This is a genomic window from Kosakonia sp. R1.Fl (assembly GCF_023516815.1).
Classification (GTDB): Bacteria; Pseudomonadota; Gammaproteobacteria; order Enterobacterales; family Enterobacteriaceae; genus Kosakonia.
In genome coordinates this window covers 1-56,139 of sequence record NZ_JAMGSQ010000001.1, presented here as the reverse complement: position 1 = coordinate 56,139, position 56,139 = coordinate 1, and the positions used below count along the sequence as shown (strand labels likewise).

Sequence of the window (56,139 nt, the reverse complement as noted above, 5' to 3'; positions counted from 1 at the left end):
AGGTGAGACCGACGAGCTGGCTGCGCTGGTCGCTCAACAGCGTGTTGTGCGCCAGGCTGTGATTGATGTTAACGCGCTGGCGGCGAAACAGACCGCGAGCGATGAAGAAATTGCCAGCTACTACGATCAGAACAAGAGCAGCTTTATCTCACCGGAGCAGTTCCGCGTAAGCTATATCAAGCTGGATGCTGCATCGATGCAGGAAAACGTCACCGACGAGCAAATCCAGGCTTATTACGATCAGCATCAGGATCAGTTCACGCAGCCGCAGCGTAATCGCTACAGCATTATCCAGACCAAAACGGAAGACGAAGCGAAAGCTGTGCTGGATGAACTGAAAAAAGGCGCGGACTTTGCGGCGCTGGCAAAAGCGAAATCTGCGGACATCATCTCAGCGCGTAACGGCGGTGATATGGGCTGGCTTGAAGATGCCACCACGCCGGAAGAGCTGAAAAACGCCGGTTTGAAAGAGAAAGGCCAACTGTCTGGCGTCATTAAATCTTCAGTGGGTTACCTGGTTGCACGTCTGGATGATATCCAGCCTGCGCAGGTGAAACCGCTGAACGATGTGCGTGATGAACTGGCGGCGAAAGTGAAACAGGAAAAAGCGCTGGATGCATGGTACGCGCTGCAGCAGAAAGTGAGCGAAGCGGCGAGCAACGATAACGAATCGCTGGCGGGTGCTGAGCAGGCTGCTGGTGCCAAAGCAGTTCAGACCGGCTGGTTCGGTCGCGATAACCTGCCGGAAGAGCTGAATTTCAAACCGGTAAGCGATGCCATTTTCAATGGTGGTCTGGTAGGGCAGAACGGCACGCCGGGCAGCAACTCCGACATCATCACCGTTGATGGTGACCGCGCATTTGTGCTGCGTATCTCCGATCACAAAGCCGAAGCGATCAAGCCGCTGGACCAAGTAAAAACTCAGGTCAGCGATATCGTGAAGCACAACAAAGCGGAGCAACAAGCAAAACTCGATGCGGATAAACTGCTGGGTGAGCTGAAAGCCGGTAAAGGTGATGATGCGCTGAAAGCGGCTGGCCTGAGCTTTGGTGAGGCAAAAACGCTGGCACGTACTGGCCAGGATCCGGTAAGCCAGGCGGCATTCAATCTGCCGCTGCCAGCAAAAGATAAGCCTTCCTTCGGCACCGCCAACGATCAGCAAGGCAATGTCGTTATTATGGCGCTGGATGAAGTGAAAGCAGGCACGATGCCGGATGCGCAGAAGAAAGCGATGGTGCAGGGTATCACGCAGAACAATGCGCAAATCGCGTTTGAAGCGTTGATGAGCAACTTGCGTAAAGAAGCGAAGATCAAACTGGGTGACATCGTCGCTGAGCCACAGCAATAAAAAGGCTCGATGCGTCTCGCAAAAAAAGAGTAATACTCTGCAAACCTTAAAGGCCGCTTTCGCGGCCTTTTCCATTTTGAATGTTTGTGTTTTGTCTGCGTCCTTTGTTGTGGTTATTGTTGCCTTGCGTTGAAAACAAAGGAGAAACACAATGAAACATGGAATCAAAGCACTCTTAATTTCGCTGTCCTTCGCTTGCGCGACACTGAGCCACAGCACGCTGGCAGCGCCTTCTGCTGCGGCTAAGCCACCCGCAGTGCAAAGTAAGAGCGACGCCGCCACGCCAGCGCAAAGCAAAGCGCAGGATGCGGCGAAAAGCGCGGATGATGAAGGTGTTACCCGGGTGAGTATCAATAGCGCAACGGCGGAAGAGCTGTCGCGGGTCATGAATGGCGTAGGGATCAAGAAAGCTCAGGCGATTGTCAGCTATCGGGAAGAGTATGGTCCGTTTAAATCTGTAGACGATCTTAAGCAGGTGCCAGGCATAGGAGGGACGCTGGTTGAGCGTAATCTGTCGAACCTGAAACTGTAAGCCGCTTGCGTAGTCGCTAATCTTTGCCAGAATAAAGAGGTCATACCAGTATGACCTCTGTCTCTATAACTATAAACGGTAAAGGTTGAAGCGCTATGCAGACGCAAATCAAAGTTCGTGGTTTTCATCTTGATGTCTACCAACATGTGAATAATGCCCGCTATCTGGAGTTCCTTGAAGAGGCGCGCTGGGATGGGCTGGAAAACAACGAGAGCTTTAAATGGATGACCGCCAACAACATCGCTTTCGTGGTGGTCAATATCAATATCAACTACCGCCGTCCGGCCGTATTGGGCGATGTGCTTACAGTGACCAGCCATGTGCAGCAGATTAATGGCAAAAGCGGTGTACTGAGCCAGGCGGTGACATTGAACCCTGAGGGGCAAATGGTTGCTGACGCGCTGGTGACGTTCGTCTGTATCGATCTCAAAACGCAAAAAGCGCTGGCGCTGGAAGGCGAACTGAGAGAAAGGCTTGAGAAGATGATCCGCGAAGGCGATTAATTCACCCTTTTCGCGTCGTTTCGTCGTTCGGATAACGCAATGCCGCCATCAGGCTAAAGCCCGGTGGCGCGCACGCTCACCGGGCCGTGCATCGTGCTTACTTGAGCCCGGTTTTCTGTTTCATTGCCGCCATCACGGCGGGTTTATCCGCAAGGTAGTGCTGTAAACCATTGGCGCGCAGGTTACAGGCCGCGCAATGCCCGCAGCCATCGCCTTTGATGCCGTTATAGCAGGTCAGCGTCTCGCTGCGTACCAGATCCAGCTTGCCCCAGTAATCAGCGAGCGCCCAGGTTTCGGCTTTATCAATCCACATCAGTGGGGTTTCAAAACGAATCTCTTTTGCCAGGCCCAGGTTGACCGCATGATTCAGCGCCTTAACAAACTCATCGCGGCAGTCGGGATAACCAGAAAAATCAGTTTCGCATACGCCGGTGATCACCGCTTCCGCCTGCACCTGATAGGCATACACGGCGGCCAGCGTCAGAAACAGAATATTACGCCCCGGCACGAAGGTGTTCGGAATGCCGGTCGCGTCGGGTTCATAATCCGGCACCGGGATGCTGTCGCGCGTCAGGCTACTCACCGCCAGTTCATTCAGCAGCGTCACATCCAGCACTTTATGCGCGCGTGCGCCCAGTGTTAGGGCCAGTTCTCGTGCCACATCAATTTCAGCACGATGGCGCTGGCCGTAATCAAAGGTTACGCAATGCACTTCATCGTACTGCTGTAACGCCTGAACCAGGCAGGTTGTGGAGTCTTGTCCGCCACTAAACACAACAACGGCACGTTTCATAATTCTTCCTGACAATGACAAATAAAGCGCTATGGTAGCGCGAGCGACTGGCAGCGACCAGCTTCTTCACAGCAATGGGGCAGGGAGCCAGGCTTCGGCAAAATCAAACCAGCCGCGCGTATTTAAGTGGATCCCTTCCACGCCCGGTGGCGCACTAATGCGGTACTGATAATTAAACATTGGCGTGAGAATGGCGTTGTCCATCAAGTGATAAAAAACATCCTGTAGCGCGCGGTTGCGCTGCTGTTCGTCGGGCTGGCGCTGAACCGCATCCAGTGTGGCTTGCAGATGCGCAAATTGTTGCGTACTCAGCAGGTTTGGCCACAGCGGATCGCAGCGCAACCACTGTTCCAGCGTGCATTCTGGCGCTTCGCCTATCAGCCTGTCGCCCATCATCAAATCGGCGCTGGCGAGATGAGTACAACCTTCCCAGTTTTTGCCGTCATGGAAAATCACCGTCAACTCGCAGCCAAGTGTCTGCAAATGCCGCTTAAACTGTTCCGCCATGGTATGTAACTCCACGGGTAAGTGATAAACCAGCGTAAGTTTGCCCGGTAGCGAAACCTGTTCGGCGGGCCAGTCTGGCATTTGCCAGCCGGGTAATAGCTCCTGGCTTGGCGTGATGAGATTCTCATCCAGCGGCAGCGTTTGCAGCAGCGAAGAGTGATGAATAATCTGCACCAACCTGCGTAACTGGGCGTCATTCAACCGTGAACCCGGGCGCAGAGTAAGGTAGCAGAACCCCAGGCTGATACTGTTACTCACCGGCTGCAAGTGTTGCAAATCATCGGCCTCGCCAATGGCAATCTGTACCGGGTGCCGACAACTGGTGCCGAGATCTTGCTCAAAGAGTTGCGGGGTTATCCAGAATTCCACCGCTTTAAGCAGCGGGTGGCCCAGGTGGTAATAGTCGTGGCTTTCCAGGCGAACCAGTTCCCGGCGGAATGTCACCAGCCGAAAAGGCCCGGTGCCCAGCATCGGCTGCTGCGGGTGCGCCAGACGGCTGCCATAGCTGGCTAGCCTGTGCGCCAGCCAGTAATCTGGGTGATGCAGCTTGAAGGTCAAACACCAGGGATGCGTTATGTCGATGCGTTCGACACTGGCAAATAGCTTTTGCAAGGCGGGCAGCGTCAGCAGCTTGTGCAGTTGCGCCTGCAACTGTTCAGCCGTCACGGCGTCGCCGTTATGCCAGTGCAACGTTGAGTGCAGATGAAAATGCCAGCACAAGCCATCCGGGCTGATATCCCAGTGATGCGCCAGGTCGCCCTGCGGCTGGAAACTGCGCGTGACGAAACGCGTTAAGCCGCTAAAAATCTGCCCGGCTAAATGCTGCTCCGCACGGCCGGGGAGAAAGCCCGGTACCAGCGGATCCAGCGGGCGATAATAGGGAATACGCAGCGTCGGCGTTTCGTTTTGCCATAAGCCACCCAGAAAGGGATTGAGCAACGCGCGCAGATCGTCAGGATCGAGCTGCGCTAACGCCAGTGCGTTCTGCTGTTGCCCGGCGTTTAACGCGAACTCCAGCATTTCGCTACGCAGAGATTCAGGTGTGGCGAGAAAATGAAGCTCGCCGCGCTTGCCGCGCCCGGATTGCGACTGCCAGCTTAACCAACCCGCTTCCTGCATCTGGCGCAGTAGCGTGCGCATATGCCTCTCGCTGCAAAAACAGCGCGTTGCCAGTTCACCAATGCTGACGGATTGCGCCTCTCCGGCGGATGCCTGCCACAGGCGCTGGTATTGATTAAGCCGATTGAGTTGTCGCATAAACCCGGAACAATAATTTTCATCTATTCACTATTACTTCCGTATATCCCACGCAATACTGGAACACAACACTGAACTTCACAAAAACGCACTACAAGCGGAGAAAAATCATGGCACGTCTGGCCGCTTTTGACATGGATGGCACCCTGTTAATGCCCGACCATCGTTTGGGCGACCAAACCTTAGCAACCCTCCGGCGCTTGCATGAGCGGGAGGTGACGCTCGCTTTTGCCACCGGGCGTCACGCGCTGGAGATGCGCCGTATTCTTAGCGCTATCGCGATCGACGCTTTTTTAATTACCGGCAACGGTACGCGGATCCATTCTCGTGAAGGTGACGTGTTATATCGGCAGGATCTCAGCCCGGAAGTGGCCGATCTGGTGCTGCACAGCCGCTGGGAAACCGAGGCCACTGTCCACGTTTTCAATGATTCGGGTTGGTTGACCGACAAAGCGCTGCCAGAGACATTGCAGGCGCACCTTTACAGCGGGTTTACCTACCAGCTCACCGATCTCAAACGCCTGTCCGCGCATGACGTGACCAAAATCTGCTTTGTTGGCGATCACGACGATCTTTGCCGTTTGCGCATTCAGTTAAATGAGGTGCTGGGCGCACGCGCACACTTGTGTTTCTCCGCGATGGACTGCCTGGAAATCCTGCCGGTGGGGTGCAATAAAGGCTCGGCGCTGGCGGTGCTCAGCACGACGCTGGGTTATTCGTTGCAGGATTGCATGGCATTTGGCGATGCGATGAATGACAGAGAGATGCTCGAAAGCGTCGGAAAAGGAATGATCATGGGCAACGCCATGCCGCAACTGCGTGCGGCGCTGCCCCATTTACCGGTAATTGGACACTGCCGGGATCAGGCGGTATCACACTTTTTGACACACTGGCTGGACACACCCAATCTTCCTTATTCCCCCGAATGAAAAGATCTTTCCAGCAAGCCAGGCGCAACTGCCTGGCTTTTTTTATGCCGTAAGGCGAGTGATTTCGGCTGTCCACTGCTCAATATCACCAAAGTTCGCCGCTACCCATTGCGGGTTGTAGTAGGTGTCCAGATAGCGTTCACCGCTGTCGCACAGCAGCGTCACGATAGAGCCGCTGCGGCCTTCTTCACGCATCCGCGCGGCAAGCTGCAACACGCCCCACATATTGGTGCCGGTGGATGCGCCCACTTTGCGCCCCAGTTGCGTTTCTAGCCATTGTGCGGTGGCAATGCTTGCCGCGTCCGGTACGCGCAGCATCTCATCAACAACGTCGGCGATGAATGAGGGTTCTACACGCGGGCGGCCAATGCCTTCAATTTTACTGCCCACCGCGCTTCGCAGACTGGCGTCGCGATGCTGCCAGTAGTCGAGGAACACTGAATTTTCAGGATCGACCACCATCAACTGTGTGCCATAACCCTGGCTGCGAATATAGCGGCCAATGGTGGCGGAAGTCCCGCCGGTGCCCGCGCTCATCACAATATAGTCGGGTTGCGGATGCGGCTCATTTTTCATCTGGCGGAAAATACTGTCGGCAATGTTGTTATTGCCACGCCAGTCGGTTGCGCGCTCGGCAAAAGTAAACTGATCCATATAGTGACCGTTCAGTTCTTTCGCCAGCCGTTCGGATTCGGCGTAAATCTCGCAGGCGCTATCGACAAAGTGGCAGCGACCGCCGTAGAACTCAATCTGTTCAATCTTGCGTTTCGCCGTACAGTGCGGCATCACGGCAATAAACGGTAAACCTAAAAGCCGTGCGAACCACGCCTCTGAAACCGCCGTGGAACCGGAGGAGGCTTCAATAATCGTGGTGCCCTCTTTGATCCAGCCGTTGCATAAGCCGTAAAGAAACAGCGAGCGCGCCAGACGGTGTTTCAGGCTGCCGGTCGGGTGAGTGCTTTCATCTTTTAAATAGAGGTTGATGCCTGCAAAACCCGGCAACGCCAGGCGGATCAAATGGGTATCTGCTGAGCGCTGTGCGTCTGCATTAATTTCGTTGATAGCGTATTTAACCCAGTTGCTATTCATGGTGGTTATCCGTTTGTCATTTTGTGCCCAGTCTAGCGAAAGAGAAAGAAAAAAGGGTTGTCATTTCGCCTTTGTATTAGACTGTTAAGAGAAAAATATTCTCCTGAGGTGGGTAATGTTAGATAAAATTGACCGCAAACTGCTTTCTCTGCTGCAACAGGATTGTTCGCTCTCTTTGCAGGCGCTGGCGGATGCCGTTAATCTGACCACCACACCGTGCTGGAAACGTCTGAAGCGGCTGGAAGATGACGGCATTTTACTCGGTCGGGTGGCGGTGCTGGATGCCGAAAAACTGGGGTTAAATTTAACGGCATTTGTGCTGATCAAAACCCAGCACCACAGCAGCGACTGGTACTGCCGTTTCGTTAACGAAGTCACGCAGATGCCGGAAGTGCTCGGTTTCTGGCGCATGGCGGGAGAATACGACTATCTTCTGCGTGTGCAGGTGGCCGATATGAAACGCTATGACGACTTTTACAAGAAGCTGGTGAACAGCGTTCCGGGGCTGTCAGATGTCACTTCTAGCTTCGCCATGGAACAGATAAAATACACCACGGCTTTGCCCATTGAATAACCCTCGCGGCAGTAATTCACTGCCGAAAATCACGTTCAGGATGTAACCGCGTGCGATTATTTGCTCAGTTAGGCTGGTACTTTCGCCGGGAATGGCAACGCTATCTCGGGGCTGTCGCCTTACTTATTATCATTGCTATCTTGCAGCTTATCCCGCCCAAAGTGGTGGGGATCGTGGTGGATGGCGTTACCGAACAGCACTTCACCACACAACAAGTGTGGATGTGGGTGGGGGTTTTGGTCGCTGTTGCGATCGTCACCTACTTGCTGCGCTACGTCTGGCGCGTCTGGCTGTTCGGCGCATCCTATCAACTGGCCGTTGAGTTGCGGGAAGATTTTTACCGCCAGTTGAGCCGACAACACCCGGAATTTTATCTCCGTCACCGCACCGGTGATTTGATGGCACGCGCGACCAACGATGTCGATCGCGTCGTTTTTGCCGCAGGCGAAGGGGTGCTGACGCTGGTGGATTCGCTGGTGATGGGCTGCGTGGTGCTGGTAGTGATGTCAACGCAAATCAGCTGGCAGCTCACGCTGCTGTCACTATTACCGATGCCGATTATGGCGCTGGTTATCAAGCGTTACGGCGATCAGTTGCATCAGCGCTTTAAGCTGGCGCAGGCGGCGTTTTCCGCGTTAAACGATCGAACCCAGGAGAGCATGACCAGCATTCGCATGATCAAAGCGTTTGGTCTGGAGGATCGCCAGTCGGCGCTGTTCAGTCGTGAGGCGGCAGACACCGGTGCGAAAAACATGCGGGTGGCCCGCGTTGATGCCCGTTTTGATCCCACTATTTATATCGCCATTGGTATAGCAAATATGCTGGCGATTGGCGGCGGTAGCTGGATGGTGGTGCACGGTTCCTTAACGCTCGGCCAGTTAACCAGCTTCGCTATGTATCTGGGGCTGATGATTTGGCCGATGCTGGCGCTGGCGTGGATGTTTAATATCGTCGAGCGCGGCAGCGCGGCTTATAGCCGTATCCGCGATATGCTGGCGGAAGCACCGGTAGTGAATGACGGCACCGAACCGGTGCCGGAAGGGCGCGGTAATCTGAATATCGCCATCCGTGAATTTCGTTACCCGCAGACCGGGAGCGCGGTGCTTAACAACGTGGCAGCGACGCTGGCGCCAGGCCAGATGTTGGGCATTTGCGGCCCGACAGGCGCCGGGAAAACCACATTGCTTTCTCTGATTCAGCGCCATTTCGATGTTGAGCAGGGCGATATCCGTTTTCATGATATCCCCCTGACGCGCCTGCAACTGGACGCCTGGCGCAGCCGGCTGGCGGTGGTCAACCAGACGCCATTCCTCTTTTCCGATACCGTGGGCAACAATATTGCGCTGGGTAAACCTGGCGCGACGCAGGAGGAGATCGAGCATGTGGCGAAACTTGCCAGCGTGCACGACGATATTCTGCGTTTGCCGCAGGGGTATGACACCGAAGTGGGTGAGCGCGGCGTGATGCTTTCCGGCGGGCAAAAACAGCGGATCTCGATTGCCCGTGCGCTGCTGCTGAATGCGGAGATTTTAATCCTTGATGATGCGCTCTCCGCCGTGGATGGCCGTACTGAACACCAGATTTTGCACAACCTGCGCCAGTGGGGCGAAGGACGCACCGTTATTATCAGCGCGCATCGCCTGTCGGCGCTGACCGAAGCCAGTGAGATTATCGTCATGCAGCATGGGTACATCGCACAACGCGGCCAGCACGAGCAACTGGCGCGCCAGCCCGGCTGGTATCGCGATATGTATCGCTATCAGCAACTTGAGGCGGCGCTGAATGATGTTCCGCAGGAGGCGGTTGATGCGTAATTTCACCAAACAGTGGCCAACGCTGAAACGCTTGCTGAAATACGGCTCGCCGTGGCGCAAACCGTTGGCTAAAGCGGTGCTGATGCTGTGGGTCGCGGCGATTGCCGAAGTCTCCGGCCCGGCGCTGATCAGCTACTTTATCGATAATATGGTGGCGAAAAACTATCTGCCGCTCGGCGTGGTTGCCGGGATGGCGGCGGTGTATGTCGGCCTGCAATTACTTGCGGCCCTGCTGCATTATGCGCAAGCGCTGCTGTTTAACCAGGCGGCGGTCGGCGTGGTGCAACAGTTGCGTACCGATGTGATGGATGCCGCCCTGCGTCAGCCGCTCAGCGCGTTTGACACCCAGCCCGTCGGGCAGATTATTTCGCGCGTGACCAATGATACTGAAGTGATCCGCGATCTCTACGTCACGGTGGTGGCAACGGTGTTGCGCAGCGCGGCGCTGATTGGCGCGATGCTGGTAGCGATGTTTAGCCTCGACTGGCGCATGGCGCTGGTGGCAATGGCGATTTTCCCCGCGGTGCTGATAGTGATGCTGCTTTACCAGCGTTACAGCACGCCGATTGTGCGGCGCATGCGTGCTTATCTGGCGGATATCAATGATGGTTTCAACGAAATCATCAACGGTATGAGCGTTATTCAGCAATTCCGTCAGCAGGCGCGCTTTGGGGAACGCATGAGCGAATCCAGCCGTTCGCACTATATCGCCCGCATGCAAACCCTGCGGCTGGACGGCTTTTTGCTGCGTCCGCTGTTGAGCCTTTTCTCCGCGCTGGTGCTGTGTGGCTTGCTGATGCTGTTCGGTTTCTCGTCCGTAGGCACGGTAGAGGTTGGGGTGCTGTATGCCTTCATCAGCTATCTCGGGCGTCTTAACGAGCCGTTGATTGAACTGACAACGCAGCAGTCGATGCTGCAGCAGGCGGTGGTCGCCGGTGAGCGCGTGTTCGAGCTGATGGACAGGCCGCGCCAGACTTACGGCTATGATGACGCGCCGCTGCAAAGCGGGTCTATCGATATCGACAATCTCTCTTTTGCTTACCGCGACGATCAACTGGTGCTGCAGGATATCTCCTTGCACGTGGAGCCGCGCAGTTTTGTCGCGCTGGTCGGGCACACCGGCAGTGGGAAGAGTACGCTGGCCAGCCTGTTAATGGGCTATTACCCGCTGATGAAAGGGGAGATCCGTCTGGACGGGCGTCCTCTGTCTGCATTAGGGCATGCGCCGCTGCGCAAAGGTGTGGCGATGGTGCAGCAGGATCCGGTGGTGCTGGCGGACAGCTTCTATGCCAACGTGACGCTGGGGCGCGATATCAGCGAAGAGCAGGTGTGGAAAGCGCTGGAAACGGTGCAGTTGGCTGAGCTGGCGCGCACGATGAGCGACGGTATTTACACCCGGTTGGGTGAGCAGGGCAATAACCTCTCGGTGGGGCAAAAGCAGCTGCTGGCGCTGGCGCGCGTGCTGGTTGATACGCCGCAGATCCTGATTCTGGATGAAGCGACAGCGAATATCGATTCCGGCACCGAACAGGCGATTCAACACGCGCTGGCGGCCGTGCGTGAGCATACGACGCTGGTGGTGATCGCCCACCGTTTATCGACCATTGTTGAGGCAGAAACGATTCTGGTGCTACATCGCGGGCAGGCGGTTGAGCGCGGCACCCATCAGCAACTGCTTGAAGCGAAAGGCCGTTACTGGCAGATGTATCAGTTACAGCTTGCCGGTGAAGAGCTGGCTGCCAGCGCGCGCGAAGAGTCGCTTATCGCCTGATGCACCAAAATTAAGCACGCACCTTCACGGACTCTCTGTTGGTGCAAAAAAGTAACGCACCATGCACTGTCATGGTGCGTTTTTCTTTGCGCTTAACCTGCCGAATCACAAGCAAACTTTTTTCTCTTTCTTGCTCTGCCCGTCCGGGCGCACTAACAACCTGAAATCTTCCCTGTTTTCATTCCTGGCACAACGATTGCAATGTCTGTTGCGTGTTAGCTGCGGCCATTATCGAATTCGACTGGAGGGGGATCTATGAAGCTGGTTACCGTGGTGATTAAGCCATTCAAACTTGAAGACGTGCGTGAAGCGCTTTCTTCTATTGGTATTCAAGGGCTGACCGTAACTGAAGTGAAAGGCTTTGGCCGTCAGAAGGGTCACGCTGAGCTGTACCGCGGTGCGGAATATAGCGTCAATTTCCTGCCAAAAGTGAAAATTGATGTGGCGATCGCTGACGATCAACTCGATGAAGTGATCGATGTGATCAGCAAAGCGGCCTACACCGGAAAAATTGGCGACGGCAAAATCTTCGTTGCCGAGCTGCAACGCGTCATTCGTATTCGTACCGGCGAAGCCGACGAAGCGGCACTGTAATACAAGACACACAGTGATGGGGATCGGAACAATGAAAAACACAACATTAAAAACAGCTCTTGCTTCGCTGGCGTTGCTGCCAGGCCTGGCGATGGCGGCTCCCGCTGTGGCGGATAAAGCCGACAACGGCTTTATGATGATTTGCACCGCGCTGGTGCTGTTTATGACCATTCCGGGCATTGCGCTTTTTTACGGCGGTTTGATCCGCGGTAAAAACGTACTGTCGATGCTGACGCAGGTTGCCGTCACCTTCGCTCTGGTGTGCATCCTGTGGGTGGTGTATGGCTACTCGCTGGCATTTGGCGAGGGCAACAGCTTCTTCGGCAGCTTCAACTGGGCAATGTTGAAAAACATCGAACTGAAAGCCGTGATGGGCAGCATTTATCAGTATATCCACGTGGCGTTCCAGGGATCCTTCGCTTGTATCACCGTTGGACTGATTGTCGGCGCGCTGGCTGAGCGTATTCGCTTCTCTGCGGTGCTGATTTTTGTAGTGGTATGGCTGACGCTCTCTTACGTGCCGATTGCACACATGGTCTGGGGCGGCGGTCTGCTGGCAACCCACGGCGCGCTGGATTTCGCGGGCGGTACGGTTGTTCACATCAACGCCGCGATTGCAGGTCTGGTGGGTGCTTACCTGATTGGCAAACGCGTGGGCTTTGGCAAAGAAGCATTCAAACCGCATAACCTGCCGATGGTCTTCACCGGTACCGCTATCCTCTATGTCGGCTGGTTTGGCTTCAACGCCGGCTCTGCAAGCTCGGCGAACGAAATCGCGGCGCTGGCCTTTGTGAACACTGTCGTTGCTACTGCGGCCGCTATTCTGGCGTGGGTATTTGGCGAATGGGCAATGCGCGGCAAGCCGTCTCTGCTCGGTGCTTGTTCTGGTGCCATCGCGGGTCTGGTTGGTATCACCCCGGCCTGTGGTTATGTGGGGGTCGGCGGCGCACTGATTGTGGGTCTGATTGCCGGTCTGGCTGGATTGTGGGGCGTTACTGCGCTGAAACGTATGTTGCGTGTAGATGACCCGTGCGATGTCTTCGGTGTGCACGGTGTGTGTGGCATCGTCGGTTGTATCCTGACGGGTATCTTCGCGTCTACGTCGCTGGGCGGTGTCGGTTTCGCTGAAGGTGTGACCATGGGCCATCAGGTGCTGGTGCAGCTGGAAAGCGTTGCCATCACTATCGTGTGGTCTGGCGTGGTGGCCTTTATCGGTTACAAACTGGCGGACATGACGGTAGGCCTGCGCGTACCGGAAGAACAAGAGCGTGAAGGGCTGGATGTGAACAGCCACGGCGAAAACGCCTATAACGCCTGATTCTGTTGAGTTATCTCCTGAGCATAAAAAAGCCTCCATTCGGAGGCTTTTCTTTTTTACAGCGTTTAAAGCGCGGTTAGTTGCGATTGCGCATGACGCCTTCCTGCACGCTGGACGCGACCAGCACACCCTCTTGCGTATAGAACTCGCCGCGCACAAAACCGCGAGCGCTGGAAGCTGACGTACTTTCCACACTGTAGAGCAACCACTCGTTCATATTAAACGGGCGATGGAACCACATGGAGTGGTCAATGGTGGCAACCTGCATACCGCGCTCAAGAAAGCCCACACCATGCGGCTGAAGCGCAACCGGCAGGAAGTTAAAGTCCGAAGCATATCCAAGCAGATATTGATGCACGCGGAAATCGTCCGGCACCGTGCCGTTTGCGCGGATCCATACCTGGCGGGTGGGATCGGCAACGTGGCCTTTTAGCGGGTTATGAAACTCAACCGGGCGGATCTCCAGTGGTTTATCACTGAGAAACTTCTCCTTGGCCTGCGGAGGCAACAAGTGGGCAAGCGCGCGGGCAATATCCGTTTCGGATTGCAGTGAATCCGGCGACGGTGCTGGCGGCATCGTTTTTTGGTGCTCGTAGCCGGTTTCCGGCGCCTGGAACGACGCGGTCATATAGAAAATAGGTTTACCGTTCTGGATGGCCGCAACGCGTCGGGCGCTGAAACTGTTACCATCACGTAACACTTCCACGTCATAAACAATCGGTTTTTCACTATCGCCCGGACGTAAAAAATAACTGTGGAACGAATGCACCAGGCGCTCGGCAGGAACAGTCTCTTTGGCGGCATACAAAGCCTGGCCTACGACCTGGCCGCCAAAAACCTGGCGCAAGCCGAGATCTTCGCTCTGCCCGCGAAACAAGCCCTCTTCAATTTTTTCCAGGTTCAGTAATGCCAGCAGATTGGATAACGCCTGACTCATAGATTTCCTCAAATTAATAACGGCTGACGGAGCGAATTATCCGAATAGTATAACCTGGAAAAATTGCTGGTCCGATGGGTTCAATAATCTGAATAGATGGCAGTTTGCAGGAATATATCTCGCACGTGTGCCACACTTGTTCAGGTTACGATGGTTTGACCACACATCCTGGCGGGCGAAACGCCTGCCGGTGCATTGAAGATAAGGAGAAATCAATGAAACTCGTGCACATGTTAAGTGGTTTAGCAGTCGCGGTCGCGCTGTCTGCCTGCGCCCAAAAGGGCGGCGATATTCCGACACCTGCACCTAACCCAAATGCACCTGCGGCAACAAATAAACCGGCGATCACGCAACCGAATGTTTCGGGTACGGTTTGGATCCGTCAGAAAGTGGCGCTGCCGCCAAACGCGGTACTCACCGTGACGGTTTCTGATGCTTCGCAGGCAGATGCGCCGTCGAAGGTACTGGCGCAGAAAGCTGTCCGTACTGAAGGTAAACAGTCACCGTTTAGCTTTGTGCTGCCATTTAACCCGGCGGATATTCAGCCGAACGCCCGCATCTTGCTGAGCGCGGCGATTACCATTGACAACAAAATCGTCTTTATTACCGATACGGTTAAGCCGGTTATCAACCAGGGCGGTACAAAAGTTGACCTGACGCTGGTGCCGGTACAGCAAACCGCTGTGCCGCTGCAACAAAGTGGTGGGGCGGCAACAACAGTGCCTTCCACTTCTCCCACTCAGGTAAACCCGTCGGAAGCGACACCTGCGCCGACGCAGTACTAATCTGATTGTGCTCCTCCCGGTTGGGAGGAGCCTTAATAGATCCAGCGATAATGCTGTAAATCAATTTGCCCACTTCCCGACACCACCACGCCTTCCGCCAGTAGCGCCTGACGCTGACGCTGTAGATCCGGCCCGGTCAGCGAGATACAACCATGACGATTTACCACCCGATGCCACGGTAACGTGCTGCCTTCCGGTAAGCGTTTCAGCACGCCGCCCACCTGGCGTGCCGCGCGCGGTGAACCGGCCAGCTTCGCCACATCACCATAGGTCGTGACATAGCCTTCGGGTATGGCGGCAACGATTTGCCACACTCGCTGCGGGAAAGAGTCCTGTGTATCCATTGTGATGTCCTGAAGGAAGAAGAGGCAGCATAAACAGCCAATCGTGTGCTGTGAAGAGAGGATTGCGCAAGAAACCAGCATCCGCCCCGGCGCGGCTTGCAATTGCCATCCCGGATAGGGATAATGCGCCAGCGCGTTGGTTAACAACGCTCTCAATGGGGGCTCTGTTGGTTCTCCCGCAACGCTACTCTGTTCACCAGGTCAGGTCCGGAAGGAAGCAGCCAGGGCAGATGACGTGTGTGCCGGGATGTAGCTGGCAGGGCCCCCACCCAATTCTGCTTCCTTTTGTTTTTCTCACCCGCGTGAATAACGCAAATACCCCGCAATGCCATCTTTTCCGCCATCCGAAGGATGATGAATACCTTCTGAAACCGGAATTTGCGCAAAATCGAAGGGCGAAACGCCAGCAATACAGGCCACATTGACACCATACTGATCCGGGTTTGAGCGCCGCTGATGGAAGGTGTAGATACCGCAAATCGAGCAAAAATAGTGCACAGCTGTTCCGGTGTTAAAGCGATATTCGGTCAATTTATCCTTGCCTTTAATAACCTCAATGCCCGAGAGCGGGGCCGACACGACAACTGCACCGCGCATTCGGCAAAAAGAGCAATTACAGCGTCGCACGGTGTTAAAACCGTCCGAAAGCTGCACAGAAAACGCCACCGCGCCGCAGTGACACTGCGCCATTAATTTTTCCGCCATCGTTTTCCTCATCAAGGCAAATCAAACGGGTCTTTCAACCTTAGCCTTTTTTACCTTTTTTGGTGGGGGAAAACGCGTGGGTTCACTGGTGATGTTTTTATGCAGAAACGGTACGCTGTAGCCGCAAAAATAATTCTGATAAAAGGGCAGGGAGTATGCGCAACATCGTATTGGCAGTGACGTTATCGGTATCGACAGCACCTTTTGCCGCCACATTGCAGTCGGGAGTTTATGAAGAGCTGCAACTGGCGGTATCACCCTCCGGGCAGGTCACGGGCTACTACTCTGAAACAATGGGGGTTGGCGTGACGCGAAACTGCGCGTTTGCGCTGGCGGGTAACGTCTCCCCGAACGGGGAAGCGGAAATATCCAGCTGGTCTTCTGATGTGCTGCCGGGACATCTTTCTGCCACGGCGGACGGCGTGACATTGAAGATTGCGAACGGGCAAAACCATGACGGCTGCATGAATGTGATGGTGCCGCAAATCAACGAGGGGATTGCACTGAGTAAAACCCAGTCGACACAGTGGGTTTCTCTCGCCGAAGTGGTTGATGAGCGGGTTTATCTCAGCAGCACACCGGATGTCAGCACGCGGCGCAAGGCGTGGATTGTCAAAGATGATGTTGTCGGTGTGTTGAAAACCGGGAAAGGCTGGACACAGATCCAGTTTATTAGCGAGTCAGGAAAAAGCACCACTGGCTGGGTTAACAGCCAGTCGATAAAACCGCTGACACCGCCTGCGGCCTGAGTTTTACACCACGCTACGTTTTAATGGCGCTTGCGTTTCGCGAAGCGCCAGCCACAACGGTTTCAGTCGCAGCAGTGCATTTTCCAGCTCACTGGAATCCAGCGCGAAAGGGATGCGCAAATAGCGCTCAAACGCTCCCGTCAGCCCAAAACGCGGGCCAGCGCCGAGATGGATACCAATCGTTTCTGCACGGGCGGCAAACTGCGTTGCCAGCATATCGGGCAGCTCTATCCAGAAAGAGAGGCCGCCTTCCGGCAGTGAGAAACGCCAGTCGGGGAAATGTTCCCGCAGCAGGGCCGCACAGCGATCGCGTCGTGCTTTGAGCATGTCACGACGCGCGGGCAGGAAAGTTTCTGCATTCTCCATCAACCACAGTGTTGCCAGTTGTTCCAGCAGTGGTGAGCCGAGTTCCAGCGTATCGCGCGTCTGCACCAGCGTAGCAATGGTCCGCGATGTGGCGCGGATCCAACCTAAACGCAGCCCACCCCAGAACGTTTTACCCGCCGAACCGAGCGTAATGACCGTGCTGCTACTATCAAACGTTGCCATTGGCGGTGGCGGCGGAGACTCGTACCACAAATCAACCATCGTTTCGTCGACTAACAGAGTGGTACGCGCATGCGTGGCAACGCTAACGATGGTCTGCCGCGTGGTGTTATCCATGCAGCGACCGGTCGGGTTATGAAAATCGGGCATCAGGTAGGCCAGCCGTGGCGCGGTCTGCGCCAGCGTCGCGGCGAAACCGTCGGTGTCCCAGCCTGTTTGCGGTAAAGAAACGCCAACCGGCCTGCACGAGGCTCCCTGAATGGCGGCAATCGCCAGCGGATAGGTCGGATGATCGACCACCACGCGATCGCCTGGGCCGGTCAGCATACGCAGAACCAGCGCCAGCCCGCTGAGCGCGCCATTGACCACCATCACTTCATCAGCATGCGTGGGTAAGCCGCGGGCGGTGTATCGTGTGGCAATCGCTTCGCGCAGCGCCTGCACACCTAGTTGCCCGTAACCGGTGCGGGAAAGATAGGGCGGAATGGCCGCCAGCGCGTGGGTATAAGCCTGGTGAATTTCCGGGCCAGCGCTGAGCGCGGCAGTGGAGAGATCGAGTGCTGTGCCCGCCGTGCTTAGCGTGGGTATCGCGCGGCTATCGGGCAGAATCACGCGCGATCCACTGCCGTGGCGGCTCTCCAGATAACCTTCATCACGCAAGTGTGCCAGTGCGCTGGCAACCGTTGTGCGGCTGATCTCAAGCATTGAGGCCAGTTCACGCTCTCCGGGAAGGCGTGTCTCAATTGCCAGTCTGCCATCAAGGATCAGCAGGCGCAGCGCGTCGGCAAGTTGTCGCCATAACGGCGTACGCGAAGCGGGTTGTTGCCAGTGTCCCAACAGACGGTGTAAAGAGTGGCTACCCAGGCGGCGTGATGACATATACAGTCCACTATTTTAAAACTGGACATTAATAATAAGGCCATTTCCGGTAAAGATGAAAGTCTGAACAACCGGAGAAAAATAATGCTGCGTCGATTAATTCAACTTTATATAGGCCTGGTGCTGTACGGCGTTTCTACCGCCATGTTTGTACGCGCGGATCTGGGCGCGGACCCATGGAACGTCTTTCATTTAGGCATAATGAAATTGCTATCGCTGGATATTGGTACGGTGATGATCGTGACCGGTGCGCTGGTGCTGCTATTGTGGATCCCGCTGCGCCAGCGGCCCGGATTGGGAACGATAAGTAACGTCATTGTATTAGGCCTTGCCGCCGATGCCGCATTGTCGCTGATGCCGGTGCTGGATTCGCTGGTGGCTCGCGGCACCTTACTGATTTGCGCCGTGGTGGTGAATGCCATCGCGACCGGAATGTATATTGGCGCGGGGTTTGGTGCCGGGCCGCGCGATGGGTTAATGACCGGTATTCATGCGCGCACGGGCTGGTCGGTGCGGACTATCCGCACGGCGATTGAAGTTTCTGTGCTGTTTATCGGCTGGCTGCTGGGGGGAACTGTCGGCGTGGGTACGGTGGTTTACGCACTGGCAATTGGCCCGTTGATCCAGCTTTGCCTGCCGTGGTTTCGTCAGAAACCGACGCTAAAACCTGAGCCACAAAGCGAGCCCGCGCTATAACTGTGTATTAAATGCGGTACGTTTCATCCCCTCAATTTTGGTGTGAAACGGGCGGTTTACTTTATAAAACGGCCAGGGGATTCTGGTGCAACAACATCTGTTGGCGTTGCAAAGGAGTATGGTCAATGACAACACCCGAGCTCGAAACCGCAAGACTTCTTCTCAAGCCGCTGGCATCGGAAGATGCCACGCAAATTCAGCGTATTTTTCCGCGCTGGGAAATTGTGCGCTACCTGATTGCCAGTGTGCCCTGGCCCTACCCGGAAGGTGCTGCGCAGCATTATGTCGATAACGTTGCGCTGGCGGCAAACCGCGCAGGGGAGGGCTGGTTTTGGACGCTGCGTCGCAAAGCAGACCTGACAGAATTAATGGGGGTTATTTGTTTAATGAATACGCCAGATAATAACCGGGGTTTCTGGCTGGCACCAGAGTGGCAAGGGCAGGGTTATATGACGGAAGCTTGTCATGCGGTGAATGATTACTGGTTTAATGTGCTCGATCGCGATGTGCTGCGCGCACCGAAAGCCGTGGCGAATGCGCGTTCGAAAAAGATTTCTGAACGTAGCGGAATGCGGCTGGTTCGCTGCGAGAAAGGGCAATACGTCTCCGGAGAACTGGACACCGAGCTTTGGGAGATAACGCGAGACGAATGGAATAATTTTCACCGCTGAAACCTGTCAGCCGCAGGAGGCTGGCAGGTTATTTAAATTTCAGTGTCGATATATTTATTTATGCAGGTTTATTTGTCATTTAAATGACATATTAATTTAATATTTTTGTCATAATTCTTAGGCAGATTAATCTAGGGTTTTTTTAAGTTGTTATAATTCTGAAATATATTTCTGGATCACTTCCATAAGTTCGTGTATTAATTAGCATGTTTATTCACACAAGAAGGGATAATCATGGCCAGTGCTGTATTAAACGTCAAAATTGATGAAGCGCTAAAAGAGAAACTTCGTCATTACGCAGAAGTAAATAGTGAAAATCTCGGTACCGCGACAGAAAAGCTGTTGCTGCTGGCTTTTCAGGCTGCGGAAGAGGCGGGAGTATCGGAAGACGACATTGATAACCAGCATACCGAAGAAGAGAGTTCTACTCCGTTAACTCCTAAAGAAATTAAAGCGTTACGTAAACTTCTGAAGAAGAAAAAATGAACCAACAACTGCTATCAACCGCCAGCAACTATGGCGAGGCCTGTGAGCTGCTACGCTCAGGTTTTGTCAAACAAGTTCGTCTGGACTGGAATATCGGAAGTGATGAGTTTTTTCGCATCGCATCAGACTGGTGTGACGCCGGAGCGAAAATTAAAAAAGAAGGGCACAGCTTTATTATTTCGATAAAAGGCTTTCCAATTCCACGCCAGCAGTAATGTATTTGTCATGAAACTGTCATTTTAATTGCATTAAAAAATGTGATGGTGGTTTCATAATAAAAATACGTAACCATCTCAAATGCACATTACGGATGATGTTTCCGACGAGCCTTTGTGGCTCGTCGCTATTTCTTTTCCCGCAAATTATTCTTCGATTGTATTTAGTCCCGTCTGGTTTTTTCTCCGAAGCGCTCACAGGCACTGACCTGCAAACCGGGTATACTGGAAAACTGTTTGCAGCCGGGAAGCGCTATGAAAACCATCACTCTTTATGATGTCGCCAGCCATGCGGGCGTCTCTTACCAGACCGTTTCGCGCGTGATTAACGATGCGGCGCATGTCTCTACAAGAACGCGTGAGAAAGTGCTCGCCGCGATGGCGGAGCTGCATTACATCCCCAATCGTGGTGCTCAGCAACTGGCAGGTAAACGCACGAAAACGCTCGGTTTGTTGACGACCGATCTGGCGTTGCATGCGCCATCGCAAATCGCGTCGGCGGTAAAATCCCGCGCCGGGCAGGCTGCTGCCAGTGTGATCATCTCTATGCTGGAGCAGCACGATGCAGCCAGTTGCACCGCCGCTTTACAGGAGCTGCTGGCGCAGCGCGTTGAGGGCGTGTTGATCAACGTGCCGCTTGATGATGCGCTGGCGCAGCAACTCGCGGCGCAGGCGGCTCCCACACCCGTGTTGTTTCTGGATGTTGGCGAGACGGCGGCGGTGAACAGCCTGGTGTTTGATGCCATGCAAGGTGCGCGGCTTGGCGTAGAACATTTGCTGGCACAGGGGCACCGTCAGATTGCGTTACTCGGCGGGCCGCAGACTTCGGTTTCCGCGCGTACCCGTTTTGCTGGCTGGCTGACGGCGCTCCAGCAGGCGGGGCTTACGCCTTGTGCCAGCGCGCACGGTGACTGGAGCGCGGCTTCCGGTTATGAAAAAGCGCACAGTTTGCTTGCGGGCAGCCAGTTACCCGACGCGATGCTGGTGGCAAATGATCAAATGGCGCTTGGCGTTATCCGCGCCTGCGTCGAGAAAGGGATTGATGTGCCGGCGCAGATCTCGGTGGTGGGTTATGACGATACCGCCGACAGCGCCTGGTTTTCTCCGCCGCTCACTACTATCCGTCAGGCATTTAAAGAGGCCGGGGAGCGAAGCGTCGACTGGCTACTCAGCCCGTCAGCTCGGGGCGATGTCACAGGTCAAACGCGGCTGCCGGTGATGCTCATCGAACGCCACTCCACTGCGCCAGCCCGGCAACAGAAACTGAGTGGTGAAATCCTTGCCAGACGCTTAAACGAACTGGCGCAGCAGGTTGCGATGCTGGATCGCCGTTAACACTTTTGTGATCCCCTTCGCTTTGATCCTGCTACCGGCTTTACCTGTGGTGAAAAATGCGTCATTGTGCCTTTGATTGTGAGCGCTTCGCAAAATGAGGTTTTTATGTCTGCTTCCGCGTTAAATTCGATTCTCTCCCGCCGCGACTGGGAGAACCCGGTCCTCACGCACTGGCACCGTTTACCCGCGCATGCGCCGATGCGTAGCTGGCGCGATGAAGTCTCTGCGCGCGACAACACGCCATCGCCCGCACGCCGCTTACTGAACGGTCAATGGCAATTCAGTTTTTTCGCTGCACCTGAAGCGGTGCCGGCGGGGTGGATCGAAGAAGATTGTGCCGATGCGGTAGCAATGCCAGTCCCTTCAAACTGGCAGATGCAGGGTTTCGATACGCCGATTTATACCAATGTTACTTATCCGATTCCGGTAAATCCTCCGTTTGTACCACAACAAAACCCGACCGGTTGTTACTCGCTCACATTCAAGGTGAGCGAATCAGAACTGGCGCACGGGCAAACCCGTATTGTTTTTGACGGTGTGAACTCGGCTTTTTATCTGTGGTGTAACGGGCAATGGATTGGCTACTCACAGGACAGCCGCCTGCCTGCTGAGTTTGATTTAAGTCAGGCGCTGAAGGTCGGAGAGAACCGGCTGGCGGTGATGGTGTTGCGCTGGTGCGATGGCAGTTACCTGGAAGATCAGGATATGTGGCGGATGAGCGGCATTTTCCGTGACGTTTCTCTACAGCGTAAGCCCGTCACGCACATTGCCGACTTTCACCACGTTACGCAGTTAAATGCGGAACTGACTCACGGGCAGTTGCAGGTTAATGCCCGGCTTGCAGGCGATTTTACCGATTGCCGCGTCGCTTTTGCGTTATGGCGAGGGGAAGAGAAAGTTGCCGAAGTACAACAAACGCCGGGCAGCGCAGTGGTTGATGAGCGCGGATGTTGGGCGGAGCGCCTGAACGTCACGTTGCCGGTCGCTTCTCCATTGTTGTGGAGCGCCGAAACGCCGCATCTTTATCGCCTGACGCTCACACTGCTCGATGCGCAGGGAAATGTCCTGGAGGTGGAAGCCTGTAATGTCGGGTTCCGCCAGATTGAAATCAGCAACGGCTTGCTGAAACTTAATGGAAAACCGTTGCTGATCCGTGGCGTTAACCGCCACGAGCACCACCCGGAAAACGGGCAGGCGATAGATGAAGCCACCATGCGTCGCGACATTGAGCTAATGAAACAGCATAACTTTAATGCGGTGCGCTGCTCTCACTATCCCAATCATCCGTTGTGGTATCAGCTGTGCGATGAGTACGGTTTATATGTGGTGGATGAAGCCAATATCGAAACCCACGGTATGGTACCGATGAGCCGTCTCGCAGACGATCCGCTCTGGTTTTCGGCGATGAGCGAACGCGTGACCCGCATGGTGCAACGCGATCGTAACCATCCATCGATCATCATCTGGTCGCTGGGAAATGAGTCTGGGCATGGCGCGAACCACGATGCGCTGTATCGCTGGCTGAAAACCACCGATCCGACGCGCCCGGTGCAGTATGAAGGTGGCGGGGCGAACACCGCCGCAACCGATATTGTTTGCCCGATGTATGCACGCGTTGACCAGGATCAGCCATTCCCGGCGGTGCCGAAATGGTCAATCAAAAAGTGGATCGGTTTGCCGGATGAAAACCGCCCGCTGATTTTATGTGAATACGCCCACGCGATGGGCAACAGCTTCGGCGGCTTTGCCAAATACTGGCAGGCCTTTCGCGCCGCTCCGCGCTTGCAGGGCGGTTTTGTCTGGGACTGGGTCGACCAGGCGCTAACGAAAAAGGACGAGAACGGGCAACCGTTCTGGGCGTATGGAGGTGACTTTGGCGATACGCCAAATGACCGACAGTTCTGTATGAATGGGCTGGTTTTCCCGGACAGAACACCGCATCCGGCGTTGTATGAAGCGCAGCGCGCCCAGCAATTTTTCCAGTTCAGCCTGCTAAGTACGCAGCCGTTGGTTATTGAGGTGGAGAGTGAATACCTGTTCCGCGCTGCCGATAACGAGTTCCTGCGCTGGCGCGTGGAGCGAGATGGCGAGGTACTGGCGCAGGGAGAAACGGCACTCGATATCGCGCCGCAAGGAAAACAGAAAATTGCGCTCACGCTCCCTGAACTGCATGCGGCGCCGGGGGAAGTGTGGCTGAATGTCGAGGTTTACCAGCGTGCGGCAACGCGCTGGTCGGCGGCGGAACACCTTTGCGCGTGGGATCAGTGGCGTTTACCTGCCCCGCTGTATAGTGCGCCGCGTGAGGTTAAAGGTATGCGTCCGGCGTTGCAGACGAGCGAGCTGGATTACACAGTCAGCGCCGATCATCAGCGCTGGCGGTTCTGTCGCCAAAGCGGTCACCTGGTGCAGTGGTGGCGCGATGAGCAACCGACGCTGTTAACGCCGCTCACGGACTGCTTTGCCCGCGCGCCGCTGGACAACGATATCGGCATCAGCGAAGTGACGCGCATTGATCCCAATGCCTGGGTTGAGCGCTGGAAAGCGGCTGGCATGTATGACCTGCACGCGCAGTTGCTCTATTGCGAGGCGGAAGAGGGGGCGGCTGAAGTCGTTATTTATACGGGCCATTGCTGGGTGGGCGCGGGGAAAACGGCTTTTATCAGCCACAAGCGCTGGCGCATTGATAGCCACGGTGTATTGCACGGTGACGTGGAGGTACAGGTGGCAACCGATATTCCGCCACCGGCGCGTGTCGGCCTGGTTTGTCAGCTCGCAGAACACCATGCACAGGCAAGCTGGCTAGGCTTAGGGCCGTATGAAAACTACCCCGACCGTAAACTGGCAGCACGCCAGGGATTGTGGACATTGCCGCTTGCCGCGCTGCATACGCCCTATATTTTCCCCGGCGAGAATGGTCTGCGTTGCGATACGCGCATGTTGCGCTATGGCGCGCATCGACTGGACGGCGATTTCCACTTCTCGCTGGGGCGATACAGCGATAAGCAACTGCGCGAAACCACGCATCACCATTTACTGCGTGAAGAGGCAGGTTGCTGGTTGCATGTCGATGCGTTCCATATGGGCGTTGGCGGCGATGACTCCTGGAGCCCAAGTGTGTCGGCGGAGTTTATTCTCAACACGGACAAGGTGCGTTACGCCTTTTGCTGGCGGCAAGACTAAACTTATCGGGCCTGATGCGGCGGGGCTGTCCCGCCGCACGGCCACTTCGGAGGTCAACTCATGAAGTATGTCGATGGTTTTGTGGTTGCCGTACCGGCGGATAAAAAAGAGGCCTACCGCCAGTTAGCGGCGAAGTCTGTCGCGCTGTTTAAAGAGTTTGGCGCCACGCGGATTGTCGAATGCTGGGCGGACGATGTTCCCGATGGTAATTTCACCGACTTTCGCATGGCCGTGAAAGCTGAAGACAACGAAGAGGTCGTCTTCAGCTGGATTGAATACCCGTCAAAAGAGATACGCGACGCCGCGAATCAGAAAATCATGGCTGACCCGCGGATGCGCGAGCTGGGCAACGAGATGCCCTTTGACGGCAAGCGTTTGATTTACGGGGGCTTCGTTCCCATTCTTGACGAATAAGTGGCCGCTCAGGAAACTTTGGTAAACAGTGCCTTGCGCTCCAGCACGTCGCCATCAGTACGGAATACGCCCCCACCGACATAGTGCAGGGTTTGCGGCCACGCCGGCTGGGGGTTAACCCGCGCAGCAACCACTTCAAAAATAAAGAAGTTATGGTTATCCACCATTGCGTCATCGTAGAGACGACACTCGAACTGCCCGAAACACTCTTTTATCGACGGCGCACTGACCTTGTCGCTCTTTTCTGCCGTCAGGCCAAATTTCGCGAACTTGTCGACGTCATCGCCGGTGCAGTTACCGATGCGTGAAACGGTATCAATCATGCTGGCTTCCGGCAGATTAATTACACATTCACCGCTCTGGCGAATGCGCGCAAAACTGGCGTTTCCCGCTGAAATCATGCAGCCCACCAGCGACGGCGTAAACTCCAGAATCGTGTGCCAGCCCAGGGTCATAATATTGTTTTGCCCTTGCCAGTGGCTGCTGAGCAGTACCACCGGGCCGGGTTCCAGCCAGTGCCGGACATCATGCAGCGGCCAGGATTGCTTTTTCATCATGCTTCCTCCGCGTGTTAAACCACTTTTAACAGTAGCAAAACTAGGCGGCGCGCAGGTTATTTTCCGCCCATTGAATAAACGCGTCAGGCGGCAGCGCTTTGCTGTAGAGCCAGCCCTGGCCGTATTCCACGCCATACTTCTTTAGCCACTGAAGCTGGCCTTCGGTTTCAATGCCTTCCGCCACCATCGCCAGCCTGAGCGCTTTCGCCATATCGATGATGTGCGGCGTCACGGCTTTGTACTCCAGCGCATCAACAAACGATTTGTCGATTTTGATGATGTCGACATCCAGATTTTGCAGGTAGCTCAGGCTGCAATAGCCGGTGCCAAAGTCATCAATGTAAATTGCGTGTCCGGCGGCGCGTAGCGCACTGATTGCCGGGCCACTCACCGCCGGATCGGCGAAACCGCGTTCGGTGAGTTCAAGGGCGATTTGTGTTGGCGAGAGTTGCCAGTGCGCGATCAAACGCGCCAGCAGATCCGGCAGGGTGGGATCAAGCAGATCAGCAGGCTCAAGGTTAATCGAAATATGCTGATCCGGGTGTTGACGCAGCCAGGATCCGAGGGTGGAAAACACGGTTTCGATCACCAATTTTGTCAGCTGTGGCATCAGGCCGCTGTGTACCGCCAGGGGAATAAAAATATCTGGCGCAAGGTAACTGCCATCTTTCTGCCGCCAGCGTGCCAGCGCCTCAGCGCCGACTATCTTGCCGTTATCGAGCTCGACAATGGGTTGAAAAAACACGGTAATTTCGCGTCCATGAAGGGCGTCCTGCAACTGCGCGCGCGGTGAATGCAAACGGCGCAGCAGCCTTAACATGACAAAAGCGAGCAGCAGGCTTACCAGCAAACCGAGTGGCAACCAAACCATCAATAACCGATGCCAGTTTTTTTCCAGCGGCGCAATCGCCATCCAGGTGACAATTGCCAGCCCCATGTCCGCATCGCGCTCGATCCGGTAGACCTCGCCATTGGTCATGATGCGCGTTGGACCCTGCTGGTTTATTTGTGCCAGCCTGGCCGCAGTCAGCCGGGGGCTTCCGGCAATGCGCTGGTGCGTTTTGGTATTGATAAGCGCTATATAAACGGGGGAAGTGCCATGCGGCAAAATATCAATAAACGACGTCGGATCGACCATCACCACATAATGCGCGCTGCCGATCGCGACCATATATTTCGCCAGCCCCAGATCGTTGTGGCGAGTCAGCCAGGCGCGAAAACCATCGGAGGTGATTTTTCCAGGCTCGGGGAAAGGTGGAATGTGGCTGTCGGCTTGCAGTGATGAGCAGAGCGGTTGCAGCCCATCGATATACAGCACTTCACGCACATAGCGCCACGAATAAGAAATACGCCGCATCGCCAACAAATGTTCTGCTGTACATGGCGCGCCCTCGTAGGCATCCAGCTCACGAAGCGCGGCTTTACTCTGGTTGATGACGCGTTGGCTACGCATTTCTGCCAGAGTAGAGTACGTGTCCAGATCATTCATAAAGTTTTCTTCAGCCTGGCGGTGACTCATCCAGATACTCAGACTCACCGGCAGGAAAATGGCGAGCACCAGAGCAACTGTCGCAAGACTCATCAGTCGTCGGTTGGTCATGATCAAAAATCCTTCTTTGATACTGATAAACGAGGAGTATCTTTTAGCCGCTGATGTTATAACACGCGGCAGCGATTGTTTTCTTTCAGGAAAGAAAGGATGAAGAAAAAAGAGTTTGTGACCCAGGATTTGCTAAGCAAAATTTATCAAATCAGCGCGCCTGGCCCGCGCAAACTCCCACCTGAACGCCAACTGGCCGAGGAGTACGGCGTCTCGCGCTTTACCATCCGACAGGCACTGGAAAAACTTGCCAGTATTGGTGTGGTGAATATTGTGCAGGGTTCCGGCATCTGGATTAACGAGCAGGCGCGCAGCAATCCGCTGGTTTACAACTCCATCACCGAAAAGCGTTTTGATCAGATTCGTTTTCGCATGATTAGCCTGCATAAAAAGCGCCCGGATCGCGATGAACAGCAGATCTTTGGCCTGAATGAGGAGAGCTTTATCTGGCAGTTTTGCCGCTTGCGGTTTGTCGACGAACAAGCGGTACAGATTGAGATTTCCCGCATGCCGGTGGAAGGGTTTGCCGATCTCAACCAGCAGGTCATTGAACGCTCGATCCAGCAGTATGTGCTGGGCAAAGGCTACCGGATTTCACATCTGCTGACCACCTACCGGGCGGTCAGCGTGAGCCGCGAACAGGCGGTGCTGTTGGGCTGTAAAAAGGGCAGCCCGGCAATGCACATCAGTAACCGCGGCATCCTGGAAGGCGGGCAGGTGTACGAGATCAGCGACATTATTGATATCAACTACACCTGTACGTATGTCATTCCGCATAACCGCGAAAACCTCACCTTCCGCCAGGGTGGTGGCTGACGTTACGGCGTGTGGATGGTGCCGTCGGCAAGGCGGCTTTGCGTCCACTCATGCGGGCGATAGATGCCAGGGTGCGCCAGCGCTTGCTGCTCGTCAAATTGCACGCCAATGCCCGGTTTTTCCGGCGCGTAAACGAATCCATCTTTGACTTCCGGCGCGCCAGGAAACACCGCGTCTGTGCCGGCGGAGCGGGGGATGTACTCCTGAATCGCCGCATTATGCAGGTGAATATTGAGATGCGTGTTCACCGCCACACCAATGGGCGTCATATCTCCCGGCCCGTGCCAGGCCAGCCGTACGCCGAATGCCTGGCACAGAATCGCCAGTTTTAATGCCGGTGTGATGCCGCCAATCTGCGAAATGTGGCAGCGGATAAAATCGATGCGGCGATTGACAATCAACTCGTGCCACTCTGCCGGGTTGTTAAACAACTCACCCATCGCCAGCGGCGCGCTGCTGTGCTGGCGCACCTGATCCAGCCATGCGCTTTGTGCTGGCGGCAGAATATCTTCAATAAAATACGGCTGATACGGCTCAAGCTGCTTCGCCAGCTGCACCGCCTGCTGCGGGAATAAGCGCTCGTGGACATCGTGCAGGATCTGCAGGCGATAACCATATTTTTCCCGCAACGCTTTAAACATCGCCACGGTGTTGGTCATGTACTCCTGCTGATCAAAATAGGCACCGGTCGTGGCGTTTTCCGGCGTATGCAGTTGCGCAGGCGTACCGCCGTAAAAACCGAGCTGGCAGCGAATATGGCGATAGCCCTGAGCCGCCAGCTTGTCGACGGCGGTGAATAATTCTTCCAGCGTTTCGCCACTGGCATGGCTGTAGGCAGCGATAGCATCCCGTGATTTCCCGCCGAGCAACTGGTACAGCGGCATACCCGCCAACTGACCTTTGATATCCCACAGCGCCATATCAACGCCGGAGATGGCGTTGTTCATGATCGGGCCGTTACGCCAGTAGGCGTTGACGTTCATCATTTGCCAGAGATCTTCAATATGGTTGGCATCACGGCCAATCAACAAGGGTTTCAGATATTCATCGACGAGGGTTTTTACCGCCAACGGACGTTGCTGAAACGTGGCGCAACCGTGCCCCGTGATGCCTTTATCGGTTGTCACCCGCACCACCACCAGGTTGTGGCGGTCAGGCCGGGTGATAAAACATTCGATACTCTGGATAAGCGTGGGCGTCACGGGAACTCCTTTACAGCGTGAGATAAGCAAGTGAGGGCTATTATCTTCGCCTTAATTTTGGCGAAAGGTAAACTGTTTTGTGGAATAAATTTTTTGGTCAGTTATTGCTTTATTTTTTAATTAAAAACCGAACCAATTTAAGGTTTGTTGTGTTTTTATGGCTTGTTGATTGGTAATTGTGATGCGATTCATATTTTATTGGTTTGTTTTAAAATTTGGCTTTCTCTACCATTTGAGGCAATGAGTAAAACGACAACACATCCGGCAGGAGTTTTTATGGGGACGCAAGAAGCCATTGGCAATATTATTCGCCTGGTGGGCGGACGGGATAATATCAACAACGTCTGGCACTGCATGACACGCTTACGTTTTGATCTGATCGACGATGACAAAGTGGATCAGAACGAAATTAAAAAACTGCCGGGCGTGCTGGGCGCACAGCTGCAAAGTGACCAGTTCCAGATTGTGATTGGTCCAAAAGTGAATAGCTGGTACGAGCAACTACTGGCCATGCTGGGTAAGGCACCAGAACACGCGGCAGGACAGGGGAAAGCGCGCAAAAGCCTGGTGTCGATGTTTATGGATACGGTATCTGGCGTGTTTGGGCCGATTGTGCCCGCTATCGCTGGCGCGGGGATGATCAAAGGGCTGCTGGCCGGGTTGATTGCGCTAAAAGTGGTGTCGGCGAAAAGCGATACGGTGATGGTTATCGATCTCATCGCCAGCGGTGTTTTCTATTTTCTGCCGTTTTTCCTTGCGGTTTCGGCGGCAAAAATATTCAAGACCAATGAATACCTTGCGGCGGCGGTTGCCGCTTGCCTGATGTACCCGTCGCTGATAGAGGCGGCAAAAGCGCTGGCGGCTCATCAGGATGGTGCGGTCAGCGCATTCTGGCTGCTTAACGCGCTGCCGGTGTCGGTGTTTAACTATTCGGCCAGCGTCATCCCGGTTATCTTCTCGATCCTCGCGTTAAGTTACATTCATCGCTGGGTCGATAGCATCATGCCCGATGTGTTGAAAACCGTTTTTACCCCAACATTGACGCTGTTTCTTGGCGCGCTGGCGGCGCTGGTGGTGATTGGCCCGATTGGAATTTACCTGGGCAAAGCGCTGGCGTGGTTTATTGAAGGGCTGTTTGGCGTGTCGGCGAGTTTTGCCGGGCTGATTGTCGGCGCGATTCGCCCGGTGGCGATCCTCACCGGGATGCATCACGCGATGACGCCGATTGCCTTACAGAACTTTAGCGAGCGCGGTTACGACATGCTGATGCCGATGATGTTTATGGCAAACATGGCGATTGCCGGGGCGACGTTTGCTATCTGGCGGTTGAGTAAAAACCGCCAGGACAAAACCGTTACGCTGTCGGCGGCTATCTCCGCGCTGCTGGGGATCACGGAACCGGCGCTGTTTGGCGTACTGACGCGCTATAAAAAAGCCTTTATCGCCGCCACCGTCGCAAGCTCGCTGGCCTCTGCGTTCATCGCCTTCTTCGGCGTGCGGCTGTATGGCTATATTTTGTCGAGCATTTTCAGCCTGCCGGCCTATATTGGCCCGTACTTTGTCTTTGCGGTTTCAGGTGTGATCATCGCGCTTGTCCTGTCGTTTGTGCTGACCACCTTGCTGGTGGGCAAAGAGGCGCAAGAGTAACCTTATCGTCGGTGCGCCAGGCGGCGCACCAGCCTGTCGCCTGCCATTTGTACCCCCTGAACCAGCGCCACCAGAATCACTACCGTGCCGACCATGACCTGATCGTTAAACCGCTGATAGCCATAACGAATCGCCAAATCGCCAAGACCGCCGCCGCCAATTACGCCGGCCATCGACGAGAAGCCAATCAGCATAACGATAGTAAGCGTGATACTCGCCAGCAGCGTGGGTAACGCCTCCGGTAGCAGCGCTTTGGCAATCACATGCCACAGATTACCGCCCATCGAAAGAATGGCTTCAATACGCCCGTAATCCACTTCATCGAGCGCGTTTTCCGTTAACCGTGCGAAGAAGGGAAATGCGCCGATGGTCACCGGCACCACGGCCGCCGTGCTGCCAAGCGTGGTGCCAATCAGCGCGCGGGTAAAAGGGATGAGCGCAATCAGCAGCACAATAAAAGGCAGTGAGCGGCCAAAGTTAATCACCGCACCCAGCAAGGCATTCAGTTTTGGCATTGGCGCCAGCCCGTTGCCGCGCGAGACAAATAACAGAACGCCGACGGGCAAACCGATCAGTACGGTGAAAAAGGCCGCCAGCCCAACCATATAAATCGTCTCCAGTGTGCCGTTAAGCAGCAGCGGCCAGAGATCGTCCCAGCTCATGCGACCACGCATAATGGCCTCCCGTTAAAACCGTGGCGAGCCAAAAACGCCTGTTCGGCTTTCGGATCGTGCAGTAGCGCCTGGCGCAGTTTTGACCACGGCGCGACCAGCAAATCAGCAATTTTTCCGCTCTCGATAAGCTCGCCGTTTTCCAGCAGCGCGGCGTGATCGCACAGGGTTTTCACCACTTCCAGCTCGTGGGTGATCAGCACTATGGTGAGCTTCAGTTTCTGGTTGATATCTGCCAGCAGCTCAAGCACAGACGCGGTGGTTTGGGGATCTAACGCGCTGGTGGCTTCATCGCACAGCAGTACGTCAGGCCTTGTCGCCAGCGCACGGGCGATTCCGACGCGCTGTTTTTGCCCGCCGGAAAGCTGCGAGGGAAAGGCACCGGCTTTTTCACTCAACCCGACCAGCCAGAGCAGCTCTTCGACCCGCGCCTGGCGCTGCGCTTTTGCGACGCCGGCGATTTCGAGCGGCACGGCAATATTGTCGGCCACTGTGCGCGCATGTAATAAATTGAAGTGCTGGAAAATCATGCCGGTACGCAGGCGATGCTCGCGCAATGCCGCTTTGTCTAACTGCGTGATGTCGTTGCCGTTGATAATAATGCGGCCCGCCGTGGGCCGCTCCAGCAAGTTAAGGCAGCGAATCAGCGTGCTTTTGCCCGCGCCACTGCGCCCCAGGATGCCGTAAATCGCCCCCTTAGGTACGCTCAGCGAGACCTCTTTCAGCGCCGGTCGGCCTGTTCCGGCATAGGTTTTGCTCAGCCCTTCAATCTCTATCATGACTGCGGCGCGACCGGGATCACCGAGCCGTTATATTGCTTACGGATAAACTCAGCCACCTGCGGCGAAGTGAGATCCTTCGCCAGCTCTTTGATGCGCGGATCGTTAGCCAACTGCGGATTGGTAACCAGAATATTGGCATACGGGTTGTGGCTTGCACTCTCCAGGCCGAGCGCATCTTTTGCCGGCGTTAACCCGGCTTCCAATGCGTAGTTACCGTTAATCACCGCCAGATCGACATCATCCAGCGAGCGTGGGATCTGCGGCGATTCGATCTCAAGGATCTTCAGATGTTTTGGGTTGTCGGCAATATCTTTCGGCGTTGCCAGCGTAGTTGCCGGGTCGGTGAACTTACTGTTGAGTTTTATTAATCCCTGAGCTTGCAACAAAAACAGCGCGCGACTCAGGTTGGTGGCGTTGTTCGGTACGGCTACGGTGGCGTTATTGGGCAGCGATTTGAAATCCTTATATTTGTGCGAGTAAATGCCGAGAGGTTCGATATGGACCGTCGCGGCAACCGCAAAGGTTTTGCCCAGCGCTTTTTCCTGATCCTTCAGGTAGGGAACATGCTGGAAATAGTTCGCATCGACGTCGCCGTTCGCCAGCAGTTCGTTGGCGTTAGCACCACTGGTTAGCTCGACAACTTGCAGATCCAGTTTTGGGTCGATCTTTTTGATGTAGTTGAGAATTTCTGCGTGCGGTACCGGATCGGCAGCAACGCGCAGGGCGGCAGCCTGGGCGGAAGACCAGGCCAGTGAAAGAGACAGTGCGACCCCTGCCAGAGCGAATGCGGCATGTTTCATGATGTGTGTTCCTGTGTTGTTATTAGACGATCAGTTGTTCTGTGCGTTCGCGCAGCACATCGCGGTAATAGCGTTCCGCCACATCCGGGTGGGAGCGCAGACGCCCTTTCAGGTAGTTCCATCCCACGTCGCGCAGTAGCGGATTTTGTGGGTCGCTCTCTGGCCCGCGCGCTTCCTGTGCCAACTCAGGTGGCAGTGTGTAAAGCGGGACGACGGCATCCAGTTGCGCGCCGAGGAAGAAGGCGATAGAGAGGCGCTGCTGGCCGGCCGGGGGCGATACCACGCGATGCACGGTGGCGCGCAGATAACCGTTTGTCGCCAGCTCCAGCAACTCGCCAATATTCACTACAAAGCTGCCTGGCAGCGGTAACGCATCTACCCAGCGGCCGGGTTCGATTTCGACCTGCAACCCTTTTTGCTCGTCCTGCAGCAGGAAACTGAGAAAACCCGAATCTTTATGCGCGCCGACGCCCTGTGAGCTCTGCGTGTTTTGCTGGCCGGGATAGCGGATCAGTTTGATGTGCTCGTTGGGCTTGCTGCCATACAACGCATCAAAGGCGTTGGCTGGCAGGTGCAGTGCTTCGGCAAAGGCGCGCAGCAAGGTGATCGCCATGTTGGTCATTGCCTGTTGCCAGTTAAGCAGGGCGGGTTTTAGCGTCGGTTGTGCCGCTGGCCACAAGTTTGGGCCTTGTAAACGTCGCCAGCGCGGATCGTCTTCACTGAGCTGCAAGGCTGGGCGCTCCGCGCCAATATCAAACTGTTCACGCCAGTCAGGCTGCCCGCGGGTGATTTCTGATGCCGCGCGGTTGTAACCGCGAAAATGCGGAGAGTGGATCATCGCCACTTGCTGTTTTTGCGCATCAGAAAGGGCGAAAAATTGCCGGGCTTCGTGCTGGACAGCCTGCTGTAGCGCGTCATCGACGCCGTGGTTAATAAGGTAAAAGAAGCCGATATCGCGCGCGGCATGGCGCAGCTCGGCAAGAAAGGTGTCGCGCTCAGCGCGTTGCGTATAGCGGGCGAGATCGAGAATAGGCAGTGTTGTCGCGGTCATTGTGGTCTCCGGGGACGTTAAAAAGATGTCGGTTCTGGCTCAGGGTTCGGGGGCAACAACAGCGCATTTTCTTTTCCTCACATTTGGGTGTCGTCACAGCTTGCCTTATGACAAACACTTCAACCAATAACGTTCTTTTCTAATTTATGACCGGGCAGGATCATGTGCTTTTGCAAAAAACGCATAACGCGGAACGCTTGAAATGGGCAAATAAGTTCGATAGATTATTGTTATGTTATAACAAAACAAAAGAGTGAATGATGAGACCTGATATCCACCCCCATTACCGTACCGTTGTGTTTCACGACACCAGCGCCAATGAGTATTTCAAAGTGGGTTCGACCATTAAAACGGACCGCGAAATTGAACTGGAAGGCGTGACGTATCCGTACGTCACGATTGACGTCTCTTCCGCTTCGCACCCGTATTACACCGGTAAACAGAAAGTGATTGCTAACGAAGGCAGCGCGGCGCGTTTCCAGCAGCGTTATGGCCGCTTTTTTGCCGATAAAAAGGAGTAAATGATGCAGGTGCTGAATTCACTACGTAGCGCGAAGCAACGCCACCCTGACTGCCAGATCGTTAAGCGCAAGGGGCGTTTGTACGTGATTTGCAAATCTAACCCGCGCTTCAAAGCCGTGCAGGGTAAAAAGAAAAGACGCTAAGCGCGAAGCGATGCCAGGGAATAACGCTGCTTGCCGTCAGCCGTGAAATTATCGGCGGCAAGCCAGCGTTGCAGCGCGCTATCCACGGCAGGCCATTCACTATCAATAATTGAAAACCAGTCTGTGTCGCGGTTATGGCCTTTACTCACCAGTGCCTGACGAAAGCGGCCTTCAAACTGAAAACCTAAGCGCAGCGCTGCCTGGCGTGAAGGTTCATTCAGGCTGTTGCATTTCCACTCATAGCGGCGATAGCCAAGCGTGTCGAAGACGTAGCGCATCAGTAACCATTGCGCTTCCGTCGATGCCGGGGTGCGGCTTAGCAGGGGCGAAAAATGCACGCTGCCCACTTCCACCACACCGTTTTTTTCATCAATGCGCATCAACGATAAGCTGCCAACCGGCAAGCCGGTTTGTTTATCGATAACGGCAAAATGAAGTGGATCGCGAAGGTCGCATACGCTGGCGACCCACGCGCTAAATGCGGTTTCATCCTGCTCGGGTTCGCGTAACAACCATGTCCAGCTACGGTTGTCGCCCGCACGTTGATGCGCCTGAAACAGCGCGGCGGCGTGTCCTGGTTGCAAGGGTTCGAGACGACAATAATCGCCTTTCAGTACTACTCGCCCGGGGAAAGGTCGCGGTTGCCAGTCCGGCAGCGCTGCACCGATCGGCTGTTGATATATGTTAAACGCGTTCATTGTGGCTCCTTTTGATGTGCTGCCAGCGTAACGTGGTACTGGTTCCCTAAAAAGAGCCATACCGCTATAGTCTTATGGGGCCACGATTGAGAGCGGGAAATGAACATTCCGGACGATGAGTTATATGCACTACTGCGCCAGCCGCTGGCGGCGCGCGCGGGAGCGACGCGGCAGCGGACGCTTTATCTGGCGCTGCGTGATGCGATACTTAACGGCAGGTTAAAATCGGGCAGCCTGCTGCCGGGGTCGCGTGTGCTGGCGCAGGCGTTGATGCTTTCGCGCAATACCGTTAACACAGCGCTTGAGCAACTGGCGGTGGAAGGCTATGTATTGCGTGACCGGCAAGGAACGCGTGTCGCCACACTGGAAAATGTTGAACGTTCCTCGCAGACACCGCCACCGGTCAGGCTGGCGCGCGGCGTACAACAGCTACCCGGCGGTGTGCAGCGTTATTCACCCGCGCTGGCATTTACTCCTGGCATTCCCGCCGCCAACTATTTTCCACTGGCTATCTGGCGGCGTCTTACGGAGCGAGTATGGCGCGACGAGGGCAACGCGCTACTGAATTATGGCGCGTCTGCCGGTGAACTGCGTCTGCGTGCGGCGATTGCGCGCCATCTGGCGATTTCCCGCGGTATTCATTGTGACGCCGAACAGATTGTGATCACTGAAGGTGCGCAGGAAGCACTGATGTTGTGTGTGCGTTTGTTGTGCGATGCCGGTGATGAAGCGTGGGTGGAAGAGCCTGGCTATGGCGGCGCAAAAACTGCGTTTTTATCGGCGGGGTTAAATGTCACGGGAATCGGCGTCGATAATGAAGGAATGCGGCTGGATATTACGGCAACTACGCCGCGCATTATTTATACTTCGCCATCGCATCAATATCCCTTAGGCCAGGTGATGAGTGCCACCCGACGGCTGGCGCTGCTGGATTATGCCAGTCGCACCGGGAGCTGGATTATCGAGGACGATTATGACAGCGAGTTCCGCTATCCCGGCGAACCTATTCCAGCAATGCTCGGCATGGTGGCTCATCCGCCGGTGGTTTATATCGGGACATTCAGCAAGACGCTGTTTCCCTCGCTGCGTATTGGCTTTATGGTCATGCCGCCTGCCCTGGCGCAGGCGGCCGCGCCGGTTATTGGTAGTTTATTGCGCGGCGGCCACCGGGCGGAGCAACTGACGCTGGCGCGTTTTATTGAAGAGGGACATTACACGCGCCATCTGGCGGCGATGCGGCGTCTCTATCGCAAGCGGCAGGCACATTTGCTGGAGGCGTTACACTGTGAAATGCGGGTTGAGCATCATATTTATGGCGGCGGCGGTGGGCTGCATTTAGCGTTGTCGATTCCGGGAATTGACGATCAGGCTCTTGTTCGCGAAGCGCACAAACTTCAGCTTGCGCCGCATGCATTAAGCCGTTTCTGGCTTAAGCAAAACGCGGCATCAAGTGGACTGGTTCTGGGTTACGGTAATACCTCCGCCGCGCGGTTTCCGGCGGCGGTGAGTGCGCTTAACCGGCTGATTGTGCGCCAGCAGGGCGGGTTAGAGTGAATACATCGTAAAAAGAGAGTTCACCTTTACGCTCAACCATTTTCTGTAGCTGCGCTTTGTGTTCGTCATCCACATTCGGCGAGCGAAGAATGGACTGGATCAAACCATCAGGTACAAAGCGGGTGTTGTACCACTCACCGTTATAGCAGACGCGAAAATCGAGAACATCGATATCGTCGTAGTTGTAACGCGGGTAAACATCGAAAAAGAAAAAGCCGTTTAGCACGATGAACAGCACAACCAGCAACCATACTGAACCGGAGAGGGTTTCGGATTGCAGCATCACGGCGAGCGTAGCAAGCCAGGCCAGATACATACCGATAAACAAGCCGGGGTGATTGCGAATAAAACTGATGCTGAAGCGCGGCCGGTTATCTCGTTTCTCGCGCTGATTTATCTCTTCAATCGTTTCGGTGAGCAGCCGCTGTATCTCTGTCATCTTACGCCTTTGTTGATACTGTTTTGCAGGTGGACAGTCTATTTTAAGTTGCCACCATGTATGAAAAAAGTAACAGTTTCACCGCAAAAAACGATAACAGTTACAGCGCGGCGGGGGGCAATGTCTTAATGATTTGCGCCGGGTTACCGCCGACGACCACATTGGGTGGGACATTTTTGACCACAACCGCACCGGAAGCAATCACGGCGTTATCCCCGATTGTGACGCCAGGATTAATCACCGCTCGCCCGCCAATCCAGACGTTATGACCAATGGTGACGGGTTTTCCATATTCAATGCCGCTTATGCGTTCAGCGGCATCAACCGGATGTGTGGCGGTGTAGATATGTACGCCAGGCGCCAGCATGCAATTGTCGCCGATATGAATAGGGCAGACATCGAGCATCACGCAATCAAAATTAGCGTAAAACGACTTACCGAGGAAAATATTGTACCCATAGTCACAGCGGAAACTGGGTTCGATATAAGCCTCTTCACTTTGACCAAGAAGATCTTTGAGGATGGCTTTGCGCTCAGCTTTTTCCTCTGGGCCTGAATGGTTATAGCGATGAAGCAACTGCCGCGCGCGCAGGCGGTCGGCACGCAAGGTTTCATCAGACGGGTGGTAGGGCAGGCCGGCTGTCATTTTTTGTTTTTCATCATTCATTGGGAGCGGATACACCTGTCACCAAGGTTGAACGCCGTGTTGCGGTAGAAAAATCTTCGATAAACATTCAGGAGAATTAGCGCACAAACTTCCACACGGAGGAGGGGATTTTGTCATAAAGCTTATTCATGGTCAGTTCTGCCAGACGATGATCCGCTGCTGAATAAAACACCGCGAGTTCCTCGTCGGGAAGTTCGTATTTATTTTTTTCAATTACACGTTCAAGGGTATCAATTGTCTGACAGCGTCTTAAACGCATCAAATAATCAATTTTTGTTAATGGTTTTTCGGACATACCTTCACCTTAGTGTTGAAAAATTAACAAGAGTGGCTAACAGGATTAGCCTTGCTTACATTGACGAAACTGCGGAACAATTTGTTACCTGTTTTACGCCATTTCTGTAAGTCGTGTGTATTTATGCCATAGCTGCTGAACAACATAAACGTATCGTCGAGGTATTCGTCTATCAGTTCAATCAGCTTATTATCTTCATTGTACTTAATTTTATAATTAAGTGCGAAAGTGGCTATGTGTTCTATCAGCTCGTTTAACTGCAAATTGATTGCTGATGTAGGATCGTTAACCCATCCATGATGGCTCTCTTCAAGATTAACGAGGCAATCATGGTACAACGTTTCGCAGAGAAATTTGAGCTGCGCGATATCATGCCTTTTCGGCGAGTATTCGTCCATAACGCATCCCCTTCTGAGTGGTAATTTTTTTACTAACCAAACGCTGTTTCAGGATGGGAAACTTCTGCTCTGACCAGAGACACAGGCTGCTTTATGATGTTGATATAACTATAAGCTAGTCTGAATAGGATTTCATGGTGCCATCATGAAAAATTACAAATAATATGTTTTCCTGTCCAAAATGGACGAAATAGCAATCAACTCAATGAAGATAAAATGTCGCGTTTATGCGCTTTATTGTTCGCGCATCCTTACGATTCATTAAGTTAGCGCAATTGAGATTATTCCTCAAATAGGAATATTTTTATACCAGGATTTTTCTGACTTAATCTGATTGTACCAGCTAATTAAGAGTATTACCTGGCGACCAAAGATTTATCACAAATACACAGTAATTATATGCCTTATATTTGCAGCATAAAATAAACAAATAGACAATAAATGCTTTTAATGGCCGTTTATGGACGGATAAGTTGATGTGAAAAAGGCCGCTATGCGCGGCCTTTTCTAATATAGAGACTGAGAACCTTAGTGGTGCTCAACCTTGTGGCTGTGTTCGATATCTTCACTGCGGCGGCTAAAGCGGCGGCGGACCACCACAAAGAACACCGGAACGAAGAAGATAGCCAGTACGGTTGCGGTGATCATCCCGCCCATTACGCCGGTACCTACAGCGTTCTGTGCGCCGGAACCTGCACCGGAGCTGATAACCAACGGCAGTACCCCGAGGATAAACGCCAGAGACGTCATCAGAATCGGGCGCAAACGCATACGTACTGCTTCGAGCGTCGCTTCTATCAGCCCTTTGCCCTCTTTATCCATCAGATCCTTGGCGAATTCGACGATAAGTATCGCGTTCTTCGCCGACAAGCCAATGGTTGTCAGCAGGCCTACCTGGAAGTACACGTCATTGGTCAGGCCACGGAAAGTCGCCGCCAGCAATGCACCAACAACCCCCAGTGGAACTACCAGCATGACCGAGAACGGAATCGACCAGCTCTCATAGAGTGCCGCCAGACAGAGGAAGACCACAATCAGCGAAATGGCGTACAGCGCTGGCGCCTGGTTACCGGAGAGACGTTCCTGGTAGGACATCCCCGTCCAGTCATAGCCGATACCGGTAGGCAACTTGCTGGCCAGCTCTTCCATCATGGCCATCGCTTCACCGGTACTTTTACCCGGAGCTGCCTGACCAAGAAGTTCCATTGACGGCAAACCGTTGTAACGTTCCAGACGCGGTGAACCATATTCCCAGTGCGTGGTCGAGAAGGCCGAGAACGGCACCATCTGACCATCGGCTGCACGGACGTACCAGTTACCGATGTCGCTTGGCAGCATGCGGTATTTCGCCTGCGACATCACGTACACTTTCTTCACGCGACCACGGTCGATGAAGTCGTTAACGTAGCTCCCACCCCATGCTGCTCCCAGCGTGGTGTTGATATCGCTAATTGATACGCCCAGCGCCTGCGCTTTTTCCTGATCGATATCGATCTTGAATTGCGGTGTATCTTCAAGCCCGTTAGGACGCACGCCGACCAGTAGATCCGGATGCTGCGCGATTTCACCAAACAGCTGGTTACGCGCTTGCGTTAACTTCTCATGGCCGAGGTTAGCCTGGTCGATTAACTGGAAGTCGAAGCCGGTAGCCGTACCCAGCTCGACAATCGCTGGCAGGTTAAAGGCGAAGACCATCGCATCTTTAATTGACGCAAAGTGCGCACTGGCACGGCCCGCAATGGCCGGAACCTTGTTCGCTTCACCGGGGCGTTCATCCCAGTTTTTCAGCGAAACGAATGCCAGACCGGTGTTCTGACCGCGACCGGAGAAGCCGAAACCGTTAACGGTAAAGACGGAGTTAACGTTGTCTTTCTCGTTTTCCAGATAATATTTCGTCACTTCATCCAGCACTTTCTGCGTGCGTTCTTGAGTCGCACCCGCAGGCAACTGAGCCATGGTCAAAAATACACCCTGGTCTTCATCCGGCAGGAACGAACTTGGCAGACGCACAAACAGCACCGCCATGCCCGCAACGATAATGATATAGAGCAGCAAATAACGACCGGTGCTGCGCAGGATGTTGCCCACACTGTCGGTGTAGTGGTGCGTGCTCTTCTCGAACATGCGGTTGAACCAGCCGAAGAAGCCTTTTTTGCCTTCGCCGTGATCGCCTTTTGCGACCGGTTTCAGCATCGTGGCGCACAGCGCTGGCGTCAGGATCAACGCCACCAGTACAGAGAGCACCATCGCAGAAACGATGGTGATCGAGAACTGGCGATAAATCGCGCCGGTAGAACCACCAAAGAAGGCCATCGGGATAAATACGGCTGACAGAACCAGCGCAATACCGACCAGCGCGCCCTGAATCTGCTCCATCGAGCGGCGTGTCGCCTCTTTCGGCGGCAAGCCCTCTTCCATCATCACACGCTCGACGTTTTCCACCACCACGATAGCGTCGTCTACGAGTAGGCCTATCGCCAGCACCATACCAAACATGGTGAGGGTGTTTATCGAGTAGCCAAACGCGGCGAGGATGGCGAAAGTACCGAGCAGCACCACCGGCACCGCGATGGTTGGGATAAGCGTTGCGCGGAAGTTCTGCAGGAACAAATACATTACCAGGAACACCAGCACGATCGCTTCAACCAGCGTTTTCACCACTTCGTTAATCGAGATCTTAACGAACGGGGTGGTGTCGTACGGGTAAACCACTTTCAGACCGTGCGGGAAGAACGGTTCCAGTTTGGCAATAGTCGCGCGTACTGCCTCGGCGGTATCCAGTGCGTTCGCGCCGGTTGCCAGTTTAATCCCCAGACCGGCTGCCGGTTGACCGTTGTAGCGGGCGATAACGTCGTAGCTTTCGCCGCCCAGTTCGATCTTCGCGACATCACGCAGACGAACCTGCGAGCCATCGCTGTTCACTTTCAGCAGGATTTTGCCAAACTCTTCGGTCGAGGTCAGACGGGTCTGCGCGATGATGGAGGCGTTCAACTGCTGCCCTTTCACCGGCGGTGTACCGCCTAACTGACCTGCCGCTACCTGGGCGTTCTGCGCTTTAATAGCCGTAATCACGTCAACCGGCGTCAGCTGGAAGTTATTGAGTTTGTTCGGATCCATCCAGATACGCATTGCATACTGCGCACCAAACAGCTGAACATCACCCACGCCCGCAGTACGGCTGACCGGATCTTTAATGGTCGCGCCCACATAGTCGGCGATATCTTCCTGCGTCATTGAGCCATCAGTACTGATCATACCGAGAACCATCAGGAAGCTACTGGATGATTTCTCAACGCTAACACCTTGCTGCTGTACTTCTTGCGGTAACAACGGCATCGCCAGTTGCAGTTTGTTCTGCACCTGAACCTGCGCGATATCCGCATCAGTACCGGAGTCGAAGGTGATAGTGATCTGCACCGTACCAGAGGAATCACTGGCAGAGGACATATACAGCAGGTTATCGATACCGTTCATGTTCTGTTCGATAACCTGCGTTACGGTATCCTGCACCGTTTTCGCATCAGCACCTGGGTAGGAAGCCGTGATCTGAATTGCCGGTGGCGCGATCGTTGGATACTGCGCTACCGGCAATTTGAGGATCGAAAGCGCCCCCGCCAGCATGATGATAATCGCGATAACCCACGCAAATATGGGGCGATCGATAAAAAACTTAGCCATGTCTTAACGGCTCCTGTTTAAGTTAAGACTTCGGTTTTTCTGACTGGCCGCCGGCCTGGGCTTGCTCTTTATTGTCAGAAGTCACTTCCTGCGCTTTCACCTGTGCGCCCGGTTTGACTTTTTGTAAGCCCGTGATGATCACGCGATCGCCGGTTTTCAGGCCATCCGTTACGAGCCATTTGTCGCCAATGGCTTGGGTCGCAGTGATATTACGGATTTCAACTTTGTCACCTTCGCCCACAACCATCACCGTTGCATCGCCGCGCGGTGTACGGGCAACGCCTTGTTGCGGAACCAGCATCGCGTTCGGATTTACACCCTCTTCAAGCCTGGCGCGCACAAACATGCCCGGCAGCAGAGTGTGGTCAGGGTTCGGGAACACCGCACGCAGCGTGATAGAACCGGTGGTTTGGTCAACGGTCACACCGGAGAACTCCAGCGTACCAGTCTGCGAATACTGAATGCCGTCATTGGTGACCAGTTGCACTTTCGCTTTGCCGTTTTCCTGTTTCAGAGAACCATTGGCCATCTCTTGTTTCAGGCGCAGGAAGTCGTTGCTCGACTGGGTTACATCAACGTAGATCGGGTCAAGCTGCTGCACGGTAGTCAGCGCAGTCGTTTGCCCACTCTGCACTAACGCGCCTTCCGTTACGGTCGAGGTACCGGTGCGGCCGCTAATTGGCGAGGTCACTTTGGTGTAAGCCAGATTGATACGCGCGCTTTCAACCGCTGCTTTTGCGGCGACAACCGACGCATTAGCCTGCTGTGCATCCGCCTGCGCGGTGTCGTAATCCTGTTGGCTGATGTACTTGGTGCCGAGCAGCTTTTTATAACGATTCACGGTCATCTGCGCGATATTCGCAGCAGCTTGCGCTTTAGCAAGATCGCCTTTCGCGCTGTCGTAAGCCGCTTGATAAGTTGCCGGATCAATCTGATAGAGCGAGACACCTGCTTCAACGTCACTGCCTTCGGTGAAGTTGCGTTTTAAAATAATGCCGCTAACCTGCGGGCGGACTTCCGCAATGCGGTACGCACTGGTTCTGCCCGGCAGTTCTGTGGTGATTTGCAGAGGTTCAGTTTTGACCGTTACGACGCCAACTTCTGGCATCTGGCCTGCTCCCTGCTGCGCAGGTTTTTCGTCACATCCTGTAAGCGCTAAGCTGCCCGAAAGCATCAGAACGACCGCCAGAGGCGTTAACCCTCTGTTTTTGTTCATAAGTAAACCTCGAGTGTCCGATTTCAAATTGATCAATGGATCAATGGCCCAAAAACCCATTGCTGCGTTTATATTATGGTCGTGCTATGGTACAAACATTCACAAATGTATGTAAATCTGACTCCTGTAAATTCACCAACATATGGCACGAAAAACCAAACAACAGGCGCTGGAGACTCGTCAGCACATTCTTGATGTCGCCATGCGTCTGTTTTCGCAGAATGGCGTTTCTGCAACGTCGCTGGCTGAAATTGCGCAGGCGGCAGGCGTGACTCGCGGCGCGATTTACTGGCACTTCAAAAACAAGTCGGATTTGTTTAGTGAAATATGGGAGCTATCAGAGTCCAGTATTAGCGATCTTGAGACTGAGTATCGGGCAAAATTCCCCGGCGATCCACTCTCTGTATTAAGAGAAATATTGGTTTATATCCTTGAAGCAACAGTTGTTGAAGAACGGCGTCGCTTAATGATGGAGATCATTTTTCACAAATGTGAGTTTGTCGGCGAAATGGCAATTGTGCAAGAAGCGCAGCGGAATTTGTGTCTGGAAAGTTATGATCGAATCGAGCTTACACTTCGCGAATGTATGCAGGCAAAATTGCTGCCGGACAATTTACTGACCCGCCGCGTCGCAGTGCTTATACGCGCCTATGTTTCGGGAATTATGGAAAACTGGCTCTTTGCGCCGCAATCTTTTGATCTCAAAAAAGAAGCGCGTGATTACGTTTCTGTCTTGCTGGAGATGTGCCAGCTCTGCCCGACGCTACGCGCTGAGCAGCACGCGCTTAACGCATAACATTACGAGCCGCCAGGATTTCTCCTGGAGGCTTCTCACTTCGCTAGGTTGTTGCATAACAGCGTGATATTCTTGCGCACGTGGCTATTCCGGCCGCCTTCCCGAACAGAAAACGATCGCTCAAATTATGTTGCACAACTATCGCACGCGAAACACGTTCGCCGCTTTTGCCGCCGCATTGTTTCTTGTCATTATTTGCCTTGCGAGTAACGTCGCCCGGGCGCAGACAACCAACGATTTGCCTTCCCGCACCGATGTGCAAAGCCAGCTTGACGCGTTGAATAAGCAAAAAGAGCACTCCGCGCAGGACAAATTGGTTATCCAGGATTTAACGGAGACGCTGGACACGCTCGACAAAATTGACCGGGTCAAGCAAGAAACCGCGCTGCTCAAACAGAAAGTTGCCCAGGCGCCAGACAAACTGCGCCAGGCAACGGATGCGCTCAACGCGCTTAACGATAAAGACAACGACGACGAGACGCGTAAAACGCTGGCCTCGCTCTCCCTGCGCCAGCTGGAATCTCGCGTTTCACAACTGCTGGAAGATCTACAAACCGCGCAAAATGACTTATCCAATTACAACAGCCAACTGGTGTCATTACAGACTCAGCCGGAGCGTGTGCAGAATTCTATGTATTCCGCTTCGCAGCAGCTGCAACAAATTCGCAACCGTCTGAATGGCACTGCGGCGGGTGAAGGCGCACTGCGTCCTTCGCAGCAAAATCTGTTGCAGGCACAGCAGGCATTGCTCAATGCGCAGATCGAACAACTGCGCAAAAGCCTGGAAGGCAACACGGTATTGCAAGATACGCTGCAAAAGCAGCGTGATTACGTCACTGCGAACAGTAACCGCCTTGAACACCAGCTCCAGTTATTGCAGGAAGCGGTAAACAGCAAGCGCCTGACGCTAACCGAAAAAACCGCGCAAGAAGCGGTTACGCCAGACGAAACGGCGCGCATCCAGGCGAACCCGCTGGTAAAACAAGAGCTGGATATTAACCATCAACTGAGCCAGAAATTGATTGCCGCGACAGAGAGCGGTAACGCGCTGGTGCAGCAGAATATCAAGGTGAAAAACTGGCTCGATCGTGCGTTGCAGTCTGAGCGCAATATAAAAGAACAGATTTCCGTATTGAAAGGCAGCTTACTGTTGTCGCGTATTCTCTACCAGCAACAGCAGACCTTACCGTCGGCGGATGAACTGGAAGATATGACCAACCGCATTGCGGATCTGCGTCTTGAGCAGTTCGACATTAACCAGCAGCGCGATGCCCTGTTCCAGAGCGATAACTTTGTCGCCAAGCTGGAAGAGGGGCACCAGGCCGAGGTTAACGACGAAGTCCATGACGCGCTGTTGCAAGTGGTGGATATGCGCCGCGAACTGCTCGATCAACTGAACAAGCAGCTTGGCAACCAGCTTATGATGGCCATCAACTTGCAGGTGAATCAGCAGCAATTGATGAGTGTGTCGAAAAGCTTGCAAGAGATCCTGACCCAGCAAATCTTCTGGGTGAACAGTAATAAGCCGATGGACTGGGAGTGGTTCAAATCTTTCCCGAAAGCGCTACGCGACCAGGTTAAAAGCACCAAAATCACCGTTAACTGGGAAAAAGCCTGGCCAGCGGTGGCCATTGCCTTTCTGGCCGGTTTGCCATTATTACTGATTGCCGGGGTGATTCGCTGGCGTTTGCGCTGGCTGAAAAGCTACCAGGCGAAACTCGCCGCCCAGGTCGGACAACTGCGTAGCGACAGCCAGTTACATACCCCGAAAGCGATTTTTATCGATCTGATTCGTGCCTTGCCGGTCTGTTTGCTGATCCTGGCAGTCGGCCTGATCCTGCTAACCATGCAGTTAAACATTAGCGAGCTGCTGTGGGCATTCAGTAAAAAACTGGCGCTGTTCTGGCTGGTATTTGGCCTGTGCTGGAAAGTGCTGGAAAAAGACGGCGTTGCGGTCAGCCACTTTAATATGCCCGCCCAGCTTACCAGCCACTGGCGTCGGCAGATTGTGCGTATCAGCCTGGCATTATTGCCGCTGCACTTCTGGTCGGTGGTATCAGAACTTTCTCCGCTGCATCTGATGGATGATGTGATCGGGCAGTTTGTCATTCTGATCAACTTGTTGGTGATCACCGCGCTGGTGTGGCCGATGTTCCGCGAAAGCTGGCGTGATAAAGAGTCGCACAGCATGCGTCTGGTGACAGTTACCGTGCTGGCGATTGTACCCATTGCCTTAATGGTGCTGACGGCGACGGGTTATTTCTACACCACGCTGCGCCTCTCCGGGCGCTGGATTGAAACGGTTTACCTGGTCATTATCTGGAACCTGCTTTACCAGACGGTGCTGCGAGGCTTAAGCGTAGCGGCACGCCGTATTGCGTATCGTCGTGCGCTGGCGCGTCGGCAGAATATGGTGAAAGAGGGCGCGGAAGGGGCTGAGCCGCAAGAAGAACCGACCATTGCGCTGGAGCAGGTTAACCAGCAAACATTGCGTATCACGATGTTGGTGATGGTCGCGCTGTTTGGCGTGGTGTTCTGGGCGATTTGGTCTGATTTGATCACCGTTTTCGCCTATCTCGACAGTATCACCTTGTGGCATTACAACGGCACTGAAGCCGGTGCGGCGGTGACGAAAAGCGTGACGCTTGGCAGCTTGCTGTTTGCGGTGATTGTCTTTGTGGTGGCATGGGCGTTAATCCGCAACTTACCGGGCTTACTTGAAGTGCTAATCCTCTCGCGGCTGAATATGCGCCAGGGCTCGTCTTATGCCGTCACTACTATCCTTAATTACGTCATTATTGCCGTTGGCGCGTTAACCGTGTTCGGCTCGCTTGGCGTCTCATGGGATAAACTGCAATGGCTGGCAGCCGCGTTGTCGGTTGGTCTCGGGTTCGGCTTACAGGAAATTTTCGGTAACTTTGTTTCCGGCCTGATTATTCTGTTTGAACGCCCGGTTCGCATAGGCGATACGGTAACAATTGGTACATTCTCCGGTACGGTCAGCAAAATCCGTATCCGTGCCACCACCATTACCGATTTTGACCGCAAAGAGGTCATCATCCCGAACAAAGCGTTCGTCACTGAGCGTCTGATTAACTGGTCGTTGTCCGATACCATTACCCGCGTGGTGATCCGCATTGGCGTGGCGTATGGTTCAGACCTCGACAAGGTGAAAAAAGTGTTGCTGAAAGCGGCGATGGAGCATCCAAAAGTGATGCACGATCCGGAACCGTCCGTCTTCTTCACTACTTTTGGTGCCAGTACGCTGGATCACGAGCTGCGTCTGTATGTGCGTGAACTACGCGATCGCAGCTATACGGTGGATGAGCTCAACCGCACCATCGATAAACTGTGTCGCGAGAATAATATTGATATCGCCTTCAACCAGCTGGAAGTGCATCTGCGTAATGATAAAGGTGATGAGCTGACCGAAGTGAAGCGTGAGCTAAAAGGTGACGATCCGACACCGTCGGTCGCACAGTAAAAAACGTGGCCCCTCTCTTACGGGAGAGGGGCTGACAGTTGTTTGTTTTCAAAATCTTTTTTAACAATCTCCAGCGCCTTCAGCACCAGCTCAGGCGCAATATCATGCTGCTCCAGCAACATAATCAAATCCACCGCCAGCTTGACCTCATCCGGGGCATTTTCCAGTGACATTCTCTCTCCTGGGTTAACGGGTTAAGCGCGTCAGCACGCCTTCGATCTTCTCCAGCGCATGGCGGCAACGGGTGAGCCTGCCGGCAAACGCTTCAACTTCCTTCTGCAACTGTTGCTGTTCAACAAGCGTCGTGACCGAGCGCAAACGCTGTTCGCGTTCTTGTTTCATTGCCAGCAGCCGACGCTCATACTCCTGATGCTTCAGGCGTCTGCGTTGCCAGCGTGCGATGCCCGGCGATGCGTGATCCCACTCGCGCAACGACCAGACGGCACTTTCACGCGTTAACGCCGCGATTTGCGCGGTCAAATGCTCCGCCAGCCAGACCACTTGTTCTACCCGCCCATGCTCAACTGCGTGGCGTAACGCCACCATATTCGCTGTACTTTCATCAAGATAAGATTGCATCCGCGTACTGCGGGTTTGAAAAAGATGCCTGTCAAAACGGGCGCTAACCGTGGCGTGATGCGCCAGCGGTGCGACCTGCTGGCGTAGCGTCGCGAGTTGTTGTTCCAGCCTCTGTAAAAGCACGGCGCTTTTCACGCGTCTTCCCCCTGTAAATCATCCTGACTGTGCTACATTAGCCGCTCATCCTGATAACGATTCGCATTATGCAACGCACTATTTTAATCATCATAGGCTGGTTGGCGGTAGCCCTTGGTACGCTCGGCGTGGTGTTGCCGCTGCTCCCAACCACTCCTTTTATATTGCTGGCGGCATGGTGCTTCGCCCGCTCTTCGCCGCGTTTTCACCAGTGGTTGCTCTACCGTTCCTGGTTTGGCGGCTACCTGCGCCACTGGCAGCAGTACCGCGCGATGCCGCCGGGCGCGAAGCCGCGCGCGATTGCGCTCATCCTGGTTACGTTCGCCATTTCATTGTATTTCGTGAAGATGCTATGGGTTCGAATTCTGTTGCTGTTCATCCTGGCCTGTCTGCTTTTATTTATGTGGCGCATTCCGGTGATTGACGCAAAGCAACAAAAACCATAAAGCGCAGCGAAGGCAGTTGCAATTGTGGCGGACTGCCAGTAAATTCGAGCGTTTTCGAGCACGGGTGCGGCTGATTAAATGTTAATCAGTGGTTACATCAAGCCTTCAACGCGCGTACCGTGAGTAATACCGTTTCTATCAGGCAAAAAATCCATGACAGCGACTGCGCAGCAGCTTGAATTTCTTAAAAACAGCATCAAAAGCATTCAGGATTACCCGAAACCGGGCATCCTGTTCCGTGATGTCACCAGTTTGCTGGAAGACCCGAAAGCGTACGCTCTCAGCATTGAACTGCTGGTTGAGCGTTATAAAAACGCCGGGATCACCAAAGTTGTCGGTACCGAAGCGCGCGGCTTCCTGTTTGGCGCGCCGGTTGCACTCGGTCTGGGCGTCGGTTTTGTTCCGGTGCGTAAACCGCGTAAACTGCCGCGCGAAACCATCGCCGAAAGCTATGAGCTGGAGTATGGCACCGATCAGTTAGAGATCCACGTTGATGCGATCCAGCCTGGCGATAAAGTGCTGGTGGTGGACGATCTGCTGGCAACCGGCGGCACCATTGAGGCGACGGTAAAACTGATTCGCCGTCTGGGTGGAGAAGTGACCGATGCCGCATTCATCATTAATTTGTTCGACCTTGGCGGCGAACAGCGCCTGCAAAAACAGGGCATTAACAGCTACAGCCTGGTGCCGTTCCCGGGGCATTAATCGCGCTGTGTACGCCAATTACCTCCATTCCTCACGCCTGAGGGATGGAGTGTATTCACAGCATGGCTGTGTTAGCATTATCCCTTCGTAAATCCACCTTCCAGCGTTTCAGAGCCTGCCAATGAGTTATCAGGTCTTAGCCCGAAAATGGCGACCACAAACTTTTGCTGACGTCGTCGGCCAGGAGCATGTGCTGACCGCACTGGCGAACGGCTTATCCTCAGGACGCATCCATCATGCGTATCTGTTTTCTGGCACCCGTGGTGTCGGAAAAACCTCTATTGCCCGCTTGCTGGCGAAGGGGCTTAACTGCGAAACCGGCATCACCGCCACACCGTGCGGTGTCTGTGATAACTGCCGCGAAATCGAGCAGGGCCGCTTTGTTGATTTAATAGAAATTGACGCCGCCTCGCGCACCAAAGTGGAAGACACGCGCGATCTGCTGGACAACGTACAGTACGCACCGGCGCGTGGGCGTTTCAAAGTTTATCTTATTGATGAAGTGCATATGCTCTCGCGTCACAGCTTTAACGCGCTGTTAAAGACGCTGGAAGAGCCGCCCGAACATGTCAAATTCCTGCTGGCGACCACCGACCCGCAAAAACTGCCGGTGACCATTCTCTCTCGTTGCCTGCAGTTCCATCTTAAAGCGCTGGATGTCGACCAGATCCGTAACCAGCTCGAACATATTCTCGACGACGAGAAGATCGAACACGAACCCCGCGCGCTGCAACTGCTGGCGCGCGCCGCTGACGGCAGCCTGCGTGATGCGTTGAGTCTGACCGACCAGGCGATAGCCAGCGGCAATGGCCAGCTTTCCGCTGAAGTGGTTAGTTCAATGCTCGGCACGCTGAATGACGACCAGGCGCTTTCGCTGGTTGAAGCGGTCGTCGCCGCCAATGGCGAACGTGCAATGGCGCTGGTGAACGATGCGGCCTCGCGAGGCGTTGAGTGGGATGCGTTGCTGCTGGAAATGCAAACGTTATTGCACCGTATCGCGATGGTTCAGCTTACTCCTTCGGCGCTTGGCAGCGATATGGCGCCGGTTGAACACCGTCTGCGTGAGCTGGCCCGTACGGTACCGCCCGCCGATGTGCAGCTCTATTACCAGACGTTGCTGATTGGCCGCAAAGAGCTGCCGTTTGCGCCGGACAGGCGTATGGGCGTCGAGATGACGCTGCTGCGCGCGCTGGCTTTCCACCCGCGTATGCCGCTGGCCGCGCCGGAAGCTCCACAACACTCTTTTGCTCCCGTGGCACCCACGGCGGTAGTCTCGCCGCAGCAGGTTGCTGTCGCACCGCAAATGCCTTCGCAGATGCCGCCGCCGCAAGATGTACCGATGCCCGACGCGACCAGCCAGGTGCTGGCGGCGCGCAGACAACTGCAACGCGCGCAGGGAGCCGACAAAGCAAAAAAGAGTGAACCGGCAGCCGCAACCCGCGCGCGGCCGGTGAGTAACGCCGCGCTGGAACGACTGGCTTCGGTGACCGAGCGCGTGCAATCGCGTCCGGCTCCGTCGGCGCTCGAACAGGCTCCGGCCAAAAAAGAAGCCTACCGCTGGAAAGCGACAACGGTCGTGGAAACGGTAAAAGAAGTTGTCGCTACACCAAAAGCGTTGAAAAAAGCGCTCGAGCATGAAAAAACGCCAGAGCTGGCGAAAAAACTGGCGGAAGAAGCGATAGAACGCGACGCCTGGGCGAAAGAAGTCAGCCAGCTCAAATTGCCGAAACTGGTCGAGCAGGTTGCGCTGAACGCCTGGAAAGAGCAGGACGGCGAACGGATATGCCTGCATTTGCGTAGTTCTCAGCGCCATCTAAACTCGCAGGGCGCGTTGAAAACGCTGGGCGAGGCGCTGAGTGAATTACATGGCGCGGCGGTTGAACTGACTATCATTGAAGATGATAATCCGGCAGTGCGTACGCCGCTGGAGTGGCGCCAGGCAATCTATGAGGAAAAACTTGCGCAGGCGCGCGAGTCGATCATTGCGGATAGCAACATACAGACGCTGCAACGCTTTTTCGATGCGGATCTGGACGAGGAGAGTATCCGCCCCCTTTGACGGGCAGCTGCGGCTACCCGTTTTCAACCCTGAATGTGACTTATCACTCTGGTTAGTCACCACAGCTAAAGAGAGAAGCCTATGTTTGGAAAAGGCGGTCTGGGTAACCTGATGAAGCAGGCCCAGCAGATGCAAGAAAAAATGCAGAAAATGCAGGAAGAGATCGCGCAGCTGGAAGTGACCGGCGAATCGGGCGCGGGTCTGGTGAAAGTGACCATCAACGGCGCGCATAACTGCCGTCGCGTGGAGATCGATCCGAGCCTGCTGGAAGACGACAAAGAGATGCTGGAAGATCTGGTTGCCGCTGCTTTTAACGATGCCGCTCGCCGCATTGACGAAACGCAGAAAGAGAAAATGGCCTCCGTCTCTTCCGGTATGTCGCTGCCGCCAGGCTTTAAGATGCCGTTCTGATGCAGACCAGCCCGCTGTTAACGCAGCTTATGGAAGCACTGCGCTGCCTGCCGGGCGTTGGCCCGAAGTCGGCGCAGCGTATGGCGTTTACGCTGTTGCAGCGCGATCGCAGCGGCGGCATGCGGCTGGCACAGGCGCTCACTCGGGCAATGTCGGAAATCGGCCACTGCGCCGATTGCCGCACATTCACCGAGCAGGAAGTCTGCAACATATGCAGCAACCCGCGCCGCCAGGAAAACGGTCAAATCTGTGTGGTGGAAAGTCCGGCAGATATCTACGCCATTGAGCAGACCGGGCAGTTTTCCGGTCGTTACTTTGTGCTGATGGGGCATCTGTCACCGCTCGACGGTATCGGCCCGGACGACATTGGCCTTGACCGGCTGGAACAGCGTCTGGCGTCCGAGAAAATCCAGGAGCTGATCCTCGCCACCAACCCGACGGTGGAAGGCGAAGCGACCGCTAACTATATTGCTGAGCTTTGCGCGCAGTATGGTGTGGAAGCCAGCCGTATCGCCCACGGCGTGCCGGTGGGCGGCGAACTGGAAATGGTTGACGGGACGACGCTGTCGCACTCGCTGGCCGGCCGCCACAAGATTCGTTTTTAACCAAACGGAGGCAGAAATTTTTGCCTCCGCTTGAAAATTCCCGCCAATATCCCCACTTCTCCCTCAACGCATTTTTACCTTGTAAATGGCATTGTTGAGGTTTTCCCAATGAAAGGACAAGAAACTCGCGGTTTTCAGTCTGAAGTGAAACAGCTTCTGCACTTGATGATCCATTCTCTTTATTCGAACAAAGAAATCTTCCTGCGTGAGCTTATCTCCAACGCCTCGGATGCGGCGGACAAACTGCGTTTCCGCGCGCTGTCCAAACCGGAACTGTACGAAGGTGATGGCGATCTGCACGTGCGCGTCTCCTTTGATAAAGAGAACCGTACGCTAACCATTGCCGATAACGGCATTGGTATGACGCGTGATGAAGTGATCGACCACCTGGGGACGATTGCAAAATCGGGCACCAAGGCGTTTCTGGAATCAATGGGTTCCGATCAGGCGAAAGACAGCCAGCTGATTGGTCAGTTCGGCGTCGGTTTCTATTCGGCATTTATCGTTGCCGATAAAGTGACCGTGCGCACCCGCGCGGCGGGTGAAAGCGCTGAAAACGGCGTGTTCTGGGAATCCGAAGGTGCGGGTGAATACACCGTTGCCGATATCACCAAAGCCGATCGCGGCACCGAAATCACGCTGCATCTGCGTGAAGGGGAGGATGATTTCCTCAACGACTGGCGTGTTCGCTCGATCATCAGCAAGTATTCCGACCATATTGCGCTGCCGGTAGAGATCGAAAAACAGGAAGAGAAAGACGGCGAAACCGTGGTTTCCTGGGAGAAGATCAATAAAGCGCAGGCCCTGTGGACGCGTAACAAAGCGGAAATCAAAGACGACGAATACAACGAGTTCTACAAACATATCTCCCACGACTTTACCGATCCGCTGATCTGGAGCCACAACCGTGTGGAAGGTAAACAGGAGTACACCAGCCTGCTTTACATTCCGTCGCAGGCCCCGTGGGATATGTGGAACCGCGATCATAAACACGGCCTGAAACTCTACGTTCAACGCGTGTTTATCATGGATGAAGCCGAACAGTTCATGCCGAACTACCTGCGCTTTGTGCGTGGCCTGGTCGATTCCAACGACCTGCCGCTCAACGTTTCCCGTGAAATCTTACAAGACAGCAGCGTGACGCGCAGCCTGCGCACCGCGCTGACCAAACGCGTACTGCAAATGCTGGAAAAACTGGCGAAAGATGACGCGGAAAAATACCAGACCTTCTGGCAACAGTTTGGCCTGGTACTGAAAGAGGGCACGGGCGAAGATCACGCGAACCTGGAAACCATCGCCAAACTGCTGCGCTTTGCCTCCACGCACAACGACTCTTCCGCACAAACTGTGTCGCTGGAAGAGTATGTGTCGCGCATGAAAGAAGGGCAGGAAAAAATCTATTTCATCACCGCCGACAGCTACGCTGCGGCGAAGAGCAGCCCGCATCTGGAGCTGCTGCGTAAGAAAGGCATCGAAGTGCTGTTGCTTTCCGATCGCATCGACGAGTGGATGATGAGCTACCTGACCGAGTTCGACGGCAAGCCGTTCCAGTCAGTTGCCAAAGCCGACGCTTCGCTGGATAAACTGGCAGACGAAGTGGATGAAAGCACAAAAGAAGCTGAAAAAGCGCTGGAGCCGTTCGTTGAGCGCGTTAAAACACTGCTCGGTGAGCGCGTGAAAGAAGTGCGCCTGACTCACCGTCTGACCGATACGCCAGCCGTGGTGGTGACCGATGCTGACGAGATGAGCACCCAGATGGCGAAACTGTTCGCCGCGGCGGGTCAGAATGCACCGGAAGTGAAATATATTTTCGAGCTCAACCCGGATCACGCCCTGGTGAAACGCGCGGCTGATACACAAGACGAAACCCAGTTTAAAGAATGGGTCGAGTTACTGCTGGATCAGGCGCTGTTCGCCGAACGCGGTACGCTGGAAGATCCGAACCAGTTTATTCGCCGCATGAACCAGTTGCTGGTTTCATAAGCAGAAACTTGTCGATCAGGGAGGCCTCAGGCCTCCCTTTATTATCTTCACCCCCCGCCTCCTGGTTCCCTCCGATGTTACCGGGCACTTTCCTCTCTGACTCGCACACACCTTAAGAAAACGTATCATTAACCGTTTCAGCCGATCCCGCTTCCTTGAGCGCCGGTCGTTCTGGTGTTATCTTTTAGCGCTTTTTGAAAAATTGAACCAACATTTGAGGGGATTTTCGCAATGCGTATTATTCTGCTTGGCGCTCCGGGCGCGGGTAAAGGAACTCAGGCTCAGTTCATCATGGAGAAATACGGTATTCCGCAAATCTCTACCGGTGACATGCTGCGCGCCGCTGTTAAATCTGGCAGCGAACTGGGCAAACAGGCAAAAGACATCATGGACGCGGGCAAGCTGGTCACTGACGAGCTGGTAATCGCGCTGGTGAAAGAGCGTATTGCCCAGGAAGATTGCCGCAACGGTTTCCTGCTGGACGGTTTCCCGCGCACCATTCCGCAAGCGGACGCGATGAAAGAAGCCGGGATCAAAGTCGATTTCGTGCTTGAGTTCGACGTACCGGACGAGCTGATCGTCGATCGCATTATCGGCCGCCGCGTTCACGCTGCTTCCGGTCGCGTTTACCACATCAAATTCAACCCGCCGAAAGTGGAAGGCAAAGATGACGTGACCGGCGAAGAGCTGACCACGCGTAAAGACGATCAGGAAGAGACCGTGCGTAAACGCCTGGTGGAATACCATCAGATGACCGCGCCGCTGATCGGCTACTACCAGAAAGAAGCGCAGGCGGGTAACACCCAATACGCTAAAGTTGACGGTACCAAAGCCGTTGCTGATGTACGCGCAGAGCTGGAAAAAATCCTCGGCTAATTGCGCCCGCTCACCCGGAGTCTCCGGGTGAGAATTTTTCTCATCTTACCTATCGCAGCAATGGGTTCCGTTTAACCGCTTTTACGCTACAATTACCAACCATTCAAAAGGTTAAGAGGCGTGAATGAGTCAGGCGAAAACCGGCATCCTGCTTGCCAATCTGGGCACTCCCGATGCCCCGACCCCCGAAGCGGTGAAACGCTATTTGCGGCAATTTTTAAGTGATAAACGCGTTGTCGATACGCCGCGCTTGCTGTGGTGGCCGCTACTTCGCGGTGTGATCCTGCCCATTCGTTCTCCCCGCGTCGCTAAACTCTATCAATCTGTGTGGATGGAAGAGGGCTCACCGCTGA

The 56,139-nt window shown here is 54.5% G+C and carries 56 protein-coding genes, 1 other RNA gene and 1 other annotated feature (1 of these 58 only partly in view); of the genes, 34 read left to right on the top strand and 23 right to left on the bottom strand.

Annotated features, from left to right (window positions below; translation table 11 throughout):
* From ppiD to M8Q36_RS00275, 3 genes are all read left to right on the top strand, one after another.
* On the top strand, positions 1-1,348 hold the 3' portion of the coding sequence (gene ppiD, locus M8Q36_RS00285; protein ID WP_249879648.1) for a peptidylprolyl isomerase. It extends 530 nt beyond the left edge of the window; 1,348 of the gene's 1,878 nt are visible here — the last part of the coding sequence; its start codon lies off the left edge, out of view; the stop codon is at positions 1,346-1,348.
* Between the two features lie 151 nt (positions 1,349-1,499).
* The gene (locus tag M8Q36_RS00280; protein ID WP_249879647.1) at positions 1,500-1,880 is read left to right on the top strand and encodes a helix-hairpin-helix domain-containing protein; all 381 of its coding nucleotides are present in this window, start codon (positions 1,500-1,502) and stop codon (positions 1,878-1,880) included.
* Positions 1,881-1,975: 95 nt separating this feature from the next.
* Positions 1,976-2,383, top strand: a complete 408-nt coding sequence (locus M8Q36_RS00275) for a YbgC/FadM family acyl-CoA thioesterase (protein WP_020456774.1) — start codon at positions 1,976-1,978, stop codon at positions 2,381-2,383.
* Positions 2,384-2,480: 97 nt separating this feature from the next.
* On the opposite strand, the gene queC is transcribed toward M8Q36_RS00275, so the two are convergent.
* On the bottom strand, positions 2,481-3,176 hold the full coding sequence (gene queC / locus M8Q36_RS00270) for a 7-cyano-7-deazaguanine synthase QueC (RefSeq protein ID WP_045509222.1): 696 nt from the start codon (positions 3,174-3,176) through the stop codon (positions 2,481-2,483).
* Between the two features lie 66 nt (positions 3,177-3,242).
* Entirely contained in the window at positions 3,243-4,940 is a 1,698-nt protein-coding gene (locus tag M8Q36_RS00265) for an SgrR family transcriptional regulator (protein ID WP_249879646.1), read from the bottom strand.
* Between the two features lie 110 nt (positions 4,941-5,050).
* Here M8Q36_RS00265 and cof point away from each other — a divergent pair, with 110 nt between their 5' ends.
* Positions 5,051-5,869, top strand: a complete 819-nt coding sequence (cof, locus tag M8Q36_RS00260; protein ID WP_249879645.1) for an HMP-PP phosphatase — start codon at positions 5,051-5,053, stop codon at positions 5,867-5,869.
* Between the two features lie 42 nt (positions 5,870-5,911).
* On the opposite strand, the gene M8Q36_RS00255 is transcribed toward cof, so the two are convergent.
* The gene (locus M8Q36_RS00255; RefSeq protein WP_249879644.1) at positions 5,912-6,958 is read right to left on the bottom strand and encodes a PLP-dependent cysteine synthase family protein; all 1,047 of its coding nucleotides are present in this window, start codon (positions 6,956-6,958) and stop codon (positions 5,912-5,914) included.
* A 115-nt stretch (positions 6,959-7,073) separates the two neighbouring features.
* Between M8Q36_RS00255 and M8Q36_RS00250 the strand changes: the two genes are divergently transcribed.
* The 5 genes from M8Q36_RS00250 (at position 7,074) to amtB (ending at position 13,029) form a co-directional block, all read left to right on the top strand.
* Positions 7,074-7,532 carry an Lrp/AsnC family transcriptional regulator gene (locus M8Q36_RS00250; protein WP_017458897.1) on the top strand — a complete coding sequence of 153 codons (459 nt, stop codon included), beginning with the start codon at positions 7,074-7,076 and terminating at the stop codon, positions 7,530-7,532.
* 50 nt (positions 7,533-7,582) lie between these two features.
* Positions 7,583-9,346: a SmdA family multidrug ABC transporter permease/ATP-binding protein gene (locus M8Q36_RS00245; protein ID WP_249879643.1), complete on the top strand. Its 1,764-nt coding sequence runs from the start codon at positions 7,583-7,585 to the stop codon at positions 9,344-9,346.
* Positions 9,339-11,117 (top strand): SmdB family multidrug efflux ABC transporter permease/ATP-binding protein, encoded by a 1,779-nt coding sequence (locus tag M8Q36_RS00240; RefSeq protein ID WP_249879642.1) that lies wholly within the window; start codon positions 9,339-9,341, stop codon positions 11,115-11,117. The genes M8Q36_RS00245 and M8Q36_RS00240 overlap by 8 nt, the downstream gene beginning before the upstream one ends.
* A 255-nt stretch (positions 11,118-11,372) precedes the next feature.
* Positions 11,373-11,711 (top strand): P-II family nitrogen regulator, encoded by a 339-nt coding sequence (glnK, locus tag M8Q36_RS00235; RefSeq protein ID WP_002891893.1) that lies wholly within the window; start codon positions 11,373-11,375, stop codon positions 11,709-11,711.
* A 31-nt stretch (positions 11,712-11,742) separates the two neighbouring features.
* Positions 11,743-13,029, top strand: a complete 1,287-nt coding sequence (amtB, locus tag M8Q36_RS00230) for an ammonium transporter AmtB (RefSeq protein ID WP_020456781.1) — start codon at positions 11,743-11,745, stop codon at positions 13,027-13,029.
* A 76-nt stretch (positions 13,030-13,105) separates the two neighbouring features.
* On the opposite strand, the gene tesB is transcribed toward amtB, so the two are convergent.
* The gene (gene tesB / locus M8Q36_RS00225; RefSeq protein ID WP_020456782.1) at positions 13,106-13,966 is read right to left on the bottom strand and encodes an acyl-CoA thioesterase II; all 861 of its coding nucleotides are present in this window, start codon (positions 13,964-13,966) and stop codon (positions 13,106-13,108) included.
* Positions 13,967-14,181: 215 nt separating this feature from the next.
* Between tesB and M8Q36_RS00220 the strand changes: the two genes are divergently transcribed.
* Positions 14,182-14,751 (top strand): YbaY family lipoprotein, encoded by a 570-nt coding sequence (locus M8Q36_RS00220; protein WP_020456783.1) that lies wholly within the window; start codon positions 14,182-14,184, stop codon positions 14,749-14,751.
* Between the two features lie 32 nt (positions 14,752-14,783).
* Here M8Q36_RS00220 and M8Q36_RS00215 read toward each other — a convergent pair whose 3' ends face one another.
* Positions 14,784-15,095: an MGMT family protein gene (locus tag M8Q36_RS00215; protein ID WP_017458903.1), complete on the bottom strand. Its 312-nt coding sequence runs from the start codon at positions 15,093-15,095 to the stop codon at positions 14,784-14,786.
* Positions 15,096-15,260: 165 nt separating this feature from the next.
* Here M8Q36_RS00215 and ffs point away from each other — a divergent pair.
* Positions 15,261-15,357: signal recognition particle sRNA small type (gene ffs / locus M8Q36_RS00210), an RNA gene on the top strand.
* A 32-nt stretch (positions 15,358-15,389) separates the two neighbouring features.
* Here the strand turns inward: ffs and M8Q36_RS00205 are convergent.
* Positions 15,390-15,800: a GFA family protein gene (locus M8Q36_RS00205; protein ID WP_249879641.1), complete on the bottom strand. Its 411-nt coding sequence runs from the start codon at positions 15,798-15,800 to the stop codon at positions 15,390-15,392.
* Between the two features lie 155 nt (positions 15,801-15,955).
* On the opposite strand from M8Q36_RS00205, the gene M8Q36_RS00200 reads away from it, so the two are divergent.
* The gene (locus tag M8Q36_RS00200; RefSeq protein WP_065369160.1) at positions 15,956-16,549 is read left to right on the top strand and encodes a hypothetical protein; all 594 of its coding nucleotides are present in this window, start codon (positions 15,956-15,958) and stop codon (positions 16,547-16,549) included.
* A gap of 3 nt (positions 16,550-16,552) precedes the next feature.
* Here the strand turns inward: M8Q36_RS00200 and yczR are convergent, their stop codons facing one another.
* Positions 16,553-17,974: a MocR-like transcription factor YczR gene (yczR, locus tag M8Q36_RS00195; RefSeq protein ID WP_249879640.1), complete on the bottom strand. Its 1,422-nt coding sequence runs from the start codon at positions 17,972-17,974 to the stop codon at positions 16,553-16,555.
* A gap of 84 nt (positions 17,975-18,058) precedes the next feature.
* Between yczR and yczE the strand changes: the two genes are divergently transcribed.
* From yczE to M8Q36_RS00160, 7 genes are all read left to right on the top strand, one after another.
* Positions 18,059-18,670 carry a membrane protein YczE gene (yczE, locus tag M8Q36_RS00190; RefSeq protein WP_249879639.1) on the top strand — a complete coding sequence of 204 codons (612 nt, stop codon included), beginning with the start codon at positions 18,059-18,061 and terminating at the stop codon, positions 18,668-18,670.
* 125 nt (positions 18,671-18,795) lie between these two features.
* Positions 18,796-19,341 carry a GNAT family N-acetyltransferase gene (locus M8Q36_RS00185; protein ID WP_249879638.1) on the top strand — a complete coding sequence of 182 codons (546 nt, stop codon included), beginning with the start codon at positions 18,796-18,798 and terminating at the stop codon, positions 19,339-19,341.
* 234 nt (positions 19,342-19,575) lie between these two features.
* Positions 19,576-19,827 (top strand): hypothetical protein, encoded by a 252-nt coding sequence (locus M8Q36_RS00180; protein WP_017459970.1) that lies wholly within the window; start codon positions 19,576-19,578, stop codon positions 19,825-19,827.
* On the top strand, positions 19,824-20,042 hold the full coding sequence (locus M8Q36_RS00175) for a hypothetical protein (RefSeq protein WP_020456790.1): 219 nt from the start codon (positions 19,824-19,826) through the stop codon (positions 20,040-20,042). Before M8Q36_RS00180 ends, M8Q36_RS00175 begins: the two co-directional genes overlap by 4 nt.
* A 255-nt stretch (positions 20,043-20,297) precedes the next feature.
* Positions 20,298-21,377, top strand: coding sequence for a LacI family DNA-binding transcriptional regulator (locus M8Q36_RS00170; RefSeq protein ID WP_249879637.1), 1,080 nt, complete (start codon positions 20,298-20,300; stop codon positions 21,375-21,377).
* Between the two features lie 105 nt (positions 21,378-21,482).
* Complete coding sequence (locus tag M8Q36_RS00165; protein ID WP_249879636.1) at positions 21,483-24,557, top strand: beta-galactosidase; 3,075 nt, start codon at positions 21,483-21,485, stop codon at positions 24,555-24,557.
* A gap of 60 nt (positions 24,558-24,617) precedes the next feature.
* Positions 24,618-24,971, top strand: a complete 354-nt coding sequence (locus M8Q36_RS00160; RefSeq protein ID WP_249879635.1) for a DUF1428 domain-containing protein — start codon at positions 24,618-24,620, stop codon at positions 24,969-24,971.
* Between the two features lie 8 nt (positions 24,972-24,979).
* Here M8Q36_RS00160 and M8Q36_RS00155 read toward each other — a convergent pair whose 3' ends face one another.
* Both M8Q36_RS00155 and pdeB read right to left on the bottom strand, forming a co-directional pair.
* The gene (locus M8Q36_RS00155) at positions 24,980-25,525 is read right to left on the bottom strand and encodes a flavin reductase family protein (RefSeq protein ID WP_249882694.1); all 546 of its coding nucleotides are present in this window, start codon (positions 25,523-25,525) and stop codon (positions 24,980-24,982) included.
* Positions 25,526-25,568: 43 nt separating this feature from the next.
* Positions 25,569-27,128: a cyclic di-3',5'-guanosine monophosphate phosphodiesterase PdeB gene (pdeB, locus tag M8Q36_RS00150; protein ID WP_249879634.1), complete on the bottom strand. Its 1,560-nt coding sequence runs from the start codon at positions 27,126-27,128 to the stop codon at positions 25,569-25,571.
* A gap of 99 nt (positions 27,129-27,227) precedes the next feature.
* Between pdeB and M8Q36_RS00145 the strand changes: the two genes are divergently transcribed.
* Positions 27,228-27,944, top strand: a complete 717-nt coding sequence (locus tag M8Q36_RS00145) for a GntR family transcriptional regulator (RefSeq protein WP_249879633.1) — start codon at positions 27,228-27,230, stop codon at positions 27,942-27,944.
* Positions 27,945-27,946: 2 nt separating this feature from the next.
* Here the strand turns inward: M8Q36_RS00145 and M8Q36_RS00140 are convergent, their stop codons facing one another.
* Positions 27,947-29,146 carry an enolase C-terminal domain-like protein gene (locus tag M8Q36_RS00140; protein WP_249879632.1) on the bottom strand — a complete coding sequence of 400 codons (1,200 nt, stop codon included), beginning with the start codon at positions 29,144-29,146 and terminating at the stop codon, positions 27,947-27,949.
* 276 nt (positions 29,147-29,422) lie between these two features.
* Here M8Q36_RS00140 and M8Q36_RS00135 point away from each other — a divergent pair, with 276 nt between their 5' ends.
* The gene (locus tag M8Q36_RS00135; RefSeq protein ID WP_249879631.1) at positions 29,423-30,793 is read left to right on the top strand and encodes a PTS transporter subunit EIIC; all 1,371 of its coding nucleotides are present in this window, start codon (positions 29,423-29,425) and stop codon (positions 30,791-30,793) included.
* 2 nt (positions 30,794-30,795) lie between these two features.
* On the opposite strand, the gene M8Q36_RS00130 is transcribed toward M8Q36_RS00135, so the two are convergent.
* From M8Q36_RS00130 to M8Q36_RS00115, 4 genes are read right to left on the bottom strand one after another with little or no spacing between them, the layout of a single operon-like run.
* Positions 30,796-31,455 (bottom strand): methionine ABC transporter permease, encoded by a 660-nt coding sequence (locus M8Q36_RS00130; protein ID WP_165501864.1) that lies wholly within the window; start codon positions 31,453-31,455, stop codon positions 30,796-30,798.
* Complete coding sequence (locus tag M8Q36_RS00125) at positions 31,452-32,243, bottom strand: methionine ABC transporter ATP-binding protein (RefSeq protein WP_249879630.1); 792 nt, start codon at positions 32,241-32,243, stop codon at positions 31,452-31,454. Before M8Q36_RS00125 ends, M8Q36_RS00130 begins: the two co-directional genes overlap by 4 nt.
* Positions 32,240-33,046 (bottom strand): MetQ/NlpA family ABC transporter substrate-binding protein, encoded by an 807-nt coding sequence (locus M8Q36_RS00120; protein ID WP_249879629.1) that lies wholly within the window; start codon positions 33,044-33,046, stop codon positions 32,240-32,242. The genes M8Q36_RS00125 and M8Q36_RS00120 overlap by 4 nt, the downstream gene beginning before the upstream one ends.
* Positions 33,047-33,068: 22 nt before the next feature.
* Positions 33,069-34,097 (bottom strand): isopenicillin N synthase family dioxygenase, encoded by a 1,029-nt coding sequence (locus M8Q36_RS00115; protein WP_249879628.1) that lies wholly within the window; start codon positions 34,095-34,097, stop codon positions 33,069-33,071.
* A 260-nt stretch (positions 34,098-34,357) separates the two neighbouring features.
* Between M8Q36_RS00115 and M8Q36_RS00110 the strand changes: the two genes are divergently transcribed.
* Together M8Q36_RS00110 and ykgO are read left to right on the top strand one after the other, a co-directional pair.
* The gene (locus M8Q36_RS00110; RefSeq protein WP_017459984.1) at positions 34,358-34,618 is read left to right on the top strand and encodes a type B 50S ribosomal protein L31; all 261 of its coding nucleotides are present in this window, start codon (positions 34,358-34,360) and stop codon (positions 34,616-34,618) included.
* 3 nt (positions 34,619-34,621) lie between these two features.
* Entirely contained in the window at positions 34,622-34,762 is a 141-nt protein-coding gene (gene ykgO, locus M8Q36_RS00105) for a type B 50S ribosomal protein L36 (RefSeq protein WP_025263710.1), read from the top strand.
* Here the strand turns inward: ykgO and M8Q36_RS00100 are convergent.
* Positions 34,759-35,460 carry a GNAT family N-acetyltransferase gene (locus tag M8Q36_RS00100; RefSeq protein WP_249879627.1) on the bottom strand — a complete coding sequence of 234 codons (702 nt, stop codon included), beginning with the start codon at positions 35,458-35,460 and terminating at the stop codon, positions 34,759-34,761. The genes ykgO and M8Q36_RS00100 overlap by 4 nt on opposite strands.
* A gap of 99 nt (positions 35,461-35,559) precedes the next feature.
* On the opposite strand from M8Q36_RS00100, the gene pdxR reads away from it, so the two are divergent.
* Positions 35,560-37,014, top strand: coding sequence for a MocR-like pyridoxine biosynthesis transcription factor PdxR (gene pdxR, locus M8Q36_RS00095; protein WP_249879626.1), 1,455 nt, complete (start codon positions 35,560-35,562; stop codon positions 37,012-37,014).
* On the opposite strand, the gene M8Q36_RS00090 is transcribed toward pdxR, so the two are convergent.
* The 6 genes from M8Q36_RS00090 to acrA form a co-directional block, all read right to left on the bottom strand.
* Entirely contained in the window at positions 36,974-37,453 is a 480-nt protein-coding gene (locus M8Q36_RS00090) for a YlaC family protein (protein ID WP_249879625.1), read from the bottom strand. The genes pdxR and M8Q36_RS00090 overlap by 41 nt on opposite strands.
* 100 nt (positions 37,454-37,553) lie before the next feature.
* Complete coding sequence (gene maa, locus M8Q36_RS00085; protein ID WP_249879624.1) at positions 37,554-38,120, bottom strand: maltose O-acetyltransferase; 567 nt, start codon at positions 38,118-38,120, stop codon at positions 37,554-37,556.
* Positions 38,121-38,196: 76 nt separating this feature from the next.
* The gene (gene hha, locus M8Q36_RS00080) at positions 38,197-38,415 is read right to left on the bottom strand and encodes a hemolysin expression-modulating protein Hha (RefSeq protein ID WP_017459990.1); all 219 of its coding nucleotides are present in this window, start codon (positions 38,413-38,415) and stop codon (positions 38,197-38,199) included.
* Between the two features lie 23 nt (positions 38,416-38,438).
* Entirely contained in the window at positions 38,439-38,813 is a 375-nt protein-coding gene (gene tomB / locus M8Q36_RS00075) for an Hha toxicity modulator TomB (RefSeq protein ID WP_017459991.1), read from the bottom strand.
* A gap of 528 nt (positions 38,814-39,341) precedes the next feature.
* Positions 39,342-42,491, bottom strand: coding sequence for a multidrug efflux RND transporter permease subunit AcrB (gene acrB / locus M8Q36_RS00070; RefSeq protein WP_249879623.1), 3,150 nt, complete (start codon positions 42,489-42,491; stop codon positions 39,342-39,344).
* A gap of 22 nt (positions 42,492-42,513) precedes the next feature.
* A complete protein-coding gene (acrA, locus tag M8Q36_RS00065) occupies positions 42,514-43,707 on the bottom strand; it encodes a multidrug efflux RND transporter periplasmic adaptor subunit AcrA (protein ID WP_045509162.1) in 1,194 nt (397 codons plus the stop codon).
* Between the two features lie 142 nt (positions 43,708-43,849).
* Between acrA and acrR the strand changes: the two genes are divergently transcribed.
* Positions 43,850-44,503 carry a multidrug efflux transporter transcriptional repressor AcrR gene (gene acrR, locus M8Q36_RS00060; RefSeq protein ID WP_200552945.1) on the top strand — a complete coding sequence of 218 codons (654 nt, stop codon included), beginning with the start codon at positions 43,850-43,852 and terminating at the stop codon, positions 44,501-44,503.
* 127 nt (positions 44,504-44,630) lie between these two features.
* Positions 44,631-47,987, top strand: coding sequence for a mechanosensitive channel MscK (gene mscK, locus M8Q36_RS00055; protein WP_249879622.1), 3,357 nt, complete (start codon positions 44,631-44,633; stop codon positions 47,985-47,987).
* Between the two features lie 17 nt (positions 47,988-48,004).
* On the opposite strand, the gene rsmS is transcribed toward mscK, so the two are convergent.
* Both rsmS and priC read right to left on the bottom strand, forming a co-directional pair.
* Positions 48,005-48,160 (bottom strand): pleiotropic regulatory protein RsmS, encoded by a 156-nt coding sequence (gene rsmS, locus M8Q36_RS00050; protein ID WP_249879621.1) that lies wholly within the window; start codon positions 48,158-48,160, stop codon positions 48,005-48,007.
* Between the two features lie 13 nt (positions 48,161-48,173).
* Positions 48,174-48,701: a primosomal replication protein N'' gene (gene priC / locus M8Q36_RS00045; protein WP_249879620.1), complete on the bottom strand. Its 528-nt coding sequence runs from the start codon at positions 48,699-48,701 to the stop codon at positions 48,174-48,176.
* Between the two features lie 68 nt (positions 48,702-48,769).
* On the opposite strand from priC, the gene M8Q36_RS00040 reads away from it, so the two are divergent.
* From M8Q36_RS00040 to M8Q36_RS00005, 8 genes are all read left to right on the top strand, one after another.
* Complete coding sequence (locus M8Q36_RS00040; protein WP_249879619.1) at positions 48,770-49,147, top strand: DUF454 family protein; 378 nt, start codon at positions 48,770-48,772, stop codon at positions 49,145-49,147.
* A 153-nt stretch (positions 49,148-49,300) separates the two neighbouring features.
* Positions 49,301-49,852 (top strand): adenine phosphoribosyltransferase, encoded by a 552-nt coding sequence (gene apt, locus M8Q36_RS00035; RefSeq protein WP_249879618.1) that lies wholly within the window; start codon positions 49,301-49,303, stop codon positions 49,850-49,852.
* 121 nt (positions 49,853-49,973) lie between these two features.
* Positions 49,974-51,911 (top strand): DNA polymerase III subunit gamma/tau, encoded by a 1,938-nt coding sequence (gene dnaX / locus M8Q36_RS00030; protein WP_249879617.1) that lies wholly within the window; start codon positions 49,974-49,976, stop codon positions 51,909-51,911.
* Positions 51,244-51,308: a sequence feature (DnaX frameshifting element), on the top strand. (Overlaps the previous gene by 65 nt.)
* Positions 51,912-51,992: 81 nt before the next feature.
* Entirely contained in the window at positions 51,993-52,322 is a 330-nt protein-coding gene (locus M8Q36_RS00025; RefSeq protein ID WP_007373594.1) for a YbaB/EbfC family nucleoid-associated protein, read from the top strand.
* The gene (gene recR / locus M8Q36_RS00020; protein ID WP_017460002.1) at positions 52,322-52,927 is read left to right on the top strand and encodes a recombination mediator RecR; all 606 of its coding nucleotides are present in this window, start codon (positions 52,322-52,324) and stop codon (positions 52,925-52,927) included. Before M8Q36_RS00025 ends, recR begins: the two co-directional genes overlap by 1 nt.
* A gap of 108 nt (positions 52,928-53,035) precedes the next feature.
* The gene (gene htpG / locus M8Q36_RS00015) at positions 53,036-54,910 is read left to right on the top strand and encodes a molecular chaperone HtpG (protein ID WP_249879616.1); all 1,875 of its coding nucleotides are present in this window, start codon (positions 53,036-53,038) and stop codon (positions 54,908-54,910) included.
* A gap of 231 nt (positions 54,911-55,141) precedes the next feature.
* Positions 55,142-55,786: an adenylate kinase gene (adk, locus tag M8Q36_RS00010; protein WP_200552939.1), complete on the top strand. Its 645-nt coding sequence runs from the start codon at positions 55,142-55,144 to the stop codon at positions 55,784-55,786.
* A gap of 124 nt (positions 55,787-55,910) precedes the next feature.
* Positions 55,911-56,139, top strand: a 229-nt coding sequence (locus M8Q36_RS00005; RefSeq protein WP_249879615.1) for a ferrochelatase, incomplete at its 3' end; no start/stop codon positions are given.

Bases quoted from the DNA above. Each gene is read 5' to 3' on its own strand.
- tomB (WP_017459991.1), bottom strand. From the start codon at position 38,813: ATGGACGAATACTCGCCGAAAAGGCATGATATCGCGCAGCTCAAATTT.
- ykgO (WP_025263710.1), top strand. From the start codon at position 34,622: ATGCAGGTGCTGAATTCACTACGTAGCGCGAAGCAACGCCACCCTGAC.
- M8Q36_RS00255 (WP_249879644.1), bottom strand. From the start codon at position 6,958: ATGAATAGCAACTGGGTTAAATACGCTATCAACGAAATTAATGCAGAC.
- maa (WP_249879624.1), bottom strand. From the start codon at position 38,120: ATGAATGATGAAAAACAAAAAATGACAGCCGGCCTGCCCTACCACCCG.
- M8Q36_RS00160 (WP_249879635.1), top strand. From the start codon at position 24,618: ATGAAGTATGTCGATGGTTTTGTGGTTGCCGTACCGGCGGATAAAAAA.
- pdxR (WP_249879626.1), top strand. From the start codon at position 35,560: ATGAACATTCCGGACGATGAGTTATATGCACTACTGCGCCAGCCGCTG.
- M8Q36_RS00120 (WP_249879629.1), bottom strand. From the start codon at position 33,046: ATGAAACATGCCGCATTCGCTCTGGCAGGGGTCGCACTGTCTCTTTCA.
- M8Q36_RS00215 (WP_017458903.1), bottom strand. From the start codon at position 15,095: ATGGATACACAGGACTCTTTCCCGCAGCGAGTGTGGCAAATCGTTGCC.
- M8Q36_RS00170 (WP_249879637.1), top strand. From the start codon at position 20,298: ATGAAAACCATCACTCTTTATGATGTCGCCAGCCATGCGGGCGTCTCT.
- M8Q36_RS00090 (WP_249879625.1), bottom strand. From the start codon at position 37,453: ATGACAGAGATACAGCGGCTGCTCACCGAAACGATTGAAGAGATAAAT.
- M8Q36_RS00240 (WP_249879642.1), top strand. From the start codon at position 9,339: ATGCGTAATTTCACCAAACAGTGGCCAACGCTGAAACGCTTGCTGAAA.
- rsmS (WP_249879621.1), bottom strand. From the start codon at position 48,160: ATGTCACTGGAAAATGCCCCGGATGAGGTCAAGCTGGCGGTGGATTTG.
- dnaX (WP_249879617.1), top strand. From the start codon at position 49,974: ATGAGTTATCAGGTCTTAGCCCGAAAATGGCGACCACAAACTTTTGCT.
- M8Q36_RS00205 (WP_249879641.1), bottom strand. From the start codon at position 15,800: ATGGCGGAAAAATTAATGGCGCAGTGTCACTGCGGCGCGGTGGCGTTT.
- queC (WP_045509222.1), bottom strand. From the start codon at position 3,176: ATGAAACGTGCCGTTGTTGTGTTTAGTGGCGGACAAGACTCCACAACC.
- yczR (WP_249879640.1), bottom strand. From the start codon at position 17,974: ATGTCATCACGCCGCCTGGGTAGCCACTCTTTACACCGTCTGTTGGGA.
- glnK (WP_002891893.1), top strand. From the start codon at position 11,373: ATGAAGCTGGTTACCGTGGTGATTAAGCCATTCAAACTTGAAGACGTG.
- acrA (WP_045509162.1), bottom strand. From the start codon at position 43,707: ATGAACAAAAACAGAGGGTTAACGCCTCTGGCGGTCGTTCTGATGCTT.
- amtB (WP_020456781.1), top strand. From the start codon at position 11,743: ATGAAAAACACAACATTAAAAACAGCTCTTGCTTCGCTGGCGTTGCTG.
- htpG (WP_249879616.1), top strand. From the start codon at position 53,036: ATGAAAGGACAAGAAACTCGCGGTTTTCAGTCTGAAGTGAAACAGCTT.
- M8Q36_RS00165 (WP_249879636.1), top strand. From the start codon at position 21,483: ATGTCTGCTTCCGCGTTAAATTCGATTCTCTCCCGCCGCGACTGGGAG.
- M8Q36_RS00250 (WP_017458897.1), top strand. From the start codon at position 7,074: ATGTTAGATAAAATTGACCGCAAACTGCTTTCTCTGCTGCAACAGGAT.
- M8Q36_RS00185 (WP_249879638.1), top strand. From the start codon at position 18,796: ATGACAACACCCGAGCTCGAAACCGCAAGACTTCTTCTCAAGCCGCTG.
- recR (WP_017460002.1), top strand. From the start codon at position 52,322: ATGCAGACCAGCCCGCTGTTAACGCAGCTTATGGAAGCACTGCGCTGC.
- M8Q36_RS00200 (WP_065369160.1), top strand. From the start codon at position 15,956: ATGCGCAACATCGTATTGGCAGTGACGTTATCGGTATCGACAGCACCT.
- M8Q36_RS00135 (WP_249879631.1), top strand. From the start codon at position 29,423: ATGGGGACGCAAGAAGCCATTGGCAATATTATTCGCCTGGTGGGCGGA.
- M8Q36_RS00115 (WP_249879628.1), bottom strand. From the start codon at position 34,097: ATGACCGCGACAACACTGCCTATTCTCGATCTCGCCCGCTATACGCAA.
- M8Q36_RS00040 (WP_249879619.1), top strand. From the start codon at position 48,770: ATGCAACGCACTATTTTAATCATCATAGGCTGGTTGGCGGTAGCCCTT.
- hha (WP_017459990.1), bottom strand. From the start codon at position 38,415: ATGTCCGAAAAACCATTAACAAAAATTGATTATTTGATGCGTTTAAGA.
- M8Q36_RS00155 (WP_249882694.1), bottom strand. From the start codon at position 25,525: ATGAAAAAGCAATCCTGGCCGCTGCATGATGTCCGGCACTGGCTGGAA.
- M8Q36_RS00265 (WP_249879646.1), bottom strand. From the start codon at position 4,940: ATGCGACAACTCAATCGGCTTAATCAATACCAGCGCCTGTGGCAGGCA.
- acrB (WP_249879623.1), bottom strand. From the start codon at position 42,491: ATGGCTAAGTTTTTTATCGATCGCCCCATATTTGCGTGGGTTATCGCG.
- M8Q36_RS00175 (WP_020456790.1), top strand. From the start codon at position 19,824: ATGAACCAACAACTGCTATCAACCGCCAGCAACTATGGCGAGGCCTGT.
- M8Q36_RS00130 (WP_165501864.1), bottom strand. From the start codon at position 31,455: ATGAGCTGGGACGATCTCTGGCCGCTGCTGCTTAACGGCACACTGGAG.
- acrR (WP_200552945.1), top strand. From the start codon at position 43,850: ATGGCACGAAAAACCAAACAACAGGCGCTGGAGACTCGTCAGCACATT.
- apt (WP_249879618.1), top strand. From the start codon at position 49,301: ATGACAGCGACTGCGCAGCAGCTTGAATTTCTTAAAAACAGCATCAAA.
- M8Q36_RS00125 (WP_249879630.1), bottom strand. From the start codon at position 32,243: ATGATAGAGATTGAAGGGCTGAGCAAAACCTATGCCGGAACAGGCCGA.
- adk (WP_200552939.1), top strand. From the start codon at position 55,142: ATGCGTATTATTCTGCTTGGCGCTCCGGGCGCGGGTAAAGGAACTCAG.
- M8Q36_RS00110 (WP_017459984.1), top strand. From the start codon at position 34,358: ATGAGACCTGATATCCACCCCCATTACCGTACCGTTGTGTTTCACGAC.
- cof (WP_249879645.1), top strand. From the start codon at position 5,051: ATGGCACGTCTGGCCGCTTTTGACATGGATGGCACCCTGTTAATGCCC.
- tesB (WP_020456782.1), bottom strand. From the start codon at position 13,966: ATGAGTCAGGCGTTATCCAATCTGCTGGCATTACTGAACCTGGAAAAA.
- yczE (WP_249879639.1), top strand. From the start codon at position 18,059: ATGCTGCGTCGATTAATTCAACTTTATATAGGCCTGGTGCTGTACGGC.
- M8Q36_RS00280 (WP_249879647.1), top strand. From the start codon at position 1,500: ATGAAACATGGAATCAAAGCACTCTTAATTTCGCTGTCCTTCGCTTGC.
- M8Q36_RS00220 (WP_020456783.1), top strand. From the start codon at position 14,182: ATGAAACTCGTGCACATGTTAAGTGGTTTAGCAGTCGCGGTCGCGCTG.
- M8Q36_RS00145 (WP_249879633.1), top strand. From the start codon at position 27,228: ATGAAGAAAAAAGAGTTTGTGACCCAGGATTTGCTAAGCAAAATTTAT.
- M8Q36_RS00275 (WP_020456774.1), top strand. From the start codon at position 1,976: ATGCAGACGCAAATCAAAGTTCGTGGTTTTCATCTTGATGTCTACCAA.
- M8Q36_RS00025 (WP_007373594.1), top strand. From the start codon at position 51,993: ATGTTTGGAAAAGGCGGTCTGGGTAACCTGATGAAGCAGGCCCAGCAG.
- mscK (WP_249879622.1), top strand. From the start codon at position 44,631: ATGTTGCACAACTATCGCACGCGAAACACGTTCGCCGCTTTTGCCGCC.
- M8Q36_RS00180 (WP_017459970.1), top strand. From the start codon at position 19,576: ATGGCCAGTGCTGTATTAAACGTCAAAATTGATGAAGCGCTAAAAGAG.
- pdeB (WP_249879634.1), bottom strand. From the start codon at position 27,128: ATGACCAACCGACGACTGATGAGTCTTGCGACAGTTGCTCTGGTGCTC.
- M8Q36_RS00100 (WP_249879627.1), bottom strand. From the start codon at position 35,460: ATGAACGCGTTTAACATATATCAACAGCCGATCGGTGCAGCGCTGCCG.